General features: G+C 37.5%; 42 protein-coding genes (1 of these 42 cut by a window edge). 6 read left to right on the forward strand and 36 right to left on the reverse strand.

Annotated elements, in window-relative coordinates:
* From PQ456_RS19420 to PQ456_RS19450, 7 genes are all read right to left on the reverse strand, one after another.
* Positions 1-198, reverse strand: the 5' portion of a protein-coding gene (locus PQ456_RS19420; protein WP_273613679.1) for a glycosyl hydrolase. 1,503 nt of this gene lie to the left of the window's left edge; 198 of the gene's 1,701 nt are visible here — the first part of the coding sequence; its start codon is at positions 196-198; its stop codon lies off the left edge, out of view.
* A gap of 179 nt (positions 199-377) precedes the next feature.
* Positions 378-2,072: an ABC transporter substrate-binding protein gene (locus tag PQ456_RS19425; RefSeq protein ID WP_273613680.1), complete on the reverse strand. Its 1,695-nt coding sequence runs from the start codon at positions 2,070-2,072 to the stop codon at positions 378-380.
* 64 nt (positions 2,073-2,136) lie between these two features.
* Positions 2,137-3,075, reverse strand: coding sequence for a carbohydrate ABC transporter permease (locus tag PQ456_RS19430; RefSeq protein WP_069328577.1), 939 nt, complete (start codon positions 3,073-3,075; stop codon positions 2,137-2,139).
* 10 nt (positions 3,076-3,085) lie between these two features.
* Entirely contained in the window at positions 3,086-4,051 is a 966-nt protein-coding gene (locus PQ456_RS19435) for an ABC transporter permease (RefSeq protein ID WP_137226225.1), read from the reverse strand.
* Between the two features lie 77 nt (positions 4,052-4,128).
* Positions 4,129-5,682, reverse strand: a complete 1,554-nt coding sequence (locus tag PQ456_RS19440) for a response regulator transcription factor (RefSeq protein ID WP_273613681.1) — start codon at positions 5,680-5,682, stop codon at positions 4,129-4,131.
* Positions 5,675-7,459: a sensor histidine kinase gene (locus PQ456_RS19445; protein WP_273613682.1), complete on the reverse strand. Its 1,785-nt coding sequence runs from the start codon at positions 7,457-7,459 to the stop codon at positions 5,675-5,677. Before PQ456_RS19445 ends, PQ456_RS19440 begins: the two co-directional genes overlap by 8 nt.
* Positions 7,460-7,545: 86 nt before the next feature.
* Positions 7,546-9,729, reverse strand: a complete 2,184-nt coding sequence (locus tag PQ456_RS19450; protein WP_273613683.1) for an alpha-galactosidase — start codon at positions 9,727-9,729, stop codon at positions 7,546-7,548.
* 213 nt (positions 9,730-9,942) lie between these two features.
* Between PQ456_RS19450 and PQ456_RS19455 the strand changes: the two genes are divergently transcribed.
* Both PQ456_RS19455 and PQ456_RS19460 read left to right on the forward strand, forming a co-directional pair.
* A complete protein-coding gene (locus tag PQ456_RS19455; protein WP_273613684.1) occupies positions 9,943-10,785 on the forward strand; it encodes an AraC family transcriptional regulator in 843 nt (280 codons plus the stop codon).
* A gap of 350 nt (positions 10,786-11,135) precedes the next feature.
* Entirely contained in the window at positions 11,136-12,407 is a 1,272-nt protein-coding gene (locus PQ456_RS19460; protein WP_273592474.1) for a molybdopterin-dependent oxidoreductase, read from the forward strand.
* 143 nt (positions 12,408-12,550) lie between these two features.
* Here the strand turns inward: PQ456_RS19460 and ligA are convergent, their stop codons facing one another.
* From ligA to PQ456_RS19560, 20 genes are all read right to left on the reverse strand, one after another.
* The gene (gene ligA / locus PQ456_RS19465; RefSeq protein ID WP_273613685.1) at positions 12,551-14,569 is read right to left on the reverse strand and encodes an NAD-dependent DNA ligase LigA; all 2,019 of its coding nucleotides are present in this window, start codon (positions 14,567-14,569) and stop codon (positions 12,551-12,553) included.
* A 209-nt stretch (positions 14,570-14,778) separates the two neighbouring features.
* Positions 14,779-17,118, reverse strand: a complete 2,340-nt coding sequence (gene pcrA / locus PQ456_RS19470; RefSeq protein ID WP_273613686.1) for a DNA helicase PcrA — start codon at positions 17,116-17,118, stop codon at positions 14,779-14,781.
* 75 nt (positions 17,119-17,193) lie between these two features.
* The gene (pcrB, locus tag PQ456_RS19475; RefSeq protein WP_273613687.1) at positions 17,194-17,883 is read right to left on the reverse strand and encodes a heptaprenylglyceryl phosphate synthase; all 690 of its coding nucleotides are present in this window, start codon (positions 17,881-17,883) and stop codon (positions 17,194-17,196) included.
* 206 nt (positions 17,884-18,089) lie between these two features.
* Positions 18,090-19,511, reverse strand: coding sequence for an undecaprenyl-phosphate glucose phosphotransferase (locus PQ456_RS19480; protein WP_273613688.1), 1,422 nt, complete (start codon positions 19,509-19,511; stop codon positions 18,090-18,092).
* A 2-nt stretch (positions 19,512-19,513) separates the two neighbouring features.
* Positions 19,514-20,407: a glycosyltransferase family 2 protein gene (locus PQ456_RS19485; RefSeq protein ID WP_273613689.1), complete on the reverse strand. Its 894-nt coding sequence runs from the start codon at positions 20,405-20,407 to the stop codon at positions 19,514-19,516.
* 91 nt (positions 20,408-20,498) lie between these two features.
* Complete coding sequence (locus PQ456_RS19490; RefSeq protein WP_273613690.1) at positions 20,499-21,437, reverse strand: glycosyltransferase family 2 protein; 939 nt, start codon at positions 21,435-21,437, stop codon at positions 20,499-20,501.
* A gap of 134 nt (positions 21,438-21,571) precedes the next feature.
* The gene (gene rfbD / locus PQ456_RS19495; protein ID WP_273613691.1) at positions 21,572-22,438 is read right to left on the reverse strand and encodes a dTDP-4-dehydrorhamnose reductase; all 867 of its coding nucleotides are present in this window, start codon (positions 22,436-22,438) and stop codon (positions 21,572-21,574) included.
* The gene (gene rfbB / locus PQ456_RS19500) at positions 22,435-23,457 is read right to left on the reverse strand and encodes a dTDP-glucose 4,6-dehydratase (RefSeq protein WP_273613692.1); all 1,023 of its coding nucleotides are present in this window, start codon (positions 23,455-23,457) and stop codon (positions 22,435-22,437) included. Before rfbB ends, rfbD begins: the two co-directional genes overlap by 4 nt.
* Positions 23,458-23,540: 83 nt before the next feature.
* Complete coding sequence (gene rfbC, locus PQ456_RS19505) at positions 23,541-24,086, reverse strand: dTDP-4-dehydrorhamnose 3,5-epimerase (protein WP_273613693.1); 546 nt, start codon at positions 24,084-24,086, stop codon at positions 23,541-23,543.
* 11 nt (positions 24,087-24,097) lie between these two features.
* On the reverse strand, positions 24,098-24,841 hold the full coding sequence (locus PQ456_RS19510; RefSeq protein ID WP_204827228.1) for a sugar phosphate nucleotidyltransferase: 744 nt from the start codon (positions 24,839-24,841) through the stop codon (positions 24,098-24,100).
* A gap of 16 nt (positions 24,842-24,857) precedes the next feature.
* The gene (locus PQ456_RS19515) at positions 24,858-25,223 is read right to left on the reverse strand and encodes an EamA family transporter (RefSeq protein ID WP_307300698.1); all 366 of its coding nucleotides are present in this window, start codon (positions 25,221-25,223) and stop codon (positions 24,858-24,860) included.
* Between the two features lie 4 nt (positions 25,224-25,227).
* On the reverse strand, positions 25,228-25,602 hold the full coding sequence (locus tag PQ456_RS19520; protein WP_273613694.1) for a DUF2304 domain-containing protein: 375 nt from the start codon (positions 25,600-25,602) through the stop codon (positions 25,228-25,230).
* 8 nt (positions 25,603-25,610) lie between these two features.
* The gene (locus PQ456_RS19525) at positions 25,611-26,318 is read right to left on the reverse strand and encodes a glycosyltransferase family 2 protein (RefSeq protein ID WP_273616363.1); all 708 of its coding nucleotides are present in this window, start codon (positions 26,316-26,318) and stop codon (positions 25,611-25,613) included.
* Positions 26,319-26,348: 30 nt separating this feature from the next.
* On the reverse strand, positions 26,349-27,800 hold the full coding sequence (locus PQ456_RS19530) for a DUF2142 domain-containing protein (RefSeq protein WP_273613695.1): 1,452 nt from the start codon (positions 27,798-27,800) through the stop codon (positions 26,349-26,351).
* A gap of 33 nt (positions 27,801-27,833) precedes the next feature.
* A complete protein-coding gene (locus tag PQ456_RS19535) occupies positions 27,834-28,364 on the reverse strand; it encodes a hypothetical protein (protein ID WP_273613696.1) in 531 nt (176 codons plus the stop codon).
* Positions 28,345-30,588, reverse strand: coding sequence for a glycosyltransferase (locus PQ456_RS19540; RefSeq protein ID WP_273613697.1), 2,244 nt, complete (start codon positions 30,586-30,588; stop codon positions 28,345-28,347). The genes PQ456_RS19535 and PQ456_RS19540 overlap by 20 nt, the downstream gene beginning before the upstream one ends.
* 11 nt (positions 30,589-30,599) lie before the next feature.
* Positions 30,600-31,469: a glycosyltransferase family 2 protein gene (locus PQ456_RS19545; RefSeq protein WP_273613698.1), complete on the reverse strand. Its 870-nt coding sequence runs from the start codon at positions 31,467-31,469 to the stop codon at positions 30,600-30,602.
* A gap of 18 nt (positions 31,470-31,487) precedes the next feature.
* Positions 31,488-32,231, reverse strand: a complete 744-nt coding sequence (locus PQ456_RS19550) for an ABC transporter ATP-binding protein (protein WP_273613699.1) — start codon at positions 32,229-32,231, stop codon at positions 31,488-31,490.
* Between the two features lie 11 nt (positions 32,232-32,242).
* Positions 32,243-33,028, reverse strand: coding sequence for an ABC transporter permease (locus PQ456_RS19555; protein ID WP_273613700.1), 786 nt, complete (start codon positions 33,026-33,028; stop codon positions 32,243-32,245).
* Between the two features lie 178 nt (positions 33,029-33,206).
* Positions 33,207-34,511 carry a methyltransferase domain-containing protein gene (locus tag PQ456_RS19560; protein WP_273613701.1) on the reverse strand — a complete coding sequence of 435 codons (1,305 nt, stop codon included), beginning with the start codon at positions 34,509-34,511 and terminating at the stop codon, positions 33,207-33,209.
* A 136-nt stretch (positions 34,512-34,647) separates the two neighbouring features.
* Here PQ456_RS19560 and PQ456_RS19565 point away from each other — a divergent pair, with 136 nt between their 5' ends.
* Both PQ456_RS19565 and PQ456_RS19570 read left to right on the forward strand, forming a co-directional pair.
* Complete coding sequence (locus PQ456_RS19565) at positions 34,648-37,116, forward strand: O-antigen ligase family protein (RefSeq protein WP_273613702.1); 2,469 nt, start codon at positions 34,648-34,650, stop codon at positions 37,114-37,116.
* Positions 37,117-37,193: 77 nt separating this feature from the next.
* Positions 37,194-38,396, forward strand: coding sequence for a sulfotransferase family protein (locus tag PQ456_RS19570; RefSeq protein ID WP_273613703.1), 1,203 nt, complete (start codon positions 37,194-37,196; stop codon positions 38,394-38,396).
* Here PQ456_RS19570 and galU (PQ456_RS19575) read toward each other — a convergent pair.
* From galU (PQ456_RS19575) to uvrB, 8 genes are all read right to left on the reverse strand, one after another.
* The gene (gene galU, locus PQ456_RS19575) at positions 38,389-39,282 is read right to left on the reverse strand and encodes a UTP--glucose-1-phosphate uridylyltransferase GalU (RefSeq protein ID WP_273613704.1); all 894 of its coding nucleotides are present in this window, start codon (positions 39,280-39,282) and stop codon (positions 38,389-38,391) included. The two genes, PQ456_RS19570 and galU (PQ456_RS19575), sit on opposite strands and share 8 nt — an antisense overlap.
* A gap of 111 nt (positions 39,283-39,393) precedes the next feature.
* Positions 39,394-40,278, reverse strand: a complete 885-nt coding sequence (gene galU / locus PQ456_RS19580; protein WP_273613705.1) for a UTP--glucose-1-phosphate uridylyltransferase GalU — start codon at positions 40,276-40,278, stop codon at positions 39,394-39,396.
* 47 nt (positions 40,279-40,325) lie between these two features.
* On the reverse strand, positions 40,326-42,533 hold the full coding sequence (locus PQ456_RS19585) for a bifunctional alpha,alpha-trehalose-phosphate synthase (UDP-forming)/trehalose-phosphatase (protein ID WP_273613706.1): 2,208 nt from the start codon (positions 42,531-42,533) through the stop codon (positions 40,326-40,328).
* Between the two features lie 340 nt (positions 42,534-42,873).
* Positions 42,874-45,387, reverse strand: coding sequence for a U32 family peptidase (locus PQ456_RS19590; RefSeq protein WP_273613707.1), 2,514 nt, complete (start codon positions 45,385-45,387; stop codon positions 42,874-42,876).
* A gap of 237 nt (positions 45,388-45,624) precedes the next feature.
* Positions 45,625-47,550 (reverse strand): stalk domain-containing protein, encoded by a 1,926-nt coding sequence (locus PQ456_RS19595; protein ID WP_273613708.1) that lies wholly within the window; start codon positions 47,548-47,550, stop codon positions 45,625-45,627.
* A 112-nt stretch (positions 47,551-47,662) separates the two neighbouring features.
* Positions 47,663-48,748: a S1C family serine protease gene (locus PQ456_RS19600; RefSeq protein ID WP_273613709.1), complete on the reverse strand. Its 1,086-nt coding sequence runs from the start codon at positions 48,746-48,748 to the stop codon at positions 47,663-47,665.
* Between the two features lie 230 nt (positions 48,749-48,978).
* On the reverse strand, positions 48,979-51,840 hold the full coding sequence (gene uvrA / locus PQ456_RS19605; RefSeq protein WP_273613710.1) for an excinuclease ABC subunit UvrA: 2,862 nt from the start codon (positions 51,838-51,840) through the stop codon (positions 48,979-48,981).
* Positions 51,841-52,059: 219 nt separating this feature from the next.
* Positions 52,060-54,054 carry an excinuclease ABC subunit UvrB gene (gene uvrB / locus PQ456_RS19610; protein WP_273613711.1) on the reverse strand — a complete coding sequence of 665 codons (1,995 nt, stop codon included), beginning with the start codon at positions 54,052-54,054 and terminating at the stop codon, positions 52,060-52,062.
* Positions 54,055-54,401: 347 nt separating this feature from the next.
* Here uvrB and PQ456_RS19615 point away from each other — a divergent pair, with 347 nt between their 5' ends.
* Positions 54,402-55,187, forward strand: a complete 786-nt coding sequence (locus PQ456_RS19615) for a flagellar motor protein (RefSeq protein ID WP_273613712.1) — start codon at positions 54,402-54,404, stop codon at positions 55,185-55,187.
* Positions 55,188-55,189: 2 nt separating this feature from the next.
* Entirely contained in the window at positions 55,190-56,008 is an 819-nt protein-coding gene (locus tag PQ456_RS19620; protein WP_273613713.1) for a flagellar motor protein MotB, read from the forward strand.
* Between the two features lie 241 nt (positions 56,009-56,249).
* Here the strand turns inward: PQ456_RS19620 and PQ456_RS19625 are convergent, their stop codons facing one another.
* Positions 56,250-57,641: a PDZ domain-containing protein gene (locus tag PQ456_RS19625; RefSeq protein ID WP_337957883.1), complete on the reverse strand. Its 1,392-nt coding sequence runs from the start codon at positions 57,639-57,641 to the stop codon at positions 56,250-56,252.
* Positions 57,642-57,671 lie beyond the last annotated feature (30 nt).

The following is a 57,671-nucleotide window of genomic DNA, read 5'->3' on the forward strand; positions in this document are numbered from 1 at the left end:
GGTTAGCGCATCGCCATCTTCATCAAATCCTGTCACATATCCATCTCCTGAATAACCCGTTACGGTAGAAGCTTCATCGATTCCCTGCAATAATCCATTCTCTGCTTCATAGATTTCTGCTTTTCCCTTTGCTGATGATAATGGAATTAGAGAAACAAACATGATAATAACCATCAAGACAATGCCTGTTTTTTTCACTTAATCTTCCTCACTCTCATTTTTGATTTGGATGTAGTAGAAAGAATCATTTTGTAATCGTTTACAATAAAGTGATGAAAATGGACGGCTTGTATAATCGAATATTGAACAAGCCGTCCATTTAACTTATATCTAGCTATACATCTTTTTGAGAAAAATCACTTACTCTATTATGCTAATCATTGTGTTGACCATAACTTAATACGATCCTGAATATGCTGTGTATATATTTTTTCCATTTCTTGAACGCCATCTTTTTCTAATTCCGCCATGTAGGCATCCCAAATTCGGTCAAAATCTTCCGGTTTGGACATCACAGCTTCCGGGATATACTTCCATGTAATATCTTTCATCTTCGCTCCCAAAATCATAGATGGATCATCATTAGGAAGCGATATAGTGTAAGCTGCTCCATAAGCTCGTGGCTGGAAGTCTTCTTCGGTTGGAAAAAGATCTTTCCAGTGTTTAGCTTTGTATGCTTTGAGTGTCTCTTTCTCAGCATTACTGTAATTGAGACTTAGTAATTCTGGATAATTGCGAGTAAAATAGTTGCCTGTCGAATCTTTAATCCCATCTCCATAATGAACCATCATATTCCAGTACAGACCAAGACCCGCTTCTTTCTGAAATGCAGCACTATCGTTATTAGCTCTCTCCTGCACTTCTGGTATAAATGAGCGTTTGCCGTTTTTGACAGTATAATGCTTGCCTTCAATTCCCCAGTTATTTAGAACCTGACCTTCTTCTGAAGCTAAAAAGTCAAGAAACTTGATTGCACGTACTGGATCTTTGCATGTACTGGAGATCGAAATACCATAACCACCATCAAATCCGGCTAGCCAGAAACTGGTATCTTTATACTCCTTGCTCATAGTAACAGGATAATGACCATATGTTTGGTCAAACTTACTTGCTGCTCTAAGCGCATTTTGGCCATCTCCATAATCCCATTCCGGATCAGCAAGACCCAGAATTCGTCCTGAAGCCACTTTAGCTTTGAATTGATCCGTTTTTTGAACAAAACTTTCTGGATCTAATAACCCGATCGCATTCATATGGTTCAACCAGCGAAAAAATTCCTTTTCTTCCGGACGACGAAAATGATAGGTGGCTTGATGTGTTTTCTGATCGATATAATATTCTCCGTCATCAGGGCCTCCAGTTGTCTGGAATCCAAGATTGGTTACCTGATACATATGCCAATCATCCGCATTCAGTGACATTCCGATATGCTTATTACCGTTCTCATCTACAGGATGCTTGGATAAATAAGACTGGATCACTTTTTCATAATCCTGTACCGTACGGATTTCAGGATACCCTGCTTCCTTAACAACACGATGCTGTAGTTCAAATCCTGCGTCTGCTCTGATTTTTTTCTCATCTACAGCTGACCAGGTAGGAACAGCATAGATTGCTTGATCATCCAGACTGTATTTGGTGCGAACGATTTTGTCTCCTAGCATTTTTTTGATATTGGGTGCATGCTCATTGATCAGATCGGTAAGATCGAGAATAGCTCCTGCATCGACCAGTTTGCCCACATCTGCTTTAGCTGCGATCAAATCTGGATAATTACCAGTTGCTGCGATTAATGAGAGCTTTTGAACTGGATCGCCTACAGCAAATTCTGCGCTTAAGGTAACACCGGTTTTCGCCTTGATTACTTTGCCGACTTCATCGTTCATATTATTCCAATTGGTACTGGAATCTTCAGAAAAATAAGTAAAGGTGATTGGTTGTTTTCCATCTCCGCTATCAGGTAGATGATCTCCAGACGAATCTGTAGCGAAAGGATTGCTACATCCTACAAGCGCTGTGATCATGACCAGCGACAGTGCAGAAGCTACTATTTTTTTGTTGCCTGACTTCATGAAGCTTCCTCCTTCATTATGATAAATCATAGATCTGAGACTATATCAGTCAGATATAAATGGTTTAACTTTTAACAGCTCCAAGCGTCATTCCTTTTACAAAATATTTCTGCAAGAAAGGATAAACAATCAGAATAGGTACAGTTACGATGATAGTAATTGCCATTTTGACAGACTCGGGTGATACCTGTGCCATCCGTTCAGCCATATTGGAAGCATCCTGAGAATTGGTTGCACTGGTTGTCGTACTCTGTAAAATCTTCATTAATTCATACTGTAGAGTAGTCAACGTTTCATTAGACCCGTTAAACAAATACGTATCAAACCAAGAATTCCATTGTCCTACTGCCAAAAAGAGCGCTACAGTTGCCAGTGCTGGTTTGCAAAGTGGAAGAATAACACGCCAGTAGATGACAAAGTCATTGGCTCCATCCAGTTTGGCAGATTCCTGTAGAGCGTAAGGCAACCCATCTATAAAAGAACGAATAACAAAAATATTAAATGCACTAACTAGACCCGGTAAAACATATACCGCAAACGTATTAATCAAATGCAGATCCTTCATCAGAATAAATCCGGGGATCATTCCACCTGATACATACATAGTGATTGCTAAAAACATGGATATCCATCTTCTTCCTCCAAAATCGTTACGGGCAAGTACAAACGCCAGCATCGATCCACTTAACAACCCCAATACGGTTCCGATAACTGTTCGCAACACAGAGTTTTGAAATCCAGTAATCAAACCTTTGTACGTAAAAATCAAATCGTAATTTTTCAATGTAAATTCTCTTGGCCAGATTGTGATTCCCCCTCTGACGGTATCAACCGAATCATTCAGAGAAATGGCCAGTACATTAAGAAATGGATATAGTGTTAGCACAGTTACCAGAATCATGGATACATAAACGATCACTTCCAAAATGCGATCCTGTATTGATTTGGTATGTAGTTTATTTTTAGAACGGCTAGCCGATGTCGTACTGTTGGCAGTTCCCATTTCTTCCTCCTTACATAATGCTTTCTTTAGTAACACGTTTAAAAATGCCATTCGCTGCAAACAACAAGAACAGACTAATCACCGAGTTAAAAATATTGATCGCTGTACCGAATGAGTAGCGACCCATGGACAGTCCATAATTAAGCGCATACAAATCAAGAACTTCAGAATAATCAATGACCATATGATTACCTAGCAGAAATTGCTTTTCAAAGCCATTACCTAGCAGGTGACCAATAGACATAATGAGAAGCACAATAATGGTTGGTCGGATGCCCGGTAGTGTAATATGCCACATTTGTTTTAGGCGGCTGGCACCATCTACTCGTGCAGCTTCATATAGTTCGGGACCAATGCTTGAAATAGCAGCTAGATAAATGATGGCGTTCCAGCCCGTTTCTTTCCAAATATCTGCACTGGTGACGATATACCAAAACCAATGTCCTTGAGACATAAACGGAATCGGCTGATCGACCAGATTGAGACCTAGCAATATACTGTTTACAACACCACCATCTGTGGACAGCATTTTGGTAACAATCCCTGCTGCAACTACCCATGATACAAAGTGAGGCAGATAAGATACGGTCTGTACAAATCGCTTCATTACCCCAATGCGGACTTCATTAAGTATTAAGGCAAAAATAACTGGCACTACAAATCCTGCCACCAGCCCCATAAAACTCATTGCCAGTGTGTTACGAAGAACCTGATAGAAGTGGTCATCTTGAAACAAAGTGCGAAAGTGTTCCAAACCTACCCACTTCTGTTCAAAAAAACCTAACCCTGGTCTATATTTTTGAAAAGCCATCGTCCAACCCCACAAAGGAAAATACTGAAACACAAACACCCAAAGTACAAATGGAATAGACATGTAGTACAAATATCTTTGATTATGCCATTCTTTCCATTTACCTTTTCTGATTGGGCTTGCTTTTTTGTATACGCTTTCCTTTTCTAATATCCGTTTGCTCATATTCCCCCTCCTCTCTGACTTTTATCTTAAATCAGAGAACAGCAAGCCGACATACAACGAATTTCGGTGAAAATCATCTACAAATTATGGATTTTAAAATCCGAAGGTGAGCATCCTTCATACTTTTTGAATTTGCTATAAAAATAATTAACACTTGTATAGCCGACCTTTTCCGAGACTTCATAGACTCTCATTCCTTGATTTAATAATTCCTTGGCTTTTTGAATGCGGATTCTGTCTAGATAAGTATTAAAGTATTCCCCTGTTTTATTCTTGAAGATCTGACCCAAATGAGCTGTACTGTAATTCAGTGTTCCTGCCAGTGTCTCCAACTTCAGCGGGTCACTGTAATGATTATGAATAATGCTAATCATCATTTTTAATTCTTTTTCTTTACCTTCTGGTGCTGTATCTTTGGCAAGCATCGTCAGAAAAGAGTGGATTTCTGCTAAAAGGTCAGTCAGATACTCATATGCAAAAATTCCTTTTAAAAAATGCGAAATCTTCTCTGTCTCTTTCCAGTGTGTATAGGAATGTATGTTCAATTTGTGTAGCACTGCATGGCATAGATAGAAAAAAGATTCTTTAATATGGGTTTCGTCATACTTTTGAGCAAGAAAAAAAGAAAAAGCTTGCTCCAATAGCGGTCGGATCATCTTATGATTGCCTGTGTCCAAACTGTAATATAAGCGCAGAGTAAACTCTCCCATCATTTCGTCCGGAATGTTTTCCCTTGTATCCATAGCATTCGGTACCAGACAATTTACAGACCTCACTCTTACTGATTCTTCTTTTTCATGAAAAAATGCCTGTTTTAAAGCAGATTCAGCTTCTGCAAAAGACATATGTATCTTCTCGGGTGTTGATACAGCTCCACCTGTGGCAGCAATAAATTCACTGCTCCCGAGTGTCTGTTTAAGCCATTGATAATATTTCTGGCGAGACTTTGTACCACGTAGCGGTTGATTGAGAAATATAACGATATAGGATGAAAAGACAGTAACTACTCCCTTACCGTCATATTCTAGACATGGCTTTAACTTATTTAGGAATGTATGTAATTTATCCGAAAAATCCACATTGGCATTTTGTGGACGTACAATAACAATCTCGTAACTCTCCCAAAACATTCCGGCATCCTCTGCTATATTTCGCAAAACTATAGAATCTTCTGTATGTTGCGGAACAAGCAAACGCTGAAGCAGCCAAGTCTGATCTGCCTTTGTTATTTGTTCCTGTTCTTTCTGACGTTGTTCCTGCTCTATCTGTTCACGAATGCATTCCAGCGTATGGGTCATCTCCTGAATATCTACTGGCTTGAGAAGATAACCATCAACACCGTATTTGATCGCCTGTTTGGCATACTCAAAATCGGCATAGCCACTCAAGATGATAACGTGTAGACGATATCCCTCTGAAGATACAGCTTGAAGTAACTGTAGCCCATCCATAAGTGGCATTCGAATATCAACAAGTGCAATATCCGGCTGCTTTTCAGCAATGATACTAAGTGCTTCTTCTCCATTGGCCGCTACTGCAATCACTTCAAAGCCTAATTTCTTCCATGGAATTAATGTTTGAAGTCCCTGTCGCAACTTCGGTTCATCATCTACAATAAGAACTTTAATCAATATCATCGCCTCCCGGTACAATAAATGTGATAGTCGTTCCGCTTCCGTAGCTACTCTCAATATGCAAAATGCTTGCTTGACCATACAACAACACAAGCCGATCATTTACATTACGAAGACCAATCCGCTGTTCTTTTGAATCATTGGCCGGAGAAGCAAGCTCTTGTTGTACACTTTCCAGTCGCTCGGCTGAAAAGCCGGTACCATTATCGCTCACCTGAATTTGAGCTCCTCCTATGATCTGCGTGACCTCTACTCTAATCTGTCCACCTTCTGCACGATGATCCAAACCATGAATAATCGCATTTTCCACTAATGGCTGAATAATTAAGGGAGGCACACGGATCTTTTGGATTTCGGGTTCTATCGTTAGCTGATACTGCAAACGATCTTCATATCTGAACTTTTGAATATCTAAATAACCTTGAACATACTTCAGTTCTGTTTCCAGCAAGATCATATCGCTATTGGTCTCAAGACTACTACGCAACAACGTACTGAGTAACCATACGACTTGGGCAATATCATCCTGCTGACGAATATGGGCTTCCATCCGAATCGACTCCAGCGCATTGAATAGAAAGTGAGGATTAATCTGACTTGCTAGCATTTTAAATTTCATTTCATTTTGTCTTTGTTCTATCAGGCTTTTCTCTCGATTGGTTGTCTGGACTTCATGAAATAATCTATCAATGTCTTTCACCAGTGCATTGAACTGGCGAGACAGCACTCCGATTTCATCATTGCCATCTATATGTAAAAAGGTTTCCCACGAACCAGAACGAACATTTTCTACATGATGGCTGAGTCGTTGTAGTCTTCTGGAAAGTAATAAAGCAGAAGCATACGTAAGAAAAGTGGCAACAATTAGACTCGAGGCAATCACTATAGCTCCAAGAAAGATCACATGATTGGCATCACGAGTAATCTCAGCAATTGAAAAAACGGAGATCATCCGCAGACTATTCCAGCTATCATTCGGTTGTAAGGTAGCGACTACAACTTTGGAGTCTTTTCCATCGAGTGATATATTATAACTGCCCTCAGCAAGACTCAAAATATCGCTACTATTATACAGAGTCGATGCTTCTCGTTCCGATCCTTTTATAGAATTAGAAGCAACCAGTTGATTCTCACTGTCCACGATAAATGTAGGAAAAGACTCTTGTTCCAGAATGGCACTTAATCGTTGTTTGTTTACATTAATCACCATTACTCCTTTTTGCTCTGAAGCGGCTAAGGGAAATGAGCGAATCAAACTTAATTCCATAGCATTTGTTCGTTCATCTTGGATCATATTCCAACCTACCACTCCTTTTTGTGCTATTGCTTGTTGATACCAGATCTGATCCAGTAACTTTTGAGTCGGCTGCATAAATTCCCAGTTATTCAGTGCTCCCGGATTGATCGCATATATTCGAATGCCAGAAATCTCTTTATAGAGCTGTATATATTCTCGAATATTCGTGTAATTGTGATATTGCTGAATGACTTCGGTATAACTGTTGTACGTCTGACTGGCTGTTTTTTTCATCTGATTATCATTCATAAGCCGATTCGAAATATCTAATGGAACTTTGATTAATTCTGCGGTACGCTTTTGAACACGATCCACATTATTGGATACCTGCACCAAAGTACTTTGCACTACAACTTCACGCAATCTTGCAGTCAAAAAAAGACCGCATAATAGTAGAGGAATGCCTGCTGCTGTTATAAACGTAATAGCTAACTTCTTTCTTATTTTCATATCATTCATTATTCGAACGAAAAACATGATTTAACCTCCAGTAACCAGCCTGCTTTATATTTAAAAAAGCCCCTTCTACAAAAAGGGGCTTTCTGTTTTGGATCAATTCTTGCTTATTCAAGCACCCTATCTATGGCTCGAAGTGTGAAAGAGCGACTCTGATAGTCTTTGGACTCGTAATGAAGAGCCAAACCGAGCTGTATCAATTGGTCTCCTCCATATATAATACTTTCTTCATTGATATCAGATTTCACTTCATATTCCAGTTCTGGATTCAGTCCATCCAACCGCAGAATTTGTTGAGGTCCGTTAGATATTGCCATAACCTGAAAAGCATAGACGAGAGCTTGCATTTTATCTTCCGAGACGAACATCCACCCAGATTGGTTCCCTGTAAATGGACTCTTCAATCGATATAAATCTCCCTCTTGCACCAGATTGCGAATCTCTTTGTAGTTGGCAACCTGCCGCTGAACGATATTCTTTTCTTCATCAGTAAATGCTGTGAGATCCAGTTCATACCCGAAATTGCCAGACATAGCGACACTACCTCGAAAATCAAGTGGTGTACTGCGTCCGACCTGATGATTGGGTACAGCTGATACATGTGCACCGATCGCACTCACTGGATAAACAAGACTGGTGCCATATTGAATCTTGAGTCGTTCTACCGCATCAGTATTATCGCTAGTCCACGTTTGCGGCATATAATAGAGCATTCCGGGATCAAAACGTCCACCTCCACTAGCGCAACTTTCAAACAATATGTTCGGGAACTGTACCGTTATCCGCTCTAGTAGCTCATATAATCCAAGTACATAACGATGCGCAGTCTCAGCTTGTCGCTCTGGTGGCAATGTTGCCGATCCCATCTCTGTCAAAGCCCGATTCATGTCCCATTTCACATAAGAGATTGGAACCGTAGAGAAAATCGTAGAGAGTGAATTATAAATATAATCTCGTACTTCCGGGCGTGTATAATCCAGTACCAATTGCCATCTCGCTTCACTACGTCTTCTTCCCGGAACATGCAGGCACCAGTCAGGATGTTCACGATACAGCTCGCTTTCCGGCGAAATCATTTCTGGCTCGAACCAGAGTCCAAATTGTAGACCTGTTTCACGAATACGCTGCGCTACATCAGCTAGCCCTTCAGGTAGTTTGCGACGATCCTCGTACCAATCCCCCAAAGACGAGTTATCAGCGTCACGTCTACCAAACCAACCGTCATCTAGCACAAATAACTCAATACCGAGTCTAGCCCCCTCCTCCGCAATGGAGACTAGCTTTTCGGCATTGAAATCAAAATAGGTCGCTTCCCAGTTGTTGACCAGAATTGGTCGTTCCCGATCACGGTATGTTCCCCGACATAATCGACTGCGGTACAGACGATGGTAGATCCGCGACATTTCTCCAATTCCTTGGTTGGAATATACCATCACTGTTTCAGGAGTCTGAAAATCTTCTCCGGCATTTAGCTGCCATCCAAAATCAAACGAATTTACTCCAATACCTAACCTTGTAGAGCCAAACGAATCGACTTCTGCAACGGCTTCAAATCCCCCGCTGTACACCAGACTGAAACCAAAAGCTTCACCATGATTCTCTGTCGTCTCCGGGGTGACAAGCGCAGCAAACGGATTAAACTGATGGCTGCTCATCCCACGCTTGCTGTCGATTCGAATTTCGCCTTGCCGAAGCGATCTTCTCTGTATATTGCCTTCCCTTGCCCATGCACCCGATAAGTAAATCATCTCCAGTTCATCCTGACCATACATATCTACACTTGCACTCAAAGCACGACGAAGTCGCAGTGTCTCCTTTCCTTCATTGATGAAGCGTGCAGCACGTATGATTGCATTTCGCTGTTCAAAAATAGTGTACTGTAACACAACTGTAAGACCCGAATACTGATCTTTCAAAAGAAGTTCTAATGTCTGTGCTTCCGATTCATTCTCCGTATATACTGCTGGAAGTCCGCTCAGTGATGGTTTTCCTTGGATCAGTCGGTAACTGTCGTACTGAAGCTCAGTGATACGAGTTCCGTCTGCTAATTCGACCTGATACGCTGGATTGCGAAAATCTCCACTTCCATACTGTGGGTATTCCTGTGGAAGTCTATCCAACCCTGTTGTCGAAGACGTATGGATAAGCAGGTTCTCCATCACTGACCGATGCTTCAATGGCGCTCCCCAGTATACATGCACTGAATATCCATTTACGATTTGGATCATATAACTCATACCGGACGATTGTAGATGAAACAATCCAGATTCTTCCTGAACGATTACACTCATGACCAACACCCTTTCTTGTTCATTCCATTATGTATATTCATGCTACCTGTAATACCCTCGTTCATAAAATATGGATTAATGATTTTCCGGTATGTAACAATGAATATGATTATTCTATAAAAATGTTATATGAAACGGACTATATCGTATATGGCATGATGATTCGAAAATATGTTATTTTGATAGATATTATAAAAATAAGGAGAACCGCTAATGATCGAGTATTTACCAAGAAGCAAACAACACACCGAATTGTATCTCACCCAATTTGGGATCGAAGATTGTATATTTGGTCATGAGTTTGGACCAGCAGTCAGAACTCATTATCTGCTCCATTATGTATTTGAGGGAAAAGGGACTTTTGAGGTGAATGGAGTACAACATTCGATTGGTTCAGGACAAGGCTTTCTAATCTGTCCCCATGTGGTTACCTATTATGTAGCAGACGAAGCAGAACCATGGTCCTACGGCTGGATCGGATTCAATGGTACGCTCGCCGAATCGCTGCTGGAACAAGCAGGAATGACTCTTGCTTCTCCAATAATCTATTACGAGCACAAAGATCGAATACATCAGTATTTACAGTGGATGATTCAATCGAATGAATATCCAGCAGCACGAGAAACACGATTGACTGGATTGTTGTATATGATTTTTTCGCTACTAATGGAAAATGCGCCGAAAACGCTAATGGCGCAAACAAGAAGTAACGCTGATATCTATGTGGAGCAGGTCAAAGATTTTATTGAAATGAATTTTTCTCAAAAGATTACAGTAGAAGATATTGCCCATTTTATCGGATTGAATCGAAGTTACTTATGTTCCTTATTTACAAAAACAACCAAGCTCAGTATTCAAGATTATCTTATTCGTTACAGAATGGATACAGCATCCAGTATGCTGATCCGTACAGATCTATCGATTGGTAATATTGCCCGTTCAGTAGGCTATATCGATCCTTTACTGTTCTCCAAAATTTTCAAAAAAATTAAAGGGATGTCGCCTAGAGAGTATCGAAGTCAATCGCTACTGAATGCCAATGTAATAATTGACTGACTCTATATGCTCAAAAAAGAAAGTTAGCGAACTGATATCTATTTATGCTTTATGTCACTTCTCGCCTTATTCCACTAGAAAGGTTTATAATTAATTTTATATATTAGCTTAACTTTGTATATCTAGTATTTAAAGTTGTTGAATATGTCGGTCATATCATTTTTTCTTCTTTCCTTTCTCATACAGTTCATCTATCACGAGCAAGACGTCGTCCAGTCGGAATTTTGAACTATTTTGCTTGTTATTACGAATATGCAGATAGGACGTAATGAGATCGCTGAAAATAAATACAGGGTGTTGATCTGCATAGTATTCATTCGCTGCAGATCCATTTCGAAGGAGGAAGATTCATGGGACGCTGGATTGCAGCAGTTCAAAAAGGATTTGGTAAAAAGCTTATTCGGTTGCATGCTTGGAATGCTTGGCTCGTTGCTCTTCTAGCTGTTACAGGTCTGGTACTTGTCGGGGGCTTTTGGCGAGAAATACTGGGTGAGGTTAGAGTCTGGGTACGTTGGCTTCATATTATAGGAGGATTAGCTTTATTGGTCCCTGTAGTCTATTACTTATTTCTGGCGGCGAAGCACTGGAAAAGGCTGTCTGATAAACCCGGGCAAAAATTCAATGTTATTGTAGTTATGGTCTTATTGGTAGGCTGGATTATATCAGGGATTTTATTATGGTTATTACGCCAAGTAGGACCGGCTGTGGCTAACTCGGCTTTATTTGTTCATGATCTACTGACTTGGGTGGGACTTCCTTATATTATCTATCATTCTCTAACACGTACCGCTTGGTTAAAAGATCCGAAAAAACGTACAATCAAACAACCTGTCACTGTAGAAAAAACGATTACGGATAAAAGTGGCACTGTAGTAGCCGCATCATCACCAACGGCCCCTTCTCCTTTTTATACACGACGTACCTTTTTGCGCTCCGCTATAGGTGTTGGACTCGCTGTATCGATCGGACCTACATTTGTAAGATGGTTAGGAAGTTCTTTGACTAGTGGAGGTACATGGGAACAGGTTGCTGCCAGTAATGGTAATAAGATGATTCCTGATCCTACACCACTGAAATCATCTGCCCCGCCTATAGGGGGTGGTGCTCAAGGTGAGTTTCGTGTGTATACGGTGACACCTATTCCTAATTTTGATAATAGTAACTGGGATTTCAAAATAGATGGATTAGTAGATAAACCTCAAACATGGAACTGGGAACAATTTTTGAAATTAAAACGTGATGTGCAAGTAAGTGACTTTCATTGTGTTACTGGATGGTCGGTGTATAAAAACACATGGGAAGGTATTCCTTTAAGTGACTTTTTAAAAGCAGCAGGTGTTCAATCTTCTGCGACCATGGTCAAATTTTATTCAGGGGATAATGTCTATACGGATTCTCTTACACTTGATCAAGCGCAGATGAAAGATATTATTGTAGCGGTATTGCATGATGGTAATATCATTCCTGCTGATCTAGGTGGGCCAGTACGATTGGTTATTCCTCAGATGTATGCTTACAAATCGGTAAAATGGTTGAACCGGATTGAACTGATTGCTGAAGATCATGTAGGTTACTGGGAACAACGTGGTTATGATAAAGATGCCTGGTTGCCTAAAGCTTAAATCAAGTTTCATAATCATACACAAAAAAGCAGTGTGTTTACTCTTAGCTAAAGAGAAACACACTGCTTTTTTGTTGGTAAGGAATAGATGGTAGAAGCTTAATAGTATGAATTTTTCTGTTTTCATGTAGATTCAATTATTTTTTATAATTCCAATAATCGCTTTAATTCTTCTTCGTCTTCAATGACTTCAATACCGAGCTCTTGAGCTTTGGTGAGTTTGCTACCTGCTTTTTCACCAGCGATCACGATATCTGTCTTTTTGGATACACTACCTGTCACTTTGGCGCCTAGAGACTCTAGGCGCGCAGCGGCATCATCACGAGTCATCGTCTGTAATGTACCTGTAAGTACAACCGTTTTGCCTGCAAAGTAAGAATCTGTATTGATAACAACAGGTTCAGCAGGAGATTGCGGTTGTACACCTCGGTCTAACATTTTCTGAATACTGGTCTGCATAAAAGGATCTGCAAAAAAAGCAACAATGCTTTCAGCTACAATATTGCCGATATCCGGTAATTCGACTAACTCTTCTACTGTTGCATTCATGACTTTGTGTAAATCACGATAATGCTCGGCTAACATACGAGTTGTAGATTTACCTGTATTCGGAATACCTAAAGCATATAAGAATGATGCTAAATCTCTGGTTTTACTTTCTTCGATAGCCTGCAATAAATTATTTGCTTTGCGCTCACCAAATCGTTCTAGTTCTACTAATTTCTCAAATTCTAAAGCATACAGGTCTGCTGGTTCTTTGACCCCTAACTCACTATGCAATTGTTGAGCTGTCATTATGCTAAATGTCTCGATATCCATAGCATCTCTAGAAGCAAAATGTGTAATCTTAGCTATAATCTGTGGTGTGCACTCTAGTGTGTTGTTACAGAATAGATGGGCTCCACGCTGTTCTAATGGAAATCCACAAGCAGGGCATTTCTCTGGGAAAATGATTTCTTCTCCATCGCTTTCTTCAGTCACTTTACCAAGAATCTCCGGTATAACTTCATTCGAACGGCGAATAAAAACACGTGTTCCGATTGCATATTTTAAATTTTTGCGTTCAATGTCTCCAATATTGTTTAGCGTGCAATTTTGTACAGTCACACCTGCAAGTTCAACAGCTTCTACACGAGCTAATGGTGTGATTTTACCTGTACGACCTACATTCCAAGACACCGATTCTAAAATCGTGCTCGTTTCTTCTGCTTCAAATTTGTAAGCAATTGCCCAGCGTGGGAATTTATCAGTATATCCCAGTACTTCGCGGGTACGCATATCTGTAATTTTGACCACAGCACCATCGATTAAGTAATCTAATCCTGTACGTTGTGCCTGAATATCTTCCAATTGAGCAATCACATCATCAAAATTCTCAAAGTAAAAAATATACGGATTGACTTTGAAATGATTGTCTTTAAGAAATTGCATCATCTCTTGATGACTTTCAAATGTAATACCGTCCATATACCCTATGTTATAAAAGAAAGCACTTAAACGACGAGTAGCTGTTACTTTAGGATTCAAATTACGCAAAGCACCCGCAGCAGCATTACGTGCATTTTTGAGTTTGTCTTTATCTGTAGCATTCTCATTATAAGCTGCTAGTACAGATAGATTCATAATGCCTTCGCCTTGTACTTCAATTTTGCCTTCTTTGAAAGGAATAGATAATGGAATCGAACGAATCGTTTTGACTTGTTCTAAAATTCCTTCTCCGGTTACTCCATTACCTCGGGTTGCCGCTTGAATTAACTTCCCATTTTCATAGGTGAGATTAAGTGTTAATCCATCGAACTTGAGTTCAATCGCATAAGAGGGTTCTGGCAATGGTTGATCAGGATTTTTGGTATTATAATCAGCAATTAATTTACGAGCACGTGTATGCCAACTTGCTAGCTTTTCTAAATTTTGAGCTTTGTCTAGACTCCATAATGGAGAAAGATGGCGATGAGGTAAAAATCCTTTTAACAATTCTCCACCTACACGCTGAGTAGGCGAATCAGGCAGTACGATTCCACTGACTTCTTCCAATTGGATTAATCGATCATATAGAACATCATATTCTTTATCATCGACTAGAGGTTCATCTAACGTATAGTAATGGTAGCTGTACTTATTAAGCTCTGTAATTAATTGTTCCATTTCATGCATCGGATCCATGTGTAGTATCCCCTCCCGGATTCAATAAGATAAACTATTGCTTTAAGCCAAACTTTAATACTGCTTATCGTTAGCATTTTGTCGCATATGATTATTATTTGCAATGAAAAAACAGAACCGAACAGTAAGTAATTCGGTTCTGTTTTGAACATACAACTTTTACTCATCAAGTGATAACAAGAGCTTTCTTGCTTACACGATCAGATTCTTTATTCTACTTTAGTAATCGGAGCAAACCCTGCTAATAAGCGTTTGAGTCCTGTCGGTGCAGGGAAAGCAATTTGTAATTCCATATCATTGCCTGTACCTTTGACTGCTACAATCGTTCCGATGCCCCATTTACCATGAGAGACTTTATCCCCTGCTTGGAAGCTATCTGATCCTCCACCAGCAGCTACAGGCTTAGGTGTAGCTCCTGTCGTTACCGTTACTCTTGCATTTGTAGATCCTGGTACTGCACGCGCAGAAGATCCACTGCCAAAAGCAGCTGTATTTTCACGTTTGCTACCAAAGCTACTTGTACTTCCTCCAAAGCTACGATTACCTGATCCATAACTGCTAGTGCCGCGACCTGCTCCACCACGACGATAGTTAGGCGCTACTGCTGTATCTTCTTTGAACTCTTCTGGAATTTCTTCTAAAAAGCGTGAAGGTGGATTCGCTGTAGTTCGTCCAAACAACGTACGCATCTGTGCGCAAGATAAAAATAGATTTTTCTCTGCACGTGTAATCCCTACATACGCTAAGCGGCGCTCTTCTTCCAATTCTTCATTATCTTGAAAAGCACGACTATGCGGGAACACGCCTTCTTCCATACCAATAATAAATACAGTTGGAAATTCCAAACCTTTGGCACTATGCATTGTCATCAATACAACTGCATCGTCATCTTCTTCAGGTTCATCGCCTACGGTATCGATATCAGCAATTAACGCTAGATCCGTCAAAAATGAAATCAATGAACGATCTTCATTATTTTTCTCAAATTCCATCGTTACAGATAAAAACTCTTCTATATTTTCTAAACGAGCTTTGGATTCAAGAGTATTCTCCCGTTGTAGTTCTACCCGATATTCAGATAACTCTAAAATCTTTTCGGTTAATTCGGTAACTGATAAATACTCTACCATTTGATGAAGTGAAGCAATCATATCGTAGAATTCAACCAACATATTACGAGTACGACCCGCAAAACCTAGATCATCTACTATTTCTAATACTTTGAAAATAGAAACGCCTTTTTCTGCCGCTGCTACTGCCAATTTGGCTACAGTCGTATCACCAATACCACGCTTAGGCACATTGATAATTCGAGTCAAACTGATATCATCATCTGGATTCGAAAGCAATCGTAAATACCCGAGCAAGTCTTTGATCTCTTTACGATCATAGAACTTGATACCGCCTACGATTTGATAAGGAATATCTGATTTGATCAAAATTTCCTCAATAACCCGTGATTGAGCATTGGTACGATACAATATTGCATGATTACGATAAGGCTGTCCTGTTTTTACACTTTTATGAATCTCAGAAGTCACAAAGTATCCTTCATCATGCTCAGAATCCGCACGATACACTTTGATTTTGGCTCCGCCTTCTTTGTCTGTCCACAGTTTTTTCGGTTTGCGACCTGTATTGTTTCCAATCACTTCATTCGCTGCACTCAGTATATTGGAAGTCGAACGATAATTTTGCTCCAAAAGAATTGTTTTCGCTTCTGGATAATCTTCTTCAAAATTCAAGATATTACTGATATCTGCTCCACGCCAGCGATAGATCGATTGATCACTATCCCCAACAACACAGATATTATGATGAGCTTCTGCTAACATTTTACAAAGCATATATTGTGCTTTATTCGTATCTTGATACTCATCGACATGAATATAGCGGAATTTTTTCTGATAAAATTCTAAAACTTCAGGAACTTCGTTAAACAATTGGATCGTCTTCATAATCAGATCATCAAAGTCTAATGAGTTATTAGCACGTAGACGTTGTTGATATTTGGTGTAGACTTTGGCTACAATACCTTCGAAATAGTCACCAATCTTTTGCTCGTATTGAGCCGGAGAAACCAATTCATTTTTAGCAGTACCCATCATTCCTTGCACTGCTTTAGGTTCGAACTTTTTGGTATCGATGTTTAAGTCTTTCATACAAGAACGAATAACAGATAATTGGTCAGATGAATCTAAAATAGAAAAGTTGGAAGTAAATCCGATACGTTCAATATCTTTACGCAGTATACGTACACACATAGAGTGAAAAGTAGATACCCAAATTTCACGACCTGCTGGTCCTACCAGACGGGAAACACGTTCTTGCATCTCGCGTGCTGCTTTATTGGTAAATGTAATCGCAAGAACGCCCCACGGTGCTGATTTGCGTGCATCAATAATATGCGCGATACGATGTGTCAGTACGCGCGTCTTACCACTACCTGCTCCTGCCATAATGAGTAGCGGTCCATCTGTGGCGAGCGCGGCTTCTTTTTGTCTAGGATTCAATCGATTGATTGCCTCCTGTATATTTACAGTATTCATAGGGAAGTCAGGCTCCTTTCTTAATAGAAAAATGATAGTTGAAAATCATCTATGATCAAGTTAGGATACTTCTCGTTATCTGGAGATAACTTGTACAGTATCTAATGCGGCTTGCAGATTTTCATAAATTATATTGCCGACGACAATGGTATCACATACTTGCTTAGCTTGACGAGCAGAATGATAATCTCTAATTCCACCGCCATAAAATAATTGCGCTTGATGCGTTGATCGGCGAATCTCACCTGTTAGTTCCATATCTCCAAAACGTCCACTATATTCTATATAAATAATAGGAAGACGAAACAAACGGTCACCGGCTTGAGCATAAGCGACTGCCCGATCAAGATCGATTTCTGTTAATGCTTCGGTACGCTGAGCGACTGTAGAATCCGCATTCAGTACAATATAACCTTCAGGAACAAGCTTGTCCCAGGGCATCAAATGGCTATACTGTTCGATAGCAGAGACATGCTGTCCTATCATCCACTGACTATCATTGGTATTTAATATCAATGGAATCATGTATAGATCGAATCCAGGTACAACCATTTCCAAATCAGATACTTCAAGAACACAAGGAATATCATATAGGCTGATACGTTTGATTAGATCTGCTGTATTGTTGTAGGTTACGCCTGATGATCCGCCTACCATAATCGCATCTGTCCCAGAACTACATACTTTTGCTAATACATCGTCCGAAATCGTTCGATCCGGGTCCAGTTTAAATACATGTTGCCATGTTTTGATTTGTTCTCTCAACCTTCATTCCTCCGTCTTCGGACAACCTTCAAATTAAGTCTATGATAGCCGATGCAAAGTGTCAATTTTTGTTCGCATTTTAGGGGAACAAATTTATATTTTGCCTTATTACTCATCAAAAAAGAAAAGTATCCTGCTCCTACATCCGAGGAACAGAATACTTTTTAGTTATCTTTAGTGATGAAATGTTTAGCATTGCCTAACTTTTAATAAGCGTTTTTATTTACAAATCCATTATGGATCGTTTTGAAAATGATTTTGATATCGAATAATAATGACCAATTTTCGATATAAAAAATATCGTGATTGATACGATCTTCGATAGACGTGTCTCCACGTAGACCATTGCTTTGTGCCCAACCCGTAATTCCAGGCCGTACATGGTGCTTAATCATATATTTTGGAATCTCATCACGGAACTGTTCTACAAAATAAGGACGTTCAGGACGAGGTCCCACTACACTCATGTCTCCAAATAATACATTAAAAAATTGAGGTAGCTCATCTAAACTGGTTTTACGTATAAAAGCTCCGAACTTGGTTTTACGTGGATCATCGGCTGTCGTCCAACCTGTATCGACCTGTCCTTCAGGAATAATACGCATAGAACGGAATTTGTACATCGTAAAGTTACGACGATTGAGTCCTACACGTTCCTGCTTAAAGATCACAGATCCTGGAGATGTCATTCGTACGCCAATCGCTACAATAATCATAATAGGAGATGTAATAATAATAGCTATTAATGCAAATACAATATCAAATAATCGTTTGAACATCCGATTCGCAGCGATATCTAGTGGAATATCTCGTACATTAATCATTGGCATTCCCGCAAAATTATCAAAGTATGGACGAGCTGGCAGATAATCAAAGAAATCCGGGATGATTAATGTTCGTACACCGGCTTTTTCACATTCTGCAATAATACTTGGATATTTATGATGGGCATCTAGCGGTAACGCCAAAATTACTTCATCAATCATCATCGTATGCAGAATATCGCCAAGCTTATCAATTTTGCCTAAAATAGGTTTGTATTTATTAGGTTCCTGTTCATTGTCTTCTAAATAATCATCTAAAAAGCCAACAATTTCATAACCCATCTCAGGATACTGATCTAAATTATTGCAAAAACGTTTCCCCAGTGAACCTGCACCAAGAATCAAAACAAACTGCTTATTAAATCCACGTTGTCTCGCACGTTTCAATCCTTTTTTGATCACATACCGATAAGCCATAATTAGCATCAGCGTAAGAATCACATAAATAAACAAATACGAACGAGAGATATTTACTTCTTTCACAAAAAATAAAGCACCTAATAAAACAAAAATACTGACAAGATGAGTTTGGAAAATTTTCATCAATTCATCTGCAAAACGTTTTTTACGCTTTGGTGAATAAAGTGTACTCATCCCACCAATTAAGATCGCTATACCACCATATACTAGACTCCATAGCGCATACGTCTCAATCGGTAGTGCTCCAAATTCGATCGGTGTATCATAAGCAAACCAGCCACTTTCAAATTTCACAAACCAGGCAAGTAAAAAGGAGAGTTGAATGATCATAAAATCAGCTAAAATATACAAACGAGTTAAAAAGCGTTGATTTTTACGAATCATGTTTAAGCTCTCCTTTCTGCTGTTGTAACCGATTTGGCAGGTAATAATTTATTTTTAAGTAGGGATAACATTAATTTAACTCCAATTCCGGTAAAAACAATACTATTGGTAACAAAGGAATATTTTTGACGATAATGTTTGCGGTGAAATAACCACATTGCCCGGTGGAACTCATAAATGATTTTAAACGGTTTACGACGACTGCTAGCACCTTTGTAATGAACAATTTGTGTATTTCCACGATAATGGATTTCCCAGCCTGCTTCTTTGATCCGGTAGCACCAGTCAATATCTTCTCCATACATAAAAAACTCTTCGTCCAGTCCGCCAATCTGCTCAATAACTTCACGCCGAACTAACATAAATGCACCTACTAATGAATCAATCGGATAAGACTCGTCTGGATTCAAATAACCTAACTGGTAGCCATTAAAGCGTGGATTATCTGGAAACCATTTGGAAAATCCAAAAGCATAATAAAAAGATGCGGACGGTGTAGGAAACCCACGCTTACATGCTTTATCCAGTGATCCATCTGGCAACACAATTTTACAACCCGATGCTCCTGCTTGAGGGTGAGCATCCATAAAAGACACCATCGTCTCTAAAGTATCTGACTGAACGATGGTGTCGGAATTAAGTAGTAGTATATATCGTCCTTGCGCAATTTTCATTGCTTGATTGTTGCCTTTGGCAAATCCAACATTATCTTTATTTGCAATAAAAGTAATGTCTGGATAAGTCGATGGGATCACTGTAGCTGAACCGTCGCTAGAAGCATTGTCCACTGCAATAATCTCATAAGCATATTGAGTGCGTGATTGATATACAGACTCAATACAATCAAGTGTAAGCTGACAAGTATTATAATTTAAAATTAAAATGCTAACGTCCATGGTAACGCTCCTGACTAAAATATAAATCTACTGGCATTATAGCATATCTATATATCAAAAAGATAAATCCGCTCAGATTCCATTATTCTTCTTAGATATAACCAATCATAATTAAAAATCGAAAAAGCCATTGTTCTGTTGTAGATTGTCGGTAAAGCTGGCATTGACGTAAAAAACGAATACGTTGCATGAATGTGGAGCGTGGAGCGATAAATGCTTCCAATTGTTGCTTCATTTGAGGATCAGTTATCTCTTTACCATATATACGCTGAAATTCTTTAGCTTGTTGCACCAATAATTTTTTATCTTTATGTTTGCGAAAACTATTCCATTTTTTTTTCACTTTTTGCAGTAAGGTAGATTCTCCGCCTACTACGTTGTTATTGTGTTGTCTATAGTATACAGAAGGTGTGGGGTCAAAATAAACTTTACCAAAACAAGAAATAGTAAGATATATCCACCAGTCATGCATTTGAATTCGATTTAGATCAATCTCTTTATCATAAAATAATTTAAACGCATCATAGCTTAACATAATCGTCGTTCCAACCGCTATATTTTGGAATAAAGCATTATAAAATGAAGGTTCTTTTCTCAGATTTTGCGGCCAGACTACTTTCGGATTAAGGTTTTCATCGGTAATCTGAGTAGCTGTACAGACCATATGCGGTTGATAAGGAGAGTCAGATATCGCAGAATCAAGTGTACTCACCTCTGCTGCAATTTTATGAGGTAACCATATATCATCTTGATCACAAAAACAAAAATATTGAGCTGTAGTATCTGCTTCCTTGATCAAACTCCAGAAACTACGTATTACACCAACATTTTCTGTTTGTAGATATGTTATTTGTTTCGGGTAGCTTTGAGCATAAGATTCAAGAATACTAAGTGTTGCATCTGTTGATCCGTCATCCCTAATTAGAATATGAATATTCGTATACGTTTGTTTTAAAATACTGTCCAATTGTTCTGCTATGTATTGAGCTCCATTGTAAGTAGAAAGAAGTACCTGCACTTTTCCAGTCATAATAACCTCATTTGTTTTATTATCATCCCTATAATTCACTTTATTGTAGCAGAATCAATACTATAATTACAAAAAAACAGATAAGAGTTTATATGGTTTTGAAACCAAATTCTCTTATCTGTTCATCTTAATGATTAATCATTTTTGTACTCTTGCATAAAAGCATTTAATCCTTCTTGCCAAGAACGGATATCTGTAAATCCATTCGTTCTTATCGATAAATGCTCCATCACCGAATTAGCGGGTCTTGGAGCAGGTCTTGGAAATTCACTCGTAGCACATGGTTCCAGTACGGCTTGTATATCTATACCTAAAGTATCAATAGCCTGTCTGAATATTTCTTGTGTAAATTCATACCAGGTGCATGAGTCACTATTAGAAGCATGATAAACACCGTATTTTTCTGTCACCATCAATTCTGTCAAAAACTCTGCTAAGTCTACTGTATAGGTTGGCGAACCTTTTTGATCATGTACCACTTTAAGTTGCGGTTTTTCCTGACCTAACTTCAGCATAGTTTTCACAAAGTTGTTACCATGAAGTCCGTATACCCAAGAAGTGCGCACAATAAAGTATCGAGAAGATAAAGATTGAATCAATACTTCCCCAGCACGCTTCGATTTGCCATAGATACTTTGAGGATCTGTATTGTCATACTCATGGTAGGGTTGTACACCTTGTCCATCAAATACATAATCTGTACTAATATAGATCACTTTCGCTTGTACAGATTCTGCTGCTACAGCAATATTACGTGTTCCTACAGCATTGACCAGATAAGCTCCATCAATATCAGTTTCAGCCACATCGACCGCTGTATAAGCCGCACAATGAATAATCACTTCCGGTTGAAAAGAAGTGATGACTTGCTGGCATTGCTCTAGATTTGTAATATCTAATGTCTCACGATCGCAGCCTAATACTTCATGACCTTTCGCCTGGATGACTTTGACTGTATCTACTCCAAGCTGTCCAGAAGCACCTGTAACTAATACTTTCATTGATTAGCTCCTAGACGATCTCCATATTGCTGTTGGTAATATTCTTGGTAAGCTCCTGAAGCAATACGAGTCCACCAGTCTTTGTTATCCAAGTACCATTGAATCGTTTCTTTAATTCCTGTTTCGAAATTATGCTTAGGCTTCCATCCAAGTTCACTCATGATCTTCGTAGGGTCAATACCATAACGACGATCATGACCTAAACGATCTTCTACATATTTGATCAAAGATTCTGGCTTACCTAGTTGTTCCAAAATTGTTTTAACGATATGGATATTGGTACGTTCATTGTTACCACCAATATTATAAACTTCACCGTTTTTACCTTCATGAATAACTAGATCGATCGCGCTACAATGGTCTTCTACATACAACCAATCACGGATATTGAGTCCATCACCATATACAGGTAAAGCTTCATCAGCCAAAGAACGAGAAATAATCAACGGGATTAATTTCTCTGGAAATTGGAACGGCCCATAATTGTTAGAACAACGTGTAATATTAACCGGCAAACCAAAAGTTTCATGGTAAGCACGTACTAACAAATCTCCGCCTGCTTTACTAGCAGAATACGGGCTATTCGGTGTAATCGGAGTCTCTTCGGTAAATAGCCCTGTTTCGCCTAAAGAACCGTATACTTCATCTGTAGATACTTGTACAAATTTTGTAATGTTATACTTTTTAGCAACGTCCAGAAGTACTTGAGTACCAACGACGTTTGTTTTCACAAAAATCTCTGGCTCCAAAATACTACGGTCTACATGCGATTCTGCTGCAAAGTTAACAATCACATCTACACCATCTGCAACCAAGCGATCCATTGTAGCTGTATCTGCAATATCTGCTTTTACAAAGGTATGTTTAGGATTGCCTTCGATCGCTTTTAAATTTTCTAAATTCCCTGCATACGTAAGAGCATCTACATTGATAATCTGGTACTCGGGATGTTCACGTAACATATATAGAACAAAATTACTACCAATAAAACCGGCTCCGCCAGTAACAAGCAATTTCATAATTTGCCTCCTGTAAGAATCATATTTAGATTCTAACTATTTTATTTATTATGCTCACCTAGTAACTAGTAAGCAGTGGAGTATTAAAAGTTAAGTTCTGCGTCTTTTAATAAAGGATGGCGTGTATCTTTGTCAGATAATACTGGATTCGATACCGGCCAATCGATATTTAGAGATGGATCATCCCAAGCAATACCGCGATCATGCTCAGGCGAATAATACTCATCTACTTTATAAATAACTTGAGTATTCGCTGCTAACGTACAGAAGCCATGTGCAAACCCTTGTGGAACTAACAATTGACGTTTATTCGCATCACTTAAAATAAATCCTTGCCATTGTCCAAATGTAGGTGAATCTTTACGAATATCCACAATCACATCATAAATCGAACCAGATATAACACGAATCAATTTAGTTTGTGCTTTAGGATTTAATTGGTAGTGCATTCCTCTCAGTACTCCAGGTTCAGCAGAAAGGGAATGATTATCCTGAATAAAATTATGTTTAATTCCATTTTCGTGCATTAATTTTTCATTATAACTTTCCATAAAAAATCCACGATGGTCGCCATGAACAACAGGTTCGATGAGCTTGGCACCCTCTAATGTTAAAGATGTGACTTTCATGATGATCCTCCTTACAGTTTGAGCTTACCGAACTCTTCGCCAAATACGATTTCTTGTGCTAGTTCATTTGCTTTTGCAAGCGATGCGTGCGTACCCGCGTCTGTCCACCAACCTGTAAGAATATCAAATGTTAACTCACCACGTTCAATATAAGCATTGTTTACATCTGTAATTTCTAATTCACCACGGTCAGATGGTTTTAACGTTTTAACAATATCAAATACATTGTTATCAAACATATAAATACCTGTTACAGCGAAATCGCTTTTAGGTGCTTTTGGTTTTTCTTCAATTGAAATAATACGTTCGCCGTCCATTTCAGCTACACCATAACGCTGTGGATCATGAACCTGTTGTAGCAACAATTTAGCACCTTGTTTTTGCTCACGGAAATTTTGTACAAATGGAGCAATATCATCAGCAAATACGTTATCGCCTAGAATAACAACCATTTGATCATCCGCTACAAAGTGTTCTGCTAGATCCAAAGCTTGTGCAATACCACCTGCTTCATCCTGCACTTTGTATGTAAATGTAACGCCCATATCGCTACCGCTACCTAGTAAGTTAACTACATCACCCATATGGTCTTTACCTGTAACGATTAAGATATCTGTAATATCAGCTTGTTTTAATTTATATACGGAATGAAAAATCATAGGATATTTGCCAACAGGTAAAAGATGTTTATTGGTTACTTTGGTTAATGGATAAAGGCGTGAACCTGTACCACCTGCTAAAATTATGCCTTTCATAAATAAAACCTCCAGTTTATTTATCGACTGCAATGAATAATACGCCTATTACAATAATAATTGCACCAATCCACTTCATTGGTGATACTGATTCGTGAAACATTAATACAGCTAAAAATATGCCTAAAACGTATGCAAGACTTTGAATTGGATATGCTATAGAAAGAGGCAATCTGGATAATACTACAAACCAAATTAAAGTAGCTACTACATACAAAAACAACCCTATAATGATAGTAGGGGAAAATAATGCTTTCCAAGCAGTAGCTAATGTTACTCCACCTATTTTTTCCAAACCTAATTTAAAAAAGGCTTGACCACTTACTAGCATCAAAATATTCAGTAACAATAATACATAGCTTACCATAGAATCAATTTTCAACGAATTAACTCTCCTTTTTACTATGATCTTTTTCTTTCATTTTCTCTAATTCATATCTCAAAATTCCAATTTCCTGAGATAATTCTTTAATTTTGATTGTTGATTTAGAGACTTCTAATGTTAAAGAAAACATGATCATGATGGTTCCTAGTAAAGTTAATAAAAATAAGGCATTAACAGGAAGTTCAATGCCCATAATGTGCGAAATATATGTGAATAATTTAGGGAATATTGCTAAAATAATACTCAAAATTGTAACTATGAACCACAAAATAGAGTACTTTAGTTCAAGCGTATATTTTCGAATCAAGTTAATTAAAATAAAAAAACCTACTAATGAGCCTAGTAACAAAATGATTTGAAGTTTTAGGGATACCATAAATTCTCCTATACCAATTCTTTTCTAAATTTATCAATTAATATAGCTGCTGAAACTTTAATCATATAGTAAACAGATTTTAAAGAAGTAATAGAAGATACTCCATTCGCTCTATGTTCCATAGTGACTGGGATTTCAAATACTCTTAAAGAATTTCTTTTTAAATACATAATTGATTCTGGTTCTGGATAATCAACAGGATATCTTTTTGCAAAAAGCTCAATTACTTTTCGGTTACATGCTCTAAATCCAGAAGTAGGATCTGTAATTAATTGGCCAGTAAGGAATAACAACAACTTAGAAAAGTAACTAATACCAACTCTTCTTAAAAATGTAGATTGAAACCCTTCTTTTTTTATATATCTAGAGCCAATAACTAAATCTGCATTATCTTCTAAAAGAGGTTGGATAATATCCTCTATATATTGAGGCTTATGTTGACCATCACCGTCTACTTGGATAGCAATATCAAAATGATGATGATATGCATATTTATATCCCGTTTGGACAGCTCCTCCAATACCAAGATTACAAGGCAGATTTACAACAGGTATATCCAAACTTTTACACACAAATGCTGTTCTATCTGAAGAACAGTCATTAATTACGATAAATTCCAAATTTGGATTACCTAATGATTTAATAGATTTAATCAAACCTTCTAAATTATTTTCCTCGTTATACGCAGGAATAATAACTAAAATCTTTTTATTAATTCTAATCCCCTCATTTCAAATATATGATATTTAAACAGCAGGAATCCAATATCGTATAATAAGCAAGAAAAACATTAACATACAACTAAAACTGCAAAATGCTATAAGCATTGTGTTAATAATTTCATTATGCTCAAATTTCAAATATTTAGAAAGTTTATTGTTATATAACAGAATAAGCGCAAGTAAGATAATAGGAATAAAATATCTTCCTTGTACTCCAGAAACTTGTGCATACCCTACTCCACCAATTGAAGGTATAGAAGTCCATGTCAAATATAATCCGGTTTCTATTAGTACAACAACAACTGCAAAAATAGCGAATATAAATAATCTCCGCAGTATATTAAACGATATGTTTTTATTACTGTCTATAATTGCTGTTAATAAAATAAGCAAGCAATAAAGATAAATAAAAGTTGGAGGGAAATTAGCATCTAACCAACCTAAATTTCCAATAAAACTATTTGTATAGAAGAAACTTAAATGATAAAAAGTTCTAGCAATAATCAAGAAATATTCAAAAGGATTACTCAATATGAATATAAGCTGATTTGTACTATCACTTTGATCCGGACCAAAATGTCCATGTATAGTACTTATTACTGCCCACAAAAGATAATTCACAATTCCAGCTAATGTTATTAAACTAAAATAAAGATATTTCTTTTTTGTACTATAAAACTTGCTGGTAGGTATTAAAAAGAATAAAAAGATAATTGGAAAATATACTTGCTTTAACTCAATTAAAACAAAAGAAAGTATACATAGTATAATGATATGTTTTCGATTTATTTTCTCATGCTTTTTATCAAAAGAGAGCTTGAGAATAAGGCTAATAAATAACAAACATATACTAATAACCATACTATCATAGCTTAGGGAAGACACCAATCCTAAAGTCATAGGCATACACAAAATTAAAAATAGTACTCTCTTGTAAAAAGGAATCCATTTAATTGCCTTATATGCACAAAAAATAAAAAACAATAAATTTCCTATTCTTCCTGCATACATATAACTCATAGGATTGATCAACTCAGATTTACCTAACGAAAAAATATAAATAAAGATTCTAAACAAGAGCATACTCAATGCTTGAGGAATATATAATAAAGGATTTGTTTCAACAGTACTAAATTGACTGAATACTTTTTCTGTATAATCTGTTGATGTAGTTATAGTTGAATAATACTTTTGGTAATTAAACTTCTGGCTAGCATCACCCATCATATACCGATTATCCGCCTCGAAATCAAGAACAGCTTTAGGAAGATAAAAACCTAACTCATTCTTTTCATTCGCTTGTGGAATAAAATCAAATTGTGAAACTAAAAATGCTCTCTTAAAGTGACTATCCTCATCGGCCATTTGAAAAGGCGGGGTAACAAAAATATAAAGTAATCCAAAAAATAATAAGATACTCAATAGTTTAAGTTCAATACTAAATTTTTGTTTTATTTGCTTGTCTTCGTTCTCCATTTCTTAATAAATTCTCCCTTTTCCTTAAACCATTTAGAATAAGGTTTTATTAAAATATACTTTAAATGATAAATCTCCGTCTTGATTTACTCCGTTAATTGTAAGATTCCCTTTAGGATAAGCATCGTTCTTTGATTTATACGCAGTTATGAACTTTCCAGCCATTCCATCCGTAGCTTTTATATATATATAATACTGTTTATTTTTTGAATATTTTATAGGCGGAAACCTAACATCGTAAAATGCATTATCAGCTAAGCTTTCAGCTTTTATAGTAGTTGAGTAAATATCGTTCGATTCACCATAGTTTCGAATTCCTAAAGTGATACGCCCTGCATTTACTCTACCATAAGTAGCAAGCTTAATAGAGAAACCACTTAGATTATTAAGGTCAGAATAAAATGATTGACCTACTTCTTTGTTATTTGTAATTTCTCCTATATTTTGGTCACCTTCAACTGAAATGACTTCTGTCATTTTGCCTATATTCCCACCATATACGTAAATAAAAAGAAGCACTAAAATGATAGGAATAATTGAACGTCTAAACCAATTTTGCTTCATAATTTTCACCATTGTGTTCAGTAGATTTCAATTGATAGCCGTACAAAGCCAACACTTCCCCTTCAAGATTCTTCCATTCTTTTCGCTGTGCTGTTTTCAAACCATTTTCTATAATTCGTTCTCTTAATGTAGAGTTGTTGCAAACTTCTTTAATCATCTGAAGTGCACTTTCAGGATTGCCTTGTTCATATAACAAACAATTATCTTCATGAACCAGATATTCTATATTCCCTTCATTTGGTGCAACCACTGCTACGCCGCCAGTAGCCATCATCTCAAGAGGTGGATAAGAGAAACTTTCTAAAAGACTAGACTTTAATAAAATATCGCAGCTTGCGTATACTTTTCCTACTTCATCGTGTGGCACTTTGTTTAAGAAATGATCCACTTTATACCATTCTTTAGGTTTGCCACTGTAAGAAAGATACCAGATTTCAAATTGATCTCGATCTAATTGATTGGTAATTTTAAAACTCTCATCAACATTTTTATAGTAATCATTAGAATTACCTTCAATTAATATTTTAATTTTTCCTTCAAATGACCGTTCTTTATACTGAAACACTGATAAATCTATTCCGTTTTCTACATAACCTGACTTTTTGTTATATTTATCCAATAACCACTGTTCACACCATTTAGATATGGTTATATATTTAATATCAGAGAAGAAATTGTAAGTTAGATTAGCCCAAGCACGCATATGATTACCAGGCTCATAAAAATTAGTTTCAAAATTTTGTACTAAATAATACTTTTCTCTGATCTTAGAATACATATTAAGAAATTCAGTCGTTGACCACAGAGTAGCCACGCATTTTCTAAAAAGACCATGAAAAGTGTGACGATGGTAAGAAATCACAACAATTTCTCCATCTTTATTAACAATATTTTTATCGTCTTCACTCATCGAAATAATTGTAACATCCTTGCCTTGATCTCTTAAAATATTACAATGTTTAATAACTACATTCACACCACCACTAATCTGAGTAGACGGAAGAACAAATGCAATATTATCATGCAATTTAGATTCAATAAATTCAAATAATTTATACCCGCTACTTAACGTTGTCCATCCACTTATAACACTAGAATATGCTTGTTTACCCAAAGCTTCACGATATGCTGAATCAGTGATCAACTTATCTAAATAGAATTTCCAATCTTCTATTGAATTACACAATATGCCATCTTGTTCATGTGTAACCACTTCTTTAAAAGCACCAATACTGCTAGCTACAGTAGGAATTTTTACAAGAGCAGCTTCTGTCCATTTATTCTCAGATTTAGCTTCGTTAAAAATAGACTGAACTAACGGCGCTAAATTGATATGAATATTTGCTATTAAATCTGGCAAATTTGTCCAATCTGTAAACTTCTCGAAAATAATACGATCTTTATAGTCACTTAATTCTGTAGGAATATCTAAAATACCTACTACTTTAAGATAAACATTACTATGTTTTTCGAACATTTCTTTAACTACATTGATAATCAAATTAAAATCTTCATTATGTGTTATGCTACCGCTAAAGTACCCCATAATAATACGATCATCTACTGCTCCAGTATTTTCGCTAGCTTTTAATTCTTTTTCTTTGAGTGCCTTTAATGACAAGTCTAGCATTTTTTCAGAAGCTACATTCCGATTAACAAATACTTCGTCTACATAATTATTTAATTCTGTAGCCAATGCTCCTGTGGTAGTAATCGCATAATCACACATTCTTAATGTTTTTTGAGTACGATTAACGCCATCCATATACTGATCAAGCTCATCTTTGCTCATAGTATTTAAATAATCAATTTCTTTAACATATTTATGATCAATTACTAGATCGTCAATATCAAAAAATACAGTTTTATTAAAATATTTTGCTTTTGTAATTAATTCTTCAACGACTTCTGTATGCGGACAACGAAAGAAAACAAATGCTCTGTAATAACGAACCATTTCAATATCAAGTTCTTCGTAATATACACTGTCGCAGGAATATCCATTAAAATGAAGCTGTTCAATTTGATGATCTACACGATAACGAGGTGGATGTGGAAGAGAACACCCATTTATAAAAAGAATGTCTTTGAAGTGATATTTAGAGGGTATATGTTTTTTTAGAATTCTTTTTTTTGTATATCCATACGCTTTTCTCATTAGAGCTTTGCTACCTTCATATTTCATCGTAGAGACCGTTTTTTTCATGAGTGTATTAATACCCAACTGTATCACCTTCACATAGTATATTTTTTAGAATCTTCAATTAACATTTTTTGCTTTTCTTTTATATAATTTTTTTTCTTTTCTCCACCGGCTGTAGAAGTAGGAGAAATTCTCCAATGATACAAAATTTTTGGGATATGCCAAACGTTAGCATTATTTTGAATCGCTCGTAGAGCTAAGTCCCAGTCTTGAACACCTTCGTATCCTATTCTGAACCCTTTGATTTGTTTTAATAAAGAGGTTCGATACACTGATAAGTGGCAAATATAATTCATATGCATAAGCAACTGGATACCCCAATTTTTTTTAAAAAAGGGCTGTACTCGTTTATTATCTAGCCATTTATCTTCATTGCTAAAAATAAGATCAACATCAGAATGTTCATTAATCACTTTTACCACTTCATATAAAGCAAAATCAGAAAGAATATCATCATTATCAAGTAAAACTATATATTCTCCTGTTGCCATTTCTAGTGCAGTATTACTACACGCGGATATATGTCCATTTTCACTACGATAAGTCACAAGAATTTTAGAATTTTGGGTTTGATATTCATCTAAAACCTTTTTGATATGAGGCATATTGGAACAATCATCTGCAATACAAAGTTGCCAGTTCGTATAATATTGTCTTTCAACAGACTCTATACATTCTTTCAAATAATCTTCCTGTACGTTATATACAGGAAGAATAATAGACATTAGTGGTTTATGACGAAAGTGTTTGCATTCATTCATAACGACATTAATATCATATTTTTCATGATTTTCGATCCATTTTTGGTACCAATTTTTACCACGCCATAATCGGAAAGGATGAAATTTAATTTGAAATCGAATCATATATTTAATAAAAGTATAGTACAGTAAAGAGAACATAAGCTTCTATCTCCTTCCTTACGTGTACTTAGAATAATAAAAATCACACAATTCTTCGATATTTCCTTCTTTAATCAATTGACCTTTTTCTAAAATAATACCTCTGTTACAAAGACTTCTTATCTGATCAATAGAGTGAGAAACAAGTAATACACTTGTACCTTCTTTGACCATTTCGTTGATTTTTGCTTCACATTTCTGTTGAAACTTAAAATCTCCTACACCTAGAATCTCATCTACGATTAAAATATCGGGTCTAGTTGAAGTAGCAATTGCAAACCCTAATCGAGCATACATACCTGATGAGAAGTTCTTTACAGGAACATCAATAAATTCTGCTAATTCAGAAAAATCAACAATTTCATCAAACTTAGCATTCATTTCTTTTTTGGAGTAGCCTAAAATAGCTCCATTCAAATAAATATTTTCTCTTGCTGTTAACTCTGTGTCAAAGCCTGCTCCCAATTCAATTAAAGGGGCCATGCGACCTGAAATATTTAATGTACCATTTGTTGGCTTTAAGACGCCTGCTACTGTTTTGAGAAGCGTGCTTTTCCCTGCTCCGTTAAGTCCTAGCACTCCAAATAATTCACCTTGTCTAACGTTAAATGTTACATCTTTTAATGCCCAAAATTTAGTATACGATATTTGATTTTTTAAGCGTTTAATCAAAAATTCTTTCAATCCACTTATTTTTTCAGTAGTCATATTAAAACACATCGAAACATTTTGAACATCAATAATTACATTACTATTCTCCATCATCAAACTCCTTAAATATAAAGGATAAATTTATCCTGACGTTGTTTGAAAAGATAAACTCCTATTAATAAAGTTACAAGGGCGTAACTTGCACATTGAATATTTAATTCTAACGGAGGAATATGTCCATACAGTAAAGATTCTCTAAAATGAGTCAAAAAATAAAACATTGGATTTCCAAGAAGAAGCGGCATATATTTATCTGGCATAATACTTACTGGGTAAATGATTGGTGTAGCATACATCCATGCTGTAATAAAAACACCATAAATATGTTCAACATCTCTAAAGAACACAACAATACTACATAAAATAAGACCTACACCTACACTAAATACAAATACATAAAAAATCGACAAAAAACTAAAAATAAAAGTATATTTAAGATCTACTCCTGTAATAAAACATACAATTAAAACTGCAATTAATGAGAACAACATATTTACTAATGAATACAAAACTTTGGATAATGGAAATATATATTTAGGAATATATACTTTTTTTATAATCTGGCCTGATGAATAAATAGAACTCATTGCTAAAGATGTGGAATCCGAGAAAAAAGAGAATAATACCTGTCCACTAATCACATAAGCTGCAAAATTCTCAACATTGAATTTGAAAAGTTCCTGAAATACTAACGTAATAATAATCATCGTTAATAGTGGATTAAGAACACTCCAAACAATACCGAGTACAGACCGCTTGTATTTAATTTTTATATCTTTTGCCACAAGCAACTTCAATAAATCTTTATATTTATAGAAGTTCAAAAAATATCGTTTTAGCTCCAACATTTGCGTATCGCCACCTAGTTGACTTGATTTTCAACTTCAAGTATTCATTTTCTAATACATTTTATAAAAATTACTGCATGCTCTAAAACAAAAAAAGTCACTAACTTGTCTAGTATACGTTAAAAGTTATAGAGCGTCTACTTCACCTATAATGCGATATTATGACTTTTTATATCTATTAGTTACTCTTTTTTAATACTCTGCCAATCGTTCGTAATGGCTTTGTTATTTTCCAAGATGTAGAATTTAACAACAAATTATTTTCATTACTTATGCTTTGATTGATAGATAAAACATTGTCGCGTTCTTTCTCTATTGATTGTAAACGTTCTTTAAGTTGCTCATAATCTTTTAATGTAGATTGCAAATCTTCGATTTCGGATTGTAAACCTTCTATTCTAGTGTCTAATTTTTGGAAAACATGTTCTGCATTCAATATTTCTATATGACCTTTAAGTGATAAATTTTCCAAAGTACCTTCAGTAATATTTATTAGAAATTCAGGTCTTAGTACTTGAAATTCTGTATAACTTTCTTTATGACCAAAAGAGTTAAGTGATATCATCTGAATATTTTTAGGATAATCTAATATATTAATATTGATTATATGTCCTTCTAAAGGAATCCATTTTAATCTTTTAATATTATTTATTTTATCCAAGTCTTTGAAACTAGTACTAAATTCTCTTCCTTCAACCAATAATTCTGCAGTGATTGCATCATTGTAATCAAAACCGTTTCCCGTATCTAAAAGCAATTTACTTATAATTTTAGGTTTTACTAACGGCATAATACTATTTAGTGTTTCGACATTTGTAATTGCTTTATCAGAGCATAAAGAAATTAGATACTTTCCATTATTCTCAGTAGGATATAAATCATCCATTCTGTAATATTCACTTTGGTTTTCTTCTACATGACATGCTCCAAGATAGCTAAATGTTCTAAAGCCTTGCCTAAACATGTATGTGTGTTTGAATTTACTTTGTAAAAACAATTCAAATTCACTCTCATAAAACTCTTTAATATGGAACGTATTTGTAAAACCAACTATATCTGAATATAATCTTTTATCAGGTGTAGACATAATCAATATGCCATCAGGCTTTAGCACTCTTCTTATTTCATTCAAAAATTTTTCTTGTGCCTTTTCATCCACATGTTCAATCGTCTCAAAGCTCACCACTACATCAACACTTTGATCCGGGATAGGTAATATTTGAATATCAGAAACTTTGAATTCAATATTCGTTGAATGGTATGCTGTAGTAGCCCATTCAATTGAATCTTCTGATATATCGATTCCCCAGACAAATTGGGCATGTTGTGATATAAGGTTAGTACCGTATCCTTCACCACAGGCAGCATCCAAAACTTTTTTGTTTTTTACCAAATCAAGAATAGCATGATATCTTTGCTTATGCTCAACTTCGATTTCACCAAAAACTTTATTAGGGACATACCGTTCGCCTGTAAAGTCCATTTTCTTCCTCCTTATTTAGCTAACATAAAATGAATTACTATATCAGAAAATAGTTATATCGATAATTGATAATAGTTCCTGTAATTAAAATATGCTAAAATAACTTAGAATTCTAACTTAAAAGGAGTTTAAAACATTGGCTAATCCAGTATACGGCAAACAGTTTAAAGCGTCCACCGAGGACGAAAAACGTGGAAGTATGTTTTGGGTCCTTAATATTTGTATGATTTTATTTTTATTATGGGCCCCGTTTCAAATTGCATTATTTAATGGTCTAGGTATCAGTTTTGAAAAGCCTCTCTTTTGGGCAATTATGTTGGTATGTATCCTAATGATTTTAGGACTCATTCAATTCAACAAAAAAGTACAATTGGATGATCAGCGGGATATGGTTGCATTATTAATCATTTTACTCCCTATCTCCTATATGATCTCTATGTTTTCGGCTGCCTCTTGGCATTATGCCGTAAATATGGTGTTAATTCAATGGATGTACGCATTTATTTTCGTAATTGGTATCTATCTGTTACGTGATCGTGTCTCGAATAAGATTATTCAAATTACGTTAATGGGTTCTGCTTATCTGATTGTATTCTTCGGATATATCAGTTGGTTCGGTCAAGGTTATCTAGGTGGACATTTAGTATCATGGTTTTCTAATGGAGTAGGTAACGGCGTCTACATTGATGCAGTTATGCAAGATTCCAACGGTTGGCGTTTAACTTCTGTATTCCAGTATGCAAATACATATGCAGCTTTCCTTATGGCTATTATGTTTGCAGGTTTATTTAATGCCAGCCGTCTCAAAACATGGTATGACCAATTGATCCATGGATTTATGTTGGTTCCTGTTATTTTGGCTTTAATTCTTACTTTGTCTCGCGGTGGTTTAGTTGTTTTACCATTTGTATTATTAATTTTGCTTCTATTACTTCGTCCTGCACAACAGATTTTATGGTTTATTAATCTGGTAATCGCAGGTATTGCAACAGCTGTTATCTTGAATCCAGTAACTGATATCGGACTACAAGTGATTGCAAAGTATGATGGTGCTATCGCTGCAAAAGGTTGGGCTTATCTATTAATCGCTTCCTTAATTGCAGGAGTACTGATTATGCTTGTTGGACGTTATATTGCACCTAAGCTTGAACATGGTGTAGAAGGATGGACAGCACGTCGTGGTGCTAGCCTTTGGATTCCGATCGGTTCTGCTTTACTCGGTATACTTATGCTTGTGTTATTGATTGCAACTAATCTACGTAATCTGTTACCAGCTAATATTCGTGTACGTTTTGAAAATATTAACTTCCAACAAAGTAGTGTATTGGAACGTTTTACTTTTTATCGTGATGCGATGAAATTGTTACGTGATTATCCACTGTTTGGTGCAGGTGGCGGAGCCTGGGGTGCTTCTTATGAAGCTTACCAGAATAACCCGTATGTCAGCCGTCAGGCACATAACTTCTTTATTCAATATTTAGTTGAAGTTGGCGTGATTGGTTTTATTATCTTTATTTTGTTTGTCGGATTTATTTTCTATAAATATATTCGTGGTTATTACAAAGCTAATCGTGAAGGTAAAGAATCTCACTTTATTTACTTTATTATCGTTGTATCGATCTTGATGCACAGTTTACTTGATTTCAACTTAAGTTATGCTTATATGAGTATTCTAGTCTTTCTAGGTCTAGGTGGTATGGCTTCTGCGATGGACTTAACGCCACTCAAGCGATTGAAAGCTCCTGCTGGAACGATAAGAGGTATTTACGTATCTTTAATCGGTGTTGTTGCGATTATTGTTGCTTTCACTTCACTTCGTTTCTCTGTCGCTTCTCAAGATGTTGTGGATGCTCAGAAGACTTCTCAAGTAGCAAGCCCAAGCTATGAAGATATTCGCGCTCCACTTGATAAAGCATTGGCTATACGGAGTACATTCCCAGATGCTGTTGTGTTTATGGGTTCCTTATTGACTCAAGTATTCCAACAGACTAAAGATGAACAATATTATAACGAAGATATTGCGCTTCTTACTAAAACACAAGAAAAAGAACCATTTAATAAAAATATTGTGAAACAGTTAGTAACGGCTTACCAATTGGGTGGTAAATCAGATGTAGCCTTTGATCTCCTTGTAAACAGTATTCCAAAATACAAATGGGATATTGAATGGTATGAGGGTGTAATCACTCAAGCCTATGCTCTTGGTAACCAGGCATATGAGAAAAAAGATAAAGCATCTGAAGAGAAATATTTTAATGCCGGTCTAAATGCTTATAAAGAAGTACAAGACGGTGTAGAATATCTCAAAACATTGCCTACTGGTCAGTTACAAGGTCGTGCTTTTGCTGTTACACCAAAAATTGCTCTAAATATTGGTAAAATTCAATTGATGCAAGGTAATACAGCTGATGCGGCAGCAACATTTAAATTAGGTCTAGCTGATGATCTAAATGATGAAACCAATCGTGAAGTTGCTCGCTATTATCTAGCTGCTTTGAAAAAAGAAAACCAAAATGATCAAGCTATCTATGATAAGTTAATTAAAATAGATGCAAAAGAAAAAGAACAAATTGATACCATTGTAAATACAAAATATAATCAATAATGTATAAGTATTGATTGAAATTTTATTAAAATTCTCTGCATTATTATCCTTAGATGATATCAATAAGGAGAAATTTGATGATAAATAAAGCAAATTCCAGAGCCATTTGTATTTTGGGTATGCACAGGAGTGGTACTTCTGCAATTGCTAGATCCATCAATTTATTAGGAGTTTATTTAGGAGAGTCAGAAAATCTACTCTCTGCGCAGGAAGATAATCCACATGGATTCTGGGAACACTTAAATATAATTGATATACAAAATCGTATATTATGGGAATTAGGAGTATCTTGGGATACTCCTGTTCCACTTGAAGAACTATGGTGGAAAAAACCCGAAATGATCCCTTTTCGAAATGAAATCAAACAATTTATAAGTCAGCAAATGATTTCTCAAAATTTATGGGCTTGGAAAGATCCTAGAACATGTTTACTTCTTCCATTATGGCTAGATATATTGCAAGAATTAGGTGTTGAGGTTAACTTTGTTATTTCTATTCGTAATCCTTTAGATATTGCAAACTCTTTATTAAAAAGAAATAACATCCCTATACAAAAATCATTAGGAATATGGATGAATTACATGATTTCTGTTGCAAGATGGACTGCAAACAGTAAATGTATTTTAGTTTCTTATGATGAATTTTTGGACGACTGGCATCAACAGTTATTTAATTTGTCACAACAATTGAACTTACCTTGGCCAGAAAATGAATTAGAATTAAAAGAAAAAATGCAAAAATTTATAAATCCTCAATTTCGTCATAGCTACTCCAGTAATGATCAATTAAAAGAAACAATAGGTTTAAAACCTTTTGTTAATCTTTACGATATTTATTTAAAAAAAATGAATTTTCAGCTTGATTATACTCTGCCACAAATAGAGGAAATCGCGTCAGAATATAAAGCTTATGCAGCGTTATTTGATATTGCTAATCTAACCAAAATAGAGCTACAGCAAAGAGTTGAGTTGATTGATACTCGGCATAACATTCAACACTATTTGGGAGAATTACAAGAAGTACAAACTCAACTAAAATCACAACAGAATGAGCAAAAAAAAATAAATACCTTTTTGAATAACTCATTGATTTCAGGTAAAGATACTGAAGAGAAGATATTGCATTTAGAAAAGATGATTTCAGCTTTGAGAGAAGATCAACACAGTTTGCAACAAATCTTACAATCTAGAGGTTGGAACTATCTAAAAAAATACTATATTTATAGAGATTTATTATTCTCTAAATTAAAAAAGATAACAAAAAAACACTCTTCTAAATGAAAAGTGTTTTTTTGTTATCTTCTTCTGCTAAAATAGTGCGCAAATAACTTAATGTTTCTTCACGTAACTCAGGATGCTTCAAAGCATAGTGAATGGTTGTCTGTACGAATCCACTTTTCTCACCCACATCATGACGTAAGCCTTCAAATTGATATGCTAGAATTTTTTCTTTTAATGCTAATTGTGAGATGGCATCTGTAAGTTGAATTTCTCCACCTACACCAATTTGCTGATTGCCTAAGATGTTAAATATCTCCGGGGTTAAAATATATCTGCCCATAATCGCTAGATTAGAAGGAGCATTTTCTCTAGCAGGCTTTTCTACTAACCCTTTAGCTTGATACAAGCGATCTGAAATAGGTAAAGAATCTACAATCCCATAACGAGAAACCTCATTCCAATCGACTTCTTTGACACCTACAATAGATGATTCATATTCTTCATATACATCCATCATTTGCTTCAGACAAGGAATATCAGATTCGACAATATCATCACCTAGAAGAACAGCAAACGGTTCGTTACCGATAAACTTACGAGCACACCAGATCGCATGTCCGAGTCCTTTTGGTTCTTTCTGACGAATATAATGAATATCTGCCATTTCAGAAGGTTTGCGTACAGCATCAAGTAAATCCCATTTTTCTTTTTCAGCTAGATTGTGTTCCAGTTCAAATGAGGAATCAAAATGATCTTCAATCGCGCGCTTACCTTTACCTGTAACGATAATAATATCTTCAATTCCGGAAGCTACCGCTTCTTCGATAATATATTGAATCGTTGGTTTGTCTACAATCGGTAACATTTCTTTCGGCATCGCTTTGGTGGCAGGTAAAAAACGTGTTCCTAGTCCTGCTGCTGGAATAATCGCTTTACGGATTTTCAATTTCATTCTCCTCTATATCTAATCATAGATATAATATACTTCATTCTTTATAGATAGACCAACTTATAAAATAAAGAGGCTTTCTCTAATAATGAGAAAGCCTCTTTTAGCTTATTTATTTTCTTCTTTTGCCATAATTTCATGCAAATATTCTAATGTCGATTCACGCAACTCAGGATGTTGCAATGCGTAGTGAATCGTAGTTTGTACGAATCCGCTCTTCTCACCAACATCATGACGTAAGCCTTCGAATTGGTAAGCAAAGATATCTTGTTTTTCACCTAACTTGGAAATAGCATCGGTTAACTGAATTTCGCCACCTGCGCCAGCATCTTGATTACCTAAAATATCGAAGATTTCAGGAGTCAAAATGTAACGACCCATAATCGCCAAGTTTGAAGGTGCTTCTTCGCGTGGTGGTTTCTCTACTAGACCTTTGGTTTTGTATAGACGATCCGATTCTGTCGTAGGATCAGCATCGACTAATCCATAACGAGATACATGCTCCCATGGCACTTCTTTCACACCGACTACAGAAGACTCATGCTTCTCATACACATCCATCATCTGCTTCAGACAAGGAACATCGGATTCCACAATATCATCGCCTAGAAGCACTGCAAATGGCTCATCTCCGATAAATTTACGAGCACACCAAATCGCATGCCCTAGTCCTTTCGGTTCTTTCTGACGAATGTAGTGAATATCTGCCATTTCAGAAGATTCACGTACAGCATCTAGAAGTTTCCATTTTTCTTTTTCTTCTAGATTTTGTTCCAATTCAAACGAGTAATCGAAATGATCTTCGATCGCGCGTTTACCTTTACCTGTAACGATAATAATATCTTCGATGCCGGAAGCTACAGCTTCTTCGATAATATATTGAATCGTTGGTTTGTCTACAATTGGTAACATTTCTTTTGGCATTGCTTTGGTTGCAGGCAAGAAACGTGTTCCTAGTCCTGCTGCTGGGATAATGGCTTTACGAATTTTCATGGTTCAAACTCCTTTTTCTATGCTTGATTGCATCTATAGATTATATATTATACTTCTTGTTTGTTTTGTGTAACTAATCTTTTGAGCAATAAACGCATATCTTTTACCGATTTCAAACGGTAATTAGCATGTGTATTGCCTGTTCCGATTTTGACGGAATATGAATCTTTTGGAAGCGCTGAGAACAAATCTTCATCTGTTGTATCATCGCCTACACCCAAAATAAAGTCATATTCTTGATCACGAAGCAACAAATGCGCTCCATGTCCTTTGTTAATACGGTTATCTTTCACTTCTAGCACTTTATTACCTTCTAGTACACCGATACTCATCGAATTGGTTATCGACAACAACGCTTCTTTAAGCTCGTCACGTTTGAGTCCGATCATATCAGGTTCGCACTGTCTGTAATGCCATGCTAACGAGTATTCTTTTTCTTCAATTAACGATCCTGGCGTACGATCTGTATACTTCTCTAAAATATGACGAATCGTATCTTTCCAATCGTTATCCACATTGACAGTCATCATCCACTCTTCGTCTGCTCCTGGCTTACGGAACCACAGACCATGAGAAGCGATAATATGAAGATCCAGATCACCTAGCCATTTTTCCATTACAAAGCGATCTCGTCCCGTAATAATAACAACTGTATTACGAGGGTCTTTGCATAGATCAGCAAGCAATTGCTTCAGCTCTTCGTCTGGCTTCGCTTGTTCTGGTGTAGGCTTAAATCCTACCAATGTACCGTCATAATCTAAGAACAGTAATCGTTTTTCTGAATCGCTATACACTTTTTCCATATCTGAATACCCAGATTTGAGATTCAGAAGTGGACGAGTAGGGGTCTGCTCTTCAGTTGTATTTTTAAGAGCTACCAGGAATTCATCTGCCCAGAATTTCACATTATAACGGGAAAGACGAACATGTAGCATTTTGTTACGTTCGATTTTTTCATGATCTGGCATATCAAGTGCTGTTTTGATACCTGCGGCAATTTCGCCGTAATCGTTCGGATTCACGATAACACCTTCGCCCAACTCACTCGCTGCTCCTGCTGTTTCACTTAGAACAATCATACCTTTGTAATCAGTACGCGAAGCGATATATTCTTTAGCAACAAGGTTCATACCATCGCGTAGTGGAGTTACTAAGAGCACATCACTATTGCGGTAGAAAGCGATAAGATCGTCTTGCGTAAATGTACGGAAAAAGAACCAGACTGGCATCCAGCTCAGTGTACCGAATTTACCATTCACTTCACTAACCAGTTCTTCGATTTCACGTTTTAGCGAATCATATGCTTCTACACCGACACGAGAAGGCGCTACGATGAGGTTTAAGCGTACTTTCTCATGATATTCCGGGTATTGCGCCAGAAATTGCTTGAACGCTTTAATACGGTCTGGAATCCCTTTGGTGTAATCTAAGCGATCGACCGAGATAATATTTTGTACACTTTTTGTGCTTTCGATAAATTCTTGTGCTTCTGAGGACAAATTCTGAGATTGATTCGGTGCTGCAAAGTAGTCGTAATCAATACCCATCGGGAAAGCATCCACTTGCACAGTATGTGTTTCTCCATTGATTTTGTATAAGTTATGTTCTTTACCTAAAATACGACGTACACTACTTAAAAAGTGGCGTACATAATCATAAGTATGGAATCCGATCAGATTAGCTCCCAATAATCCTTGCAAGATCTCTTCGCGCCAGATTAACAGACGATAGATTTCGAATGAAGGGAATGGAATATGAAGAAAAAACCCAATCCGAGTATCGGGATATTTTTCTCTGATCATCTGTGGAAGTAACATTAATTGATAATCATGAATCCAGATCGTATCATTTGGTTCGATCACAGGCTCTAACGCATCAAAAAACTTCTGATTGACGTTTTTGTAAGCATCCCATGTCTCTGTATTGTACTCTGCTTTGTCGTTAAAATAATGGAACAACGGCCAGATCGTTTCATTACAGAATCCATGGTAATATTGCTCAATCTCTTGTTCCGACAAAAAGATCGGTAAACAGTTATATGATTCTTGCAATTCACTATTGATCGTTTGTGTTTCTTCTTCGTTAAGATCGTCTTGTGCTACTCCAGGCCATCCTGCCCATAGACTATCGGATTGTTCGTGGTAGCTTTTTAGACCGGTAGCCAGTCCACCTATACTTTTACTATATTCAATCTCTGTTTCACCTTTTTTTACAGTTACAGGTAAACGGTTGGATACAAAAATAATTTTACTCATTGAATCCCCTCTCCTAAACAATAATTGAATAATTATGTGATTGGCTTGCTTTTCATTATGTGTAAATCGCCTGAATTTATCAGACCATTTCTTTCATTTGACTTCACCGACAGTAAAGTCATTGCTTATGCAAATTACCCTTAATTTATATGTACGACTCAACATGGCTGATCACAAATCATTATGAGAACCTTTTCATCCGCTATATCTCTGGAAAAATAATGATTGCAAAATCAGCAAAATTATCAGTCTATTTGTAGGTGAACGATCGTCCACTGGGACATAAAAAAAGAGAATGCTTAGCGCATTCTCTTTATCTTATATCTATATACATTTCTGATTATTTGACCAATTGTCCGCGGGTTACACCTAGCTGATTAGTAGCTTTCAAAGTACGCCATACTTGAGTACCGTTGATCTCACCACGTAATGCTTTGGTATACAATTCGATCACTTCTGTGACTTGCTCTGGTGTTTCTTCAAGGAACTCAATACGATAACTAGGCACTCCCAATTGTAGGAAATCACTTAGGTATTCAGCACCTGATTGTTCAATCGCATTATAAACGGTATTACGACATCCTTCATCTACACGTACAGGATGAGACATACCAATACGGTCTTGCAACGAAACCCGTTTCTCTTCACAAGGACGACCACAGTTCGTATAGTCTGTGCCTTCGCTAAGGAAAGTGCAATATACACAATGCTCGGTATGGAACATTGGCATATGCTGATGAATAACGACTTCTAACTGAGAAGTCTGTGTACGACTGAGCAAATCAACCATTTGTTGAATATTGAGATCGTATGAAGGTGTAATACGGTCAACACCTGCTTCTAAAAATAGATCTACTGTTTTGTGATTTGCTACATTCAAAGAGAAATCTCCGATTAATTCTGGGTGATTTTCTTCTGGATGTGTCTGACGACGACTCAAGTAATAATACAATGCTCCTGTATTACGTACCAGTACTGCATCTGGTTGGAGACGTAGAATATTGGCATGGTAACCATTCTCACCAGGCATATGAATACGTGGTGTCGCTAACGCGATCTTTTTACCGGCTGCACGTACAGCGGCAACAGCAGCAGGAAATTGCTTAATAAATTCAAAGTCAGCATAGATCATTTCGATTCCAGCTTGTAGTGCTGCTTCCACTTGCTCTACACTACGGCACAATGCTGTCAATGTTGCTGCTGTTCCTTGAACAGGCGCAGAGGCTGCCACAGAATCACCGTATACTTCGATATCACGTTGAATATACACAGGTGGCTTCGGACGCTCTCCAGCAAGCTGTTCTACTGCCTGACGACGAATATTATTTAATTCACGCATCGGGATAATAATATCACCATGCAATTGCACTTCTAATTGATCTAATTGGAAAACAGTGCCTCCCAGACGGCCAAATTGTTCTTCCAGTAATTCAGAAGTCATTGGACGTTTAGCAGCAATCTCTAGTTCCATTTCAGAATCGACACGTACAGTGACTCCTTTTTGTACATCTGTCCACCATGTGACTAAAGGCTGTCCTACATGCCCTACAGCTTTGACATGAACAGGGAATACACGATAAGGCTTCTCGGTATCAAAGCTTTGTCTCATCCGTTTGTCGAGCGCAGGATCATTGGTTTTCCATAATTTATCACCGACATGTACACGATGTAGATTCACATCGTTACGACCTGGAACAATATCAACCATCCATGTCTCATCAGCTTCGCCTTCGATTTTTACGCCTTTACGACGTAAATCATAGACACGTCCGCCTTGCTCTTTTTGCGTAGGATCTCCTGCGTCAAATACAATCCCGTCTCCACGTTTAAGCGGAGCTTCTAAGCGGCAGACTACGCCATCGCGTAATACTTGCTCGACGCGACCCATATAGACACCACGACTTTTTGGAAATGTACCGTCTACCAATTTTTTGTTATTCGTTCCATCTAAGAAACCATGGGTGAATCCACGAGAAAAGCTTTGTTCCAATTCACGAATATCTTCGCGTGTAATCGAATCACGATCTCCTTCAAAATAACGATCGATCGCTTTACGGTATTTGCTCACAACGTTGGCTACATATTCAGGCGTTTTGAGACGACCTTCAATTTTGAAAGAAGTCACTCCTGCTTCGATTAATTCAGGCATAATATCGATAGCCGCCAAATCTTTAGGAGAAAGCAAATACGTCACGTCTCCCATAATTTTCTGCGTTCCATCCACCATTAGATCATATGGCAAACGACAAGCTTGCGCACATTCTCCACGGTTAGCAGAACGTCCGCCCCACATTTCAGAAGTTAAACATTGACCGGAATACGATACACATAGTGCGCCATGAACAAATACTTCCATTGGCAAACGTGCTTGCTCACCGATTTTTTTGATTTGTTTAAGGTTATTTTCACGTCCAAGTACTACACGCTCAATATCAAATGGCTTCGTAAATTCAACTGCTTCTGGTGATGTAATTGTCATCTGTGTCGAACCATGAATCGGGAAGTCTGGTGAAATCTCACGAATCATTTTAACCAATCCCAAATCCTGTACGATAACTGCATCTACACCTGCCACAACACAAGCATCAATCAATTCACGAGCATCGGATAATTCATTTTCAAATACCAGTATATTAAAGGTTAAAAACCCTTTGACTCCGTAGCTATGCAAAAACGACATAATCTCAGGCAATTCATCCATACGGAAATTGTTCGCACGTGCTCGTGCATTGAACTTCTCCACGCCAAAAAAGACTGCGTCTGCCCCATTGGCTACCGCCGCCCGCATGCAGTCCCAGTCACCCGCAGGTGCTAAAAGCTCCACGTCTTCTCTTCGTAACCCTGTATCACTCATGTAAAGTTTATATCCTCCTAGATTGCCATAACATTGGCAACACGTTTTAATATTGATCATGCGATCATGTATATCAACAGATACGATGATTTAAATTTATTCTAATTCCAGTGTAACAGACCGAAGAGCGTCTATCTACCTTATTGCTTGAATTTTCAATGAAAATCATGATCTTTTTTCATCTTTATTCATAAGAAAAAGCTACCGGTAAAGGTAGCTCTGTTCTTATAGACCTATTTAATTAGCTGTTAATTGAAAAGAAGCTAATACCTTAGCTAACTCTGCTTGATGAACAGGTGTATTATTTGCGTTATTGACTTCATCACTTAAAATATAAGTGATTTTGCCTTGAGTGAATAATGTATACGTTCCTGTATAAGGATGAGTCGCATCTGGATAATTGGCTGTAAATGTATAAGCCGGTACCCCTGCAAATGTAGTCGGTGTGCCTTCAGATAATTCTACGCCATATATATTGTTATCTCCTGAACCTTCAAATGTGGCTTTCCATTGGGTCACTGCTTTTTCCAAAGAACTTGTTGTTTTGGTTGAAATATTGAATGATCCACCTGTATGAGAAAAATACACGTAAGACGATTCATAATCATTATCAGTACTTGTCCAATGACGAGGAACTTGTACACTGTAATGATTAAGTTTGGATGTGTGCGTGGTTACTTTGCTACGATCTTGCGAATAGTAGTCAATCGGTAACGATCCAAAGTTTTCTTCCAATGTAGGGAAATCAAGTTCCAAGGAATCTGTGATCACTTTGAAATCTGCATCTTTCGAAGCTTTATCCGATGGAGTGCTATATTCTACATAATAACGATATCCATTTTTTTGGAATAATACTTCATATTCAGTCGTCCAAGCATCTCCAAAGTTGTATTCTAATTTGTTGACAGTTGCTGTTTGTCCTGCAATTTCTTTTTGCTCGCTACCCAGATCACGATAAGCATCGCTGTTGAAATTGTCGGCAAACCAGCCTTGAATCTTCTGTAACCAATCGGCTAATGTGCTTCCTGACGGTGCGCTATAGACATTAACAGACACATACGAACCATCTTTGGCAGAAGCATCGGTTGTATCTTCACTAGCTGTGAAATCAGATGGAAGTTCCATATAGACGCCATACTCACTAGCTTCTAATGTATTTTCTGAACCTGCACTGTCTGCTTTACTTGCTAGATCTTCGATTGCTTTATCTCCACTATTGAAAGAAGTTTGGAACGAATTCAGTAAAGAAGTAACCTTTTTATCAGCAAAATCTTTATAACTGGAAGCTTCCGAGTTAGCATAGAAAACATAATACGTATGTCCATTACCTGTATAAATACGTGTTTCTGACAAAATGCCATCTGAATTTTTGGAAATGATATAAGCATAATTGCCTTTACTGCTGGAAACGGCTTTTTGATCAACTACCATTTCGCCAGCATCTTGCGCATACAATACCAAATCGTCTAACAAATCTTGCGGATCACTTTCATTCGCTTCATCTGCGGAAGCAATTTCTGGATCGACAGAAATTTGTAAATAATAGTTACCTTCACTATCCATAAATGTGGCACTCTCACTACTTTGAGAACCCAGATACATCAAATCGCTCGGGTAATTGATCGACCATTGATATTTACTATTTCCGACTTTCGTTTTACCAGCATGACTAGATTTATCTTTACTCGAATCCGTTGTTGCCGGTGCGGCTGTAATAATCATTTGACCGGATACTACTTTGAACTTCGCACCGATACTTTTAGCTACAGAGCGAACAGGAACCATTAAGATACCTGATTTCATCACAGGAGCTGCATCAAGTGTGAATGTAGAACCGTTTAAATATGCTTTTTTGCTACCAATTGTCATCGAAAGTGTACGCTTGCCATATACCAATTTAATCGAATCATTTTCTTGCAACTTCACCTGTGCTTTGAATGCACGTGTAAATAGCCCTAATTGCACCATCGTGATTCCATTACTTTCGTAAGGTTTGACGATACTTTGCTTTTGACCATTGATCGTTGCAGATGTACTGCCTTTTTTGATCTTCAATTCCAATAGTGCTGCTGCCGATGCTGTTCCTGTTGTTGCATAGACGGTTGTCAACACAAGCATAATAGCCAGTAGACTTGAAGCGGTAATCCGCAACCACTTACTCATTCAAGCTCCTCATTTCTGTATACAAGCTTGTTGGAAATTCCAACAGCGATTTCTGACTGATAGTGTTGTATCTGTTATCGGGATGTTCCTCATAGGATAGACTTACAGCCGATTATTCTTTACTTAATTTGATTTGACGATTAATAATATCGCCATTGGATTGCATGACCAGTTTGACTGTTTGCCCTGGTACATACGATTTGAGAATTTCGTTAAGGTCAACCACAGTGTGTACTTTTTTGCCATTTACACTGTATAGAATATCGCCTTTTTTAATGCCTGCTTTGGTTGCAATCTTAGAATTCACTTTCCCTACTGTCAACGCATCATCAGTAGGCATACCGCTAAGTGCATCTTCACTTTCTTCAAAATCCAACCCTAAGGAAGCACGATGAACTTCGCCATATTTGAATAACTGTCCAACAATGTATTGAACGGTATCTGCTGGAATCGTAAATCCAAGATTATCTACGCCCAGTGCTTCATATTTCATCGTATTAATCCCGATCACTTTGCCATCCATATTGACCAATGGGCCGCCACTGTTCCCTGGATTGATCGCTGCATCGGTTTGAAGCAATTTGTACGAAGCATCAACAGCACGATTCACACCGCTAATAATGCCAGATGTTGCTGAATTACGTAGGGATAGTGATAACGGTGTACCAATAGCCACTACTTGTTCACCGACTACCGGTTGCTCTTTACTGGATACAAATGATGCTACTTTCAGGGAAGTGGCATTGATTTTGATAATAGCTAGGTCACTGACGGTATCGCTGTAAATTTCTTTCACCAGATACGTTTTACTGTTTCCTTTGGCTTCTGATGTGATTACTTTAGCTCCAGGTTCCATACTGTCAATCACATGGGCATTCGTTACAATCCAACCGTCTGATGAAATAATAACACCAGAACCGAAAGCGATGCCTGTTCCGCCCGGCTCTTCGCTTTCAGAACCACCTTCCGAAGCGATAGCTTCAGCTGTAGGGGTACCTACAATACCTACTACAGAAGGAGAAATACGAGCAATAATTTTAGAAATATTACTTGTTGTAGAAGCTGCAAACTTTGGAGAGGAATATGTATAACTTGAAGCGTCGCTTGTATCCGATGCCCATACCGATTGTTGTGTCGGTAACATCAACACAGAAGTTAATAATACAAGTGCAGGTAATTTGGATCGGGATAATTTCAAATTCATCCAGCCTTTCTATAGTTGCGTATATGTTCCTGTAAAATTGTCATTTTGTAGGAAAAATAGTCTGATTCCAATGTAGCATATGCACAGGTATGACACAATTGCCATGAAGAACTATCTTTGCATATTCATTGGTAAATATAAGGATATTTAGGCAAAAACAAGCCAGTACATCTGAATACATCGAACTATTCAACATGTACTGGCTATTATTGCTACTGCTAATGTTACACCTGACTGCTCTCTAACTCGCGACTACGCTGTGTATCTCGTTCCAAAATAGGTTTGAGATAATGACCTGTATACGAATTCTTCACCTTCACCAGTTGTTCTGGGCTACCTGATGCTAGAATCGTACCACCACCACTACCACCTTCTGGACCAAGATCGATCAAGTAATCTGCTGTTTTGATTACATCCAGATTATGCTCAATCACCAGTACGGAATCACCGGAATCGACCAGACGATGAAGTACGGTTAATAGACGATCAATATCGTCTACATGTAGTCCTGTTGTTGGCTCATCTAAAATATAGATCGTTTTACCTGTGCTACGACGATGAAGTTCAGAAGCCAATTTCACCCGTTGTGCTTCACCACCGGATAATGTAGTTGCCGGTTGACCTAGCTTCACATAACCTAGACCTACATCAAACAACGTCTGCATTTTACGCTGAATACGCGGGATGTTTTGGAAAAAGTCTACGCCGTCTTCTACGGTCATTTCAAGCACATCAGAGATACTTTTGTTTTTGTATTTCACTTCAAGGGTCTCACGGTTATAACGTTTGCCTTTACAAATTTCGCAAGGAACATACACGTCTGGTAAAAAGTGCATTTCGATTTTGATAATACCGTCTCCACGACAAGCTTCACAGCGTCCACCTTTAACGTTAAAGCTAAAGCGACCTTTTTTGTAACCACGTACTTTGGCTTCATTGGTCTGAGCGAACAGATCACGAATATCATCAAATACGCCTGTATACGTTGCTGGATTGGAACGTGGTGTACGACCGATAGGAGATTGATCGATATCTACTACTTTATCGACATGCTCTAATCCACGAATTTCACGATATTCACCTGGACGAACTCTAGCTTTGTTAAGATCGCGAGCTAGTGTTTTGTATAGAATCTCATTTACTAATGTTGATTTACCAGAACCGGATACGCCTGTAACAGCTGTAAATAATCCAATTGGAAATTTAACATTTACATTTTTAAGGTTATTTTCTTTGGCTCCGCGAATCTCTAACCAACGATCACTTGCTTCGCGGCGCTTCGCAGGTACAGGAATAAATTTGCGACCACTTAAATATTGACCTGTCAATGAATCAGGATGTGCCATAATCTCAGCAGGTGTTCCTTCTGCAATCACATGACCTCCATGAATCCCTGCACCTGGTCCAATATCAATAATATGATCTGCCGCCATCATGGTGTCTTCATCATGCTCAACTACGATTAACGTATTTCCTAGATCACGCATATGCTCTAATGTGTGAATCAAGCGATCATTATCCCGTTGATGTAATCCAATACTTGGCTCATCGAGAATATAAAGTACACCGGTCAGACTGGAACCGATCTGCGTCGCTAGACGAATACGCTGTGCTTCACCACCAGATAATGTTCCTGCTGCACGTGCCATCGTCAAATACTCTAGTCCTACATTCACTAGGAATCCTAAACGACTGCCGATTTCTTTCAAAATCAAGCGAGCAATACTTTGCTCTTTTTCGCTCAATACTAGATTTTCAAAAAAGGTAGTTGCTTCACCAATTGGCATCGCTGTTACTTCAGAAATATTCACCTTATTGACAGTAACCGCAAGAATTTCTTTTTTCAAACGATTGCCTTTACATACCGGACAAGGCTTCGCACTCATAAATCCTTCGATATATTCGCGCATACTATCTGAAGATGTATCTTTGTAACGACGTTCCAAATTATGAATAATACCTTCGAACAAGACTTGAGCTTCTTTTTTCTGTCCAAAGTCACTTTCATAACGGAAACGAATCTTTTGTCCATCTGAACCTTTTAAAATAATATTGATCTGCTGTTCTGTTAACTCAGACACAGGTACATCGATCGGAATTTTGTAATGTTCACAGACTGATTTGAGAAATTGCGGATAATAGTTCGATAATCCACCGCTCCATGCTTGAAAAGCACCTTGATCGATCGTTTTACTTTTATCTGGAATTAACAGATCAGGATCGACCACCATACGTATACCTAACCCATCACATTCCGTACAAGCTCCAAACGGGCTGTTAAACGAAAACATACGTGGAGATAACTCTTCCATACTGAATCCACAGATCGGACAAGCAAAATTCGAACTAAAACGAAGTTCTTCTTTGTCGATAATATCTACTAGCAATTGACCGCCAGACATTTTCAAAGCCATCTCAATTGAATCTGCTAGACGAGCTGCTACATCTTCTTTGACTACGATACGGTCAACTACCACTTCGATCGTATGTTTTTTATTTTTTTCCAGTTGAATATCTTCTGATACATCTCTAATCTCACCATTGACACGAGCACGTACAAAACCTTGCTTGGAGATTTCAGAGAAAATGCTTTTATGTTCACCTTTACGTCCAGAAATAACAGGTGCCAAAATCTGTAGACGTGTACGCTCAGGATATTCCATAATACGATCGACCATTTGCTCTACCGTTTGTGAAGTGATCTCAACTCCATGCACAGGACAATGAGGATGACCTACACGTGCAAACAAAAGACGCAAGTAATCATAAATTTCGGTAACTGTCCCTACAGTAGAACGAGGGTTACGACTTGTTGTTTTCTGATCAATCGATATCGCAGGAGATAGTCCTTCAATCGAATCGACATCCGGTTTCTCCATTTGTCCCAAAAACTGACGAGCATATGCAGATAATGATTCGACATAACGACGTTGACCTTCTGCATAAATCGTATCAAATGCAAGTGAAGATTTCCCTGATCCACTTAACCCTGTTAATACAACAAAGCTATCGCGAGGGATACTAATATCAATATTTTTGAGATTATGCGCTCGTGCGCCTTTAACCTCGATAAATTTGTTTGCCAAATAATCCAACCTCCAAGTCCGGTGCTTCCGGAGTAATTGCTACACTTCTGTATATCAACATCTCTAGTTGAGCATGTATCGAATTTAGCTACAAGCTATGATAAAGGTTGCCAAACATCACTGCATCAAGCACAGGATATTTAACAACCTTCATTATTTATCTATTAAATAATTGATGATCGCCAACGATATCGATCTGTTATTAACTATAACTATTTGTTATTCAGCTTTCAGTTCAAGCACTGCATCTCGAAGTTCAGCAGCACGTTCAAACTGTAGATTTTTGGCTGCTTCTTTCATTTCCAGTTCAAGACGACTAATCAATGCTTGACGATCGCGTTTGGAAAGTTTTGTTTTGCCGATCTCTTCCATATAACTTGCTTTACCTTCAGCCACTTTGGTCGCTTCGATAACATCACGTATTTTTTTACGGATCGTTTGCGGCGTAATGCCATGTTCCTCATTATAAGCAACCTGAATACTACGACGACGCTCTGTTTCGAAGATCGCTTTTTGCATCGAATCGGTTATACGATCGCCATACATAATGACTCGACCATCCGAGTTACGTGCGGCACGACCAATGGTCTGAATCAACGAACGCTCTGAACGCAGGAATCCTTCTTTGTCTGCATCCAATATCGCTACCAGAGATACTTCAGGCAAATCAAGTCCTTCCCGGAGTAAGTTAATTCCGACAAGCACATGGAATGTACCTAGACGTAGATCACGTAAGATCGACATCCGTTCCAGTGTTTTGATATCCGAATGCAGATACCTAACTTTGATTCCTATTTCTTTGAGATAATCGGTTAAATCTTCTGACATTTTCTTCGTCAGGGTCGTTAACAGTACCCGTTCATCACGCTCAATACGTAACCGAATTTCTCCAATAATATCATCGATCTGTCCTTTGGTTGGACGCACTTCAATGATCGGATCAAGTAGTCCGGTTGGACGGATAATCTGTTGTGTCATTTCTTGACAGTGTTCCAGTTCATAAGGACCTGGTGTCGCAGATACGAACACAATCTGATTGATTTTATCTTCAAATTCTTCGAATTTCAGTGGACGATTATCAAGCGCAGATGGCAGACGGAATCCATGATCTACCAGAACATTTTTACGTGCCTGGTCACCATTATACATCGCTCTAATCTGCGGTAATGTCACATGAGATTCATCGACAACGATCAACATATCGTCAGGAAAATAATCCATTAATGTATAAGGAGTATCTCCACGTTCACGGAAAGTAAGAGGACCAGAGTAGTTCTCAATCCCGGAGCAGAAACCAACTTCTCTCATCATTTCAAGATCATAATTAGTACGTTGCTCTAAACGCTGTGCTTCTAGCAACTTACCTTGTTCATTTAACACTTTGAGGCGCTCTTCGAGTTCACGTTCGATATTTTTAAGTGCTACTTTGAGTGTCTCTTCTTTGGTAACAAAGTGAGATGCCGGGAAAATAGCAATATGTTCACGTTCACCGACTAATTCGCCTGTTAATACATCAATCTCAGTGATACGTTCAATCTCATCACCAAACAATTCGATACGAACTGCTTGTTCTCCGCGTGAAGCAGGGAATATCTCAATGACATCACCACGTACACGGAAAGTACCCCGTACAAAGTTAATATCGTTACGTTGATACTGAATATCCACTAAACGAGATAGGATTTCATTACGTGACTTCTCCATACCTACACGCAGTGATAATAACAAACCGCCGTAATCTTGCGGTGAACCCAGACCATAAATACAAGATACACTCGCTACGATAATAACATCACGACGTTCAAACAATGAACTGGTCGCGGAGTGACGTAATTTATCAATCTCTTCATTGATACTGGAGTCTTTCTCAATATACGTATCTGAAGACGGAATATACGCTTCCGGTTGATAATAATCATAATAACTTACAAAATAATCGACTGAATTGTTCGGGAAAAAGTCTCTAAATTCCCCTGCTAATTGAGCCGCTAGTGTTTTGTTATGTGCAATAACCAGTGTAGGTCGTTGCAACTTGGCTATCACTTGTGCCATTGTAAATGTTTTACCTGTTCCGGTTGCCCCGAGAAGAGTCTGATACTTTTCTCCTCGTTCTATACCTTTCACCAACTCATCTATCGCTTGAGGCTGATCGCCTTGAGGAGAGAATTCCGACTGTATTTCAAATTTCTTGGAGCTGACAACAATATCATTCATTGCCCTGCATCACCCTATCGTCTAAAATATAAATTACACATGCCCGATAATAACAAAAGAGACCGTTAATCAAAGTGCCGAATACATTATACTTTACCCAACATGTACGATGGTGGCACACCATGAATTGACGAATCTCATTTTTGGTTAATTATTCTATAATAAGTTGTCTGTAGATTATCAGTTCTATAGCACAGCAAAAATATACCGCTATAGGAATGTTTGTTCTTATATTATACTCCTCCTACTGCGTTTATGCAATTGAAACACGACTGAAATTTTAACTTTTTTCATGTAAATCGTTATAGTTACGGTTATTCCCCATACCCAGAACAGGAGATGAATGAATGGATTTAACAACGATTATCGGGATTATTGCAGGGCTTGCTGCATTGATTGGGGGCTTTTTATGGGAAGGCGGCGATGCGAGTGGGCTAGTTCAAGGTGCTGCGGCATTGATCGTATTTGGAGGAACCGCTGCGGCTGTTGTAATCAGCTTTCCATTAGCACGATTAAAAAAAATTCCGCGTGCGATTGCTTTCACCTTTTCAACAGGTGGTACTGATAATGAGCAATTGATTGAAGATATTGTTAATATGTCTACACATGCACGCCGGGCAGGTGTACTGGCTCTTGAGCCTCAAGCTTCTTCTCATGATAATCCTTTTCTACGAGAAGGTATTCAGCAAGTAGTCGATGGGACAGATCGTGAAGTGATTCAACAAATTCTAGAACTTGAAATGACCAAAACAGAATTAGAACATGAACAATATGCTAAAGTGTTCGATTCTGCTGGTGGGTATGCACCTACGATGGGGATTATCGGTACCGTTATGGGTCTTATCCAAGTATTAGGTAGTCTTAGCGAACCTACCGGATTAGGCGGATCGATTGCTGTTGCTTTTACAGCGACTTTGTATGGTGTTGCTAGTGCCAACCTTATCTTTTTACCGATCGCTTCCAAAATCCGTTCTCGTAGCGAGCTTGATATTCAAACGATGGAAATGTTATTAGAAGGCGTATTATCGATCCAAAATGGCGAAAATCCTCAATTGGTACGTAAAAAGTTAGAAACGTTTTTGCCTGAGAACAATGGAAATCTTATTCGTGAAGCTAGAACAGGGGAGGAATAACGATGGCACGTTATTCTCGGCGAGGTAAAAAAGGCACTGGACATAATCAGCAAGATCGTTGGCTGATTACCTACGCTGATTTAATTACGTTGTTACTGATCTTCTTTGTTGTGATGTATTCAGTAAGTCATGTAGATACTGCCAAGTATCAGGTGCTAACCGATTCATTACAGCTTACTTTCCAAAGCGATAATTCGATTCTAGATGGCGGTAAAGGTATCACAGGAACCGCTGGTAAAAATACAAGTAACGGCGGTTCTACTTCGACCAGTAATCAAGCAGGCAATGCAGGCGGTAAAGATACACAAAGCGGCGCAACTACACTGACTAATCGCGAAGAAGCTTTTCGTAAGCAAGAAAGCGAATTAGCGAATCTAATGAGTGTGATCCAAAAGTATGTCAAAACCAATAATCTAGGCAATCAAGTCGTCGTCGCTGACAAGCCGCAAGGGATCTCTATTACACTCAGTGATCAATTTTTATTTAACGAAGGTCAAGCGAATCTCAAATCACCTTCACTAGCAACACTTGCACAATTATCTAGCTTATTCCAATCTATTGATACGACAGTCAGTATTGAAGGACATACCGATAATTTACCTATTGTGAATGCCTCACGTTATCAAGATAACTGGGAATTGTCGGGCGCACGTGCCTTGTCTGTTCTGCGTTATTTTATTGATACTAAAGGATTAGACAAATCGAAGTTTCAATATGCAGGTTATGGAGATACACGTCCAACCGCAGATAATTCAACAGCAGCAGGCCGTCAAAAAAATCGCCGTGTAGAAATTATCGTTTTACGTCAGTTGCAAGACTAATAGGAGCGATTAAGTAATAGCATTCGTATTTTCAATACCATGTGATAGGTAGGCTTTAATACTAAGATGTAACTGTTAAGTTTGAATTCAAAAAAAGCACTCAAGTGTATCTACTCATCTGCTGATCGAGAGTACACTTGGGTGCTTTTTATAGTTTATCATTTATTGTAGGCTGATATTCAAATACCTACTTATGTTGTAAAGCAATGACTCTTCCTAACACTACAGCACTGAATAGTACTCACTTACGGCGTGGACGCTTGGGTAATCCATGCTTTTCGATATACTCGGGAGTCAATTCAATCGGCTCTTCAGGCACCTCTGTTTCCGTAGACAGATTGCTTTCTAGCAATAATATCGCATCCGCTTCCTGATAACTGTTGTTCAACTTGTGTACACGAGGTTTGGTGACCAGATGCCAGACCGATAAACGCTGAATATCTGGAGAGATAACAGCTTGATCATCCGGTGCAAAAATCATGCCTAACTGATGATGATCCCCTGCATAGATCGCTCGTTGTAGAAATTTACTTTCGCCCTGAATATTTAATATTTCCAATTTGCAAAAAGCTGGATTGATTCGTAATGCCGCATGTAATGATTGTGGATCTTGAATCAACTGTCCATTCACTTTATATACACTTTCCCCTGCGGTAATACCTAACTCTGCCGCCGGGCTAGCTGGGATAACATCTAGTATTTTGAGTCCCCGTAATCCACGAATAAATAATGGGCTCTGTTGCGACTCTTCTCGTCTACTCACATACATAATCCATTCACGTAAAATTACTGCTATCACTAATGCAGGGATAGCGATAGGCGCCCACCACAGTGCCAAAGCCGCAAGTACGATCATAATAAAGCTACTCTGTAATAATCGCTTGGCTATCGCATTCACTTTGACTTGTGGCAAATGGGTCTGTGTTAATATACTGCAACCGATCATCACCGGTAATGCTGTTAAAGATACACCATTTATCCATGACTCTGCTCCATGAAGCGGTGTCCATGGCAGAACAAGACCACCGGTGGAAGGGATAAATAACCATAAAGGAATCGGCCAGAATGCTTCTATTGCATAGGCCCCTACAGGCTTACCACGCTTGCCTTCAATGACAACTGGAGAAGAAAAGCGAGTGGCTTGCATACGGAATAATACTGCTTCAATCAATTGTAACAATACCGAGATGGCTAACAATCCAGGCAAATCTACATTGCGAATACTCTCTATCACTTGCCCGATAAAACCTGTAGGTTGCCATGACGGTAAAGAGAGCAGCACCATATAAATGATCGTAAGTACAGCCAAAGCCATCGTTATATGAGCATAACGTAGACGGAATACGGATAATAGAATCAAAATTGTTCCTATACACCAGGTAACTTCTGTCTGTATATGTATACCTATAAATGCCATCGCAATCGATACCAGTAATCCGACAATCATTCCTGTAATCACTGTACGTAATACACGACCTGCATAGACATAAATACGAATATTAAATAATTTACGTTCAAGAATACCTTGACGTCTGTAATGCAACAAAACACCGATCAAAAATATATAATAAAAAGGCTGTGTTAATAGCGCCCCTAAAGCCCCGCCTATCATACGGAGTGCCTCACCTAACACGTTCAACGGTTGCCACTCTCCTTTGCCATC

This window comes from Paenibacillus kyungheensis, assembly GCF_028606985.1.
Lineage (GTDB): Bacteria > Bacillota > Bacilli > Paenibacillales > Paenibacillaceae > Saccharibacillus > Saccharibacillus kyungheensis.

Bases quoted from the DNA above. Each gene is read 5' to 3' on its own strand.
- PQ456_RS19560 (WP_273613701.1), bottom strand. From the start codon at position 34,511: ATGGACTTTACAGGCGAACGGTATGTCCCTAATAAAGTTTTTGGTGAA.
- PQ456_RS19595 (WP_273613708.1), bottom strand. From the start codon at position 47,550: ATGAGTAAGTGGTTGCGGATTACCGCTTCAAGTCTACTGGCTATTATG.
- PQ456_RS19520 (WP_273613694.1), bottom strand. From the start codon at position 25,602: ATGGTATCCCTAAAACTTCAAATCATTTTGTTACTAGGCTCATTAGTA.
- galU (WP_273613705.1), bottom strand. From the start codon at position 40,278: ATGAAAATTCGTAAAGCCATTATCCCAGCAGCAGGACTAGGAACACGT.
- PQ456_RS19535 (WP_273613696.1), bottom strand. From the start codon at position 28,364: ATGAAGCAAAATTGGTTTAGACGTTCAATTATTCCTATCATTTTAGTG.
- PQ456_RS19550 (WP_273613699.1), bottom strand. From the start codon at position 32,231: ATGGAGAATAGTAATGTAATTATTGATGTTCAAAATGTTTCGATGTGT.
- PQ456_RS19430 (WP_069328577.1), bottom strand. From the start codon at position 3,075: ATGGGAACTGCCAACAGTACGACATCGGCTAGCCGTTCTAAAAATAAA.
- PQ456_RS19445 (WP_273613682.1), bottom strand. From the start codon at position 7,459: ATGTTTTTCGTTCGAATAATGAATGATATGAAAATAAGAAAGAAGTTA.
- rfbD (WP_273613691.1), bottom strand. From the start codon at position 22,438: ATGAAAGTATTAGTTACAGGTGCTTCTGGACAGCTTGGAGTAGATACA.
- rfbC (WP_273613693.1), bottom strand. From the start codon at position 24,086: ATGAAAGTCACATCTTTAACATTAGAGGGTGCCAAGCTCATCGAACCT.
- pcrA (WP_273613686.1), bottom strand. From the start codon at position 17,118: ATGAATACTGTAAATATACAGGAGGCAATCAATCGATTGAATCCTAGA.
- PQ456_RS19530 (WP_273613695.1), bottom strand. From the start codon at position 27,800: ATGGAGAACGAAGACAAGCAAATAAAACAAAAATTTAGTATTGAACTT.
- PQ456_RS19590 (WP_273613707.1), bottom strand. From the start codon at position 45,387: ATGAGTGATACAGGGTTACGAAGAGAAGACGTGGAGCTTTTAGCACCT.
- PQ456_RS19585 (WP_273613706.1), bottom strand. From the start codon at position 42,533: ATGAGTAAAATTATTTTTGTATCCAACCGTTTACCTGTAACTGTAAAA.
- rfbB (WP_273613692.1), bottom strand. From the start codon at position 23,457: ATGAAATTGCTTGTTACTGGCGGAGCCGGTTTTATTGGTAGTAATTTT.
- uvrB (WP_273613711.1), bottom strand. From the start codon at position 54,054: ATGAATGATATTGTTGTCAGCTCCAAGAAATTTGAAATACAGTCGGAA.
- PQ456_RS19620 (WP_273613713.1), top strand. From the start codon at position 55,190: ATGGCACGTTATTCTCGGCGAGGTAAAAAAGGCACTGGACATAATCAG.
- PQ456_RS19555 (WP_273613700.1), bottom strand. From the start codon at position 33,028: ATGTTGGAGCTAAAACGATATTTTTTGAACTTCTATAAATATAAAGAT.
- PQ456_RS19455 (WP_273613684.1), top strand. From the start codon at position 9,943: ATGATCGAGTATTTACCAAGAAGCAAACAACACACCGAATTGTATCTC.
- PQ456_RS19450 (WP_273613683.1), bottom strand. From the start codon at position 9,729: ATGAGTGTAATCGTTCAGGAAGAATCTGGATTGTTTCATCTACAATCG.
- PQ456_RS19480 (WP_273613688.1), bottom strand. From the start codon at position 19,511: ATGATTCGTAAAAATCAACGCTTTTTAACTCGTTTGTATATTTTAGCT.
- PQ456_RS19460 (WP_273592474.1), top strand. From the start codon at position 11,136: ATGGGACGCTGGATTGCAGCAGTTCAAAAAGGATTTGGTAAAAAGCTT.
- PQ456_RS19570 (WP_273613703.1), top strand. From the start codon at position 37,194: ATGATAAATAAAGCAAATTCCAGAGCCATTTGTATTTTGGGTATGCAC.
- PQ456_RS19510 (WP_204827228.1), bottom strand. From the start codon at position 24,841: ATGAAAGGCATAATTTTAGCAGGTGGTACAGGTTCACGCCTTTATCCA.
- PQ456_RS19435 (WP_137226225.1), bottom strand. From the start codon at position 4,051: ATGAGCAAACGGATATTAGAAAAGGAAAGCGTATACAAAAAAGCAAGC.
- PQ456_RS19485 (WP_273613689.1), bottom strand. From the start codon at position 20,407: ATGGACGTTAGCATTTTAATTTTAAATTATAATACTTGTCAGCTTACA.
- PQ456_RS19615 (WP_273613712.1), top strand. From the start codon at position 54,402: ATGGATTTAACAACGATTATCGGGATTATTGCAGGGCTTGCTGCATTG.
- ligA (WP_273613685.1), bottom strand. From the start codon at position 14,569: ATGGATCCGATGCATGAAATGGAACAATTAATTACAGAGCTTAATAAG.
- PQ456_RS19545 (WP_273613698.1), bottom strand. From the start codon at position 31,469: ATGTTCTCTTTACTGTACTATACTTTTATTAAATATATGATTCGATTT.
- PQ456_RS19490 (WP_273613690.1), bottom strand. From the start codon at position 21,437: ATGACTGGAAAAGTGCAGGTACTTCTTTCTACTTACAATGGAGCTCAA.
- PQ456_RS19425 (WP_273613680.1), bottom strand. From the start codon at position 2,072: ATGAAGTCAGGCAACAAAAAAATAGTAGCTTCTGCACTGTCGCTGGTC.